This is a genomic window from Cellulophaga sp. BC115SP, assembly GCF_009905545.1.
Taxonomy (GTDB): domain Bacteria; phylum Bacteroidota; class Bacteroidia; order Cytophagales; family Spirosomataceae; genus Flectobacillus; species Flectobacillus rivi.
In genome coordinates this window covers 57,672-115,342 of the sequence record NZ_JAAALB010000014.1, presented here as the reverse complement: position 1 = coordinate 115,342, position 57,671 = coordinate 57,672, and the positions used below count along the sequence as shown (strand labels likewise).

Sequence of the window (57,671 nt, the reverse complement as noted above, 5' to 3'; positions counted from 1 at the left end):
CTTCGGAATATAAGCATCTGCTCCTGCACGAGTACCTTCGATTTGGTTTTCGGTTTGCCCTTTGGCTGTCAACAAAATCACAGGAATATGCGATGAGCGAAAATCATTTTTGATTTTTTGCGTCAATGAAAATCCATCCATACCAGGCAACATGACATCGCTGATAATCAAATCGGGGATATTGCTCAATATTTCAGTCCAGCCTGCTTCAGCGGTTTCTACGCTTACAACATTGTAGAATTGTTGTAATTTTTGTTTCAAGAAAAGTCGTAAATCTGGATTATCTTCAATCAAAACAAGCGTATTTTCATGATGCTGAACGGCAGGAGTATCCACCACCACTGTTGGTTCAATATCCTCTTTGGTATAATGTGGCATCAGCGAAATGCCTTCTGTGTCTTCTGAAGCGAGTATTGGTAAAATAATTTTGAAGGTGGTGCCTTTCCCTTTTTGAGATTCGACCTCGATTTCTCCTTGGTGTAAGGTCAAAAATTCCCTAGAAAGTGCCAAGCCCAAACCTGTTCCCAACGAAATATTTTGATTGCCTCGATAAAACAAATCAAAAGCTCTTTCTTTTTCTTCTTGGGTCATTCCGATGCCATTGTCAGAAATGAGCACTTCTAACTTTTCCACATTTTTCAATAACGAAATGTGGATAGCGCCACCATCGGGCGTGTATTTGAAAGCATTGGAAATGATATTGAAAAAAACTTTATCTAACTTCTCGGCATCAAATGAAAAAGGTAGGGTCTTGAATGGGCAAATAAACTGTAAATCGATTTGTTGACTTTTAGCTTTTACCTGAAAATCGTTCACAATATCTTTGATAAAATTCACTAAATCATGCTGTTGGCGATTCAATTCCATTTTTCCAGAATCTACCTTTCTTAATTCTAGTAATTGATCAACCAGCCTCAAAAGGCGATTAGCATTTTTCTGAATCAATAAAAACGCCTGTCTCGTTTCTTTGACATCTAAGGTTTTTCGGTGAAGGATATCCTGTGTTGGTGTCAGGATAAGACTCAGTGGCGTTCGAAACTCATGAGAAATGTAAGAGTAAAAACGAAGTTTATCTTCAGTGGCTTGTTTTGCCAATAGCGAGATACGTTCTATTTCATTTTTTTGATTCAAAATTGCCTCATTTTGTTCAGATAAGCGAACGTTGGAATCTTGACGGTCTCTGAAAAGATAGAATAGTACAGCACCAAGAAGCAATAGTAAAATCAAGAAGAAAAAGGATAGATACAAAACAGCTTGTTGGGATGAAAATATCTTGGTTAAATCTTTGATTCGGGTGGCTTGTCGCTCAATATCAGCGTGTTGCTCTTTTAACTTATTGAGTTGCGCCAACATGATATTCACATTTTGGGCATCAATAACACTGGTGAAAAGTTGATTTTCTTTTTCAAAAGCTTGTTTGCGAAGTATTTTGGCTGCGACACGGATAGACTCTTCGCCACCTGTAGGGTACAGAATGGTGGCATTGATGATCCCTTTTTTGACTAAATCTAAGCCCAAGTTATTACCAACCAAACCATCTACGCCAATGAATTTGATTTTCTTTTCTATGCCTAATTCTTTACAAACGTCGTAGGCAATTAGGGCACAACGGTCGTTATGAGCAAAGATTAAGTCGGTTAGATTGGGATTTTTTGAGAGTTTTTGAGTCAAAGCTTCTCTCAAATCTTTATCCGCCCAGTCTTTGTTCAAATAGTCAACGTATTGAATATGAGGATACTTTTGAATAACCGAATGAAATCCATTATGTCTGCCCAAAGCAGGTGCAGTACGTGGTCCGAAACCTACTTCTAATACACGCCCGTGCCCGTTGAGGAGAATATTGGCATATTCGCCAGCATGCTGACCAACAACAAGGTTGTTTGCCCCCACAAAAGCCGTAAATTGGTCAGAAAAAACGCGACGGTCAACCACCAGCACGGGAATTCCTTTTTGGTAAGCTTTGGTAATAACTGGCTCTAGAAATTTACTATCATTGGGAGATACAATGAGCAAATCAACAGGGAGATTTATAAGTTCTTCAATTTGAGCGTATTGAGTCTTGTTATTCCATTTGGAATCTTTCAGAATCATACTAAGTTCAGGGTAAAAACTTAGTTCTCTATTCATGCCCTCGACCATTTCTTCACGCCAACGGTCGTCCATTCCACATTGTGAAAATCCGATACGAAAATGCTGTTTTTCGTTTGATTGGCAGGCACTACAAATCAAAATAATCAGCATAAAAAGCCATGTATAGGAAGAGATATGTTTTTTCATATTGATGAAGAAATGGGTTATCCCTAAATGACAAAAAGATAAACAATGTTTGGAAAAACATAGCTTATCTTTTTGAGAAGGGGTCAGGTTGAGATGCTTTGAGTCTTAGTTCAAATACTTACGTTACCAAGCTTTTTTCAAAGCCCAGATTTTCAAGGTTTTTACTTTTACCCCTGCTTCTGTGGATTGAATACTAAATTGGTTAAAGTTTTCGCTTGGGAAGAAAATATCAGTCATGACAGTTTTGCCATTATCTGCGAGTAGTTCGGCCGAAGCTACATCAACAAACAAATGTAGTTTAACGGTATTATTTTCAGTAAAACGAGGAGCAATATCTATTTTCTCAAAAAACTCTTTCGAGAAACTATGGTCACCCGCTTGGCTTCTATCACTGTAAAATTGATTAGACTGACTATCGTATCCTATGCTGTATTTTTCTCCTTTTGTATTTGAAAACACCAACGAAACTTTCCCAGAACGAGGTTTTTCGAATTCTATTTCTAGTTCTGATAAAGTCGGTTTGAAACCCAGTTGAGGCATCCACGATTCGGCAGATAATGTTTTGGCTTGTGGTAAAACATAGCTTTTATCAGCAATTCTCAAACCTTTTAACTCTTTGACAGGCTCAGAAATCAGTCGGTATCCTTGGGTAGTTTTTTGTAAAGACAATACACGTGGGAGTGTAGCTGCACTACGCCAAGCTTCTGTCGGTACTTTTTGGGCATATTGCCAGTTGCTCATCCAACCAATCAAGATTCTTCGACCGTCTTTTTGTGGTACATCTGACCAAGTTACACCTGCATAGTTGTCACGACCGTAGTCCATCCACAAACCTTGATTATTTTGAATATAGGGTTTTGTAGATTCATCAAGAATAAAGTTTTTTCCATCAAAATCTCCTAAAAAATACTGTGTGCCCGAACCGCCGTTTGGTGCACCAGGGTTGATATTGATGATAAGCACCCATTTTTTACCCTTAGGGGTTGACAATTGGAAGAAGTCTGGGCATTCCCATACACCACCATGATTGCCCCATTCTTTGCCAAAGCTACTTGCACGTTGCCAGTCTTTTAGATTTTTTGATGTCCATATTTCGGCATGGTCTTGTGCTGCCACAGTTACCAACCACTGTTGATGTTGCTCATCCCAGCTAACTTTTGGGTCTCTAAAATCACGAATGCCTGGGTTTTTGATAACTGGATTTTGAGCATATTTTGTCCAAGTACGTCCGTTATCGTTGCTGTAGGCTATTCCTTGTGTCTGGAAATCAATAGTACCTGCTCGTTCGCCTACAGGGTTATGATAAGTAAACATGGCAACCAAAGGAGGCTTGTTGTTTTTACCAAAACCGCTCGTGTTTTTCCAATCCACTACCGCACTTCCTGAAAAGATATAGCCTAAAGAATCGGGATATAAACCAATAGGAAGGTTTTTCCAATGAGTCAAATTTTTACTGATGGCATGCCCCCAGTGCATTGGACCCCAGACACTTTTATCAGGGTAATGTTGATAAAACAAATGGTATTCGCCTTGATAATAAACCATACCATTAGGGTCGTTCATCCAACCTTTGGGCGGTGAAAAATGGTATTGAAGACGATGAGGCTCATCATATTTGGCATCAGGAACAGCTTGCTGCGCCTCGGCTGACAAAATTGGAAGTATGCCTAATGATAAATATGTGATAATAGCTTTTGCAGACATAGTTTTGTTAGAAATATGGAATTTGAATGTTTTGTCATTCAAAACTACTATGACCTTGATAATCCTTCTTTTGTAAAATGAACAGATACCTTTAAAAATGTTACATTTTTGTAATGTATTGATAGTTAGATGGTTATTTTAATATTGAAAAGTGGAAATATTAAAAATGTTACATGACTATCAAAATCGTTACAGGTCTGGGTATCTAAGTCAACTAAGAGTATGTTTAAAAATTTTATTTGGCATTTGTAGAAGAAACAAAATTTCTGTTCGCCACTCCTTACTTTTCTTGTCTTGACACAAGAAAAGTAACAAAAGAAAGTCAAGAAATCCTAAACTCGCCTACGGCTCAAACAGCAGGATTTCAGAAAAAATAAGTACAAATTTTTTTATTTTTCAGGACTTATAAAATTTAAACATACACTAAACATCTTTTTGTGTGGTGCGGGTTTTAGCTTCTTCGGTAAGAGCAAAACTTTCTCGACGAGTAATTTTTTTGACAAAAGCCACATCTCTAAAGCGTAATGCACTCCAATCTTCATCAATAGCCACCATACGAACGGTTTCGAGGTTATGTGCCGCAACAGCCGCCCAACCAGTATCACGATTGAACTCACATCGGTATTTTTTGGATGTTCCTTTGGGGTAGCAAAACCATACGGTAGCATCCTTGCCCAATTTGGGTGCTATGGCATTGATGCTTTTTTCAATTTCTTGTAAAGTCATTACAAAACTGAGAACAAAATCAATGACTTCGGTATCCTCGATAGCAGTTAGAATTTGAGCTTGTCCAACAATTTCATCCAATGCCTGCTCAAAGGATTCTGGTGCACCAAGTACCAAAACGGTACTCTGACCTTTGTAATTAAGTTTTGAAAAAAGGCTTGCCATAGTCTAAGAATTTCGAAAGAATCTTCAAATATTTAGTCAGTTTATAAACTGTTTTAAGAGAGAAGTCCAAGACTTAGCCTTGGACTAGTAATTTGTGTTACTTACGTTTTCTTTTATTACGGGTATCATCCTCTTCTTCTTCGTCGTCTTCCTCTTCTTCGTCCTCTTCTTCTTCTTCCTCTTCTTCGTCCTCTTCGTCTTCTTCATCCTCTTCGTCGTCTTCCTCTTCATCATCATCATCATCATCATCTTCTTCTTCTTCTTCTTCTTCCGCACCTTCTATACTGTAATCATAACCATCTTCGTCTCCATATTCGATGGCTAAATCTTCTAAATCAGATAGGAAATCTTCTTCATTTTCTGTATAAAGATAAAATTCGGTTAATTGTACATAAGTCCCGTTATCATCCTCATCGATTTCATATTCGAAATAATAGTTTTCTTCCTCTTCGACATATTCATCTAATAGACTTTCCAAATCTTCAAGAAAAGCATCCGTATCTTCAGTATATACATAAAAATCGTTGATGACCAGATAGTCCTCATCATAGAAATACGAAGAATCGTCTTCTACTTCCACTCCTTCGCTATAATCAAGGTTTTCGACAGATTTAATAATCCAGCTATCTTGACCATTAAACTCCTCGTTCATAACATAGTCGTAAGGAATATAGCAATAACCTTTGTCACCCCATTCAACACCCCAAGAATTACGAACAATAAATACCTTATCAATATCTGAATATCCTACACATAGCATGGCATGCCAACCGTGTTCTTCCCGAACATTATCCGATTTGCGAGGCATGGGAACGCGCCCTTTGTTTTTGGAAGCATCATCAAAAGAATTGAATGTATTTAGGGCAAAAGCAATAGGGTAGCCATCTGCCAAAGTTTCACGCCAAAGATTGAGATCCGTTTCGATAAATTCGGCATCTACAATCTTGAAATTACCGCCTTGGTCATAAGCCTCAGAACTTGGTTCGTCGTTGACATAGTCATACTCATTTGGCCAAAGATTTTCGGCACAGGCGCCATATTCTTTTAAGCCCTGAATGGCATATTCCATATATGAACCTTCGTCTTTATCATGATTGTCACCAATATATCGAGCATTGAAATAGATGAACAAGCGACTTACATCTTCGGAGTCACCTAATTCTCTTTTAGCAAGATATTCATACGCACCAGCCAACGCATTGGCTACGCAACTGTTGCCCACTTGCTCTTCAATAGAGGTTAAAAATGGACGTAAATCTACCTTTTGTGGTAATGCTTTTTGACTTTTAGCAATTCTTCTTTTGGCATCGGCAGGGACTCTTCCTGCCAAATAACCACCAGTTCTTTTAGACATGTGTTAGTTTAGGCTTTGGGCTTTCGGCAATCGGTTTTCGGTAAGCACAACTTTTAGCTTATTGCCTACGGCTTAGAGCCTATTGCCTGTAAATAATTTTAGTTTTACACTTTTGTCAACTTGATTATGACGGATTTTGAGGTTGGAGTATTACTCACATCGGCAACACTGTCGATAGGTACTAGCACGTTGGCTTCAGGGAAATAGGTTGCGACGTTTTGGCGTGGAATATTGTAAGGAACCACAATGAATTTTTCTGCCAAACGATGTACACCTCCATGATAGTTATGTAAATCCACTAAGTCATATTGCTGTAAACCAGCCTCAGTAATATCCTCTTGGTTCATTAAAATGACTCTTCTTTCGTTGAAAATACCTCTGTAGCGGTCATCCAAGCCATAAACAGTAGTATTGAACTGGTCATGAGTACGAATCGTCATCATTAGGTATTCATCGGTTGCCAACTGAATTGTTTCGAGAGGACAAATTTTGAATAAAGCTTTTTGTGCTGTGTTGGTAAATACACCTTCTCGTGGTCCATTGGGCAAATAAAACCCACCATCTTGGCGAACTCTTTCATTATAATCTTCAAAACCTGGAATCGTTTTTTCGATTAAATCCCTGATAGAATCATAATGATGTGTCAACGAAAGCCAGTCTAGCTGAGTGCGCTTTTTAAGGGTACGTTGTGCTATTTCAGCAATAATTTTTGGTTCGCTCCAAACCGTTGGGGCAGGAGGAGTGAGGTTTCCTTTCGACATTTGAACTACCCCCATCGAGTTTTCGGTAGTCACAAACTGCGCTCCACCCGCCTGACGGTCTTCATCGGTACGCCCCATGGCAGGTAAAATTAACGCTGTTTTACCATGGATTAAGTGACTTCTATTCAGTTTTGTGGAAACATGCACAGTAAGTGCACAATTGCGTAAAGCCTTTGCCGTAAATTCGGTATCGGGTGTGGCAGAAAGAAAATTGCCTCCCATACCCATAAATACCTTGCCACTGGATGCTTGCATGGCTTTTATGGCTGCCACAACATCATAACCATGTTTTTGTGGTGGTGTAAACCCAAAGTTTTCTTCTATTTTTTGTAAAAAAGCTTTTGAAGGTCTTTCAAAAATACCCATTGTACGATCACCCTGTACATTGGAATGCCCTCGTACGGGACAAGTGCCAGCACCTTGCTTGCCAATACTTCCTTTAAGCAAAAGTAGGTTAACTAATTCCTGAATGGTAACTACTGAGTTTTTGTGTTGGGTTAGTCCCATTGCCCAACAGGCAATAATGCGTTGAGAATTAGCCAATAAATCGGCTACTTCTTCTATCTGTTCAAGGCTGATGCCACATTCTTTGACTAAGTCTTCAAGCTTATACTGACTCAAATCTGTCAAGAACTCTTCGAACCCAAGGGTGTTTTTTTGAATAAAATCATGGTCGAATACATTCCCGATAGTAGCTTCTTTTCTGACCAATAATAACAATAGAGCCTTGATGAGAGCAATATCCGAGTTGATTTTTATCTGTAAATAATGGTCGCTCAATTTGGTGCCACTCCCAAGCATATCGCTCAAATGTTGAGGATGTTTAAATGCCAATAAACCCGCTTCTACCAGAGGATTTACAGATACGATTTTAGCACCGTTTTTCTTGGCTTCTTCCAATGCTGTGAGCATTCGAGGATGATTTGTGCCAGGATTTTGCCCCAAAATCATAATCACTTGCACATGATTAAAGTCTTCGAGGGTTACCGAGCCTTTTCCCAAACCTAATTGCTCGCCTAATGCCGAACCACTTGATTCGTGACACATATTGGAGCAATCGGGAAGGTTGTTGGTTCCTAATTGTCGAGCAAATAATTGATATAAAAATGCCGCTTCGTTGGAGGTTCTACCTGAAGTATAAAATATGGCGTCGTCAGGCGAGGGGAGTGCATTGAGGTGCTCGGCGATTAGGTCAAGTGCCTCATCCCATTCAATCTTACGATAATGAGTTTCTCCTTCTCGAACCATCATAGGGTGGGTCAAACGCCCTTGTTGACCGAGCCAATAATCAGATTTTTCGGAAAGTTCTTGGATACTATATCTTTGAAAAAATACGGGACCAGTCTTTAGTGTTGTTGCCTCTTCGGCAATGGCTTTGGCGCCATTTTCACAATATTCTGCAATAGATGAACGCTCGCCATCAGGGTCGGGCCAAGCACAAGAAGGACAATCTACCCCACCTTTTTGATTGAGTGTCAATAATATCTTCGTACCTCTAGCCACATTCATCGCACCAAAAACGTGTTTGATGGCATTACTTACCGCCTTAAAACCAGCTGCTACATGAGCAGGTTCAGTTTGCTGTAGTCCTGTCAGATCCTGTGGAGGCTGCGCGGAAGGTTGTTGATTTATTGTATTCATAGTAATGGCAAATTGTTAAGCATTTTGGAATTTCTAAGAAGACGTTATCAGTTATTTGAAAATGCTTGTAATTAGAATGGAACTTTCAAATAAAGTCACGGATATGTTATTATTGGATAAACTTAAAAATACTAGTTCAAGAAATTGTCTTGGACTTATTTTTAAACAGTATTAAAACTGAAGCAATAACTGCCCACTGCTATTGTACCCTAAACTCATGCGTATAGACATTAAACTTTCCTTTTCGTAAAAAAGCAATCAATGTAATACCAAATTGTTTTGCCAGTTCTACCGCTAAACTTGATGGTGCACCTACTGCCACTATAATTGGAAATTGGGCCATAATACTTTTCTGAATCATTTCATAGCTAACTCGGCTACTCAGTACAAGGATAGGAGCCATGGCTTGTTTCTCTAGTCCTAATTTAGCTCCGATTACTTTATCTAAAGCATTGTGTCGACCTATATCTTCACGGAGTAAAACCAATTCGCCAGTGTTTTCATAAATAGCCACTGCATGGGCGCCACCTGTATAAGAAAAAAGACTTTGATTTTGTGTGAGTTTCTCTTCTATTTCCCACAAAAATGTGGGAGAAATACGATATTCCCAATTCTTGAGAGTAAGACACTGTTGTTGTTCGAGCGATTCAATTTGTGCTTTTCCACAAATCCCACAGCTCGAAGATGCCATGAAATTTCGCTCATATAGGGTTTGACTCAAATCTAAATCAGGGCTTAATTCTACCCTAACAATATTTTCATGTTCTTCTAGTCGTTGTAATTCAGTGCAGTAACGAATAGATTGCACCTGCGAAAGATGTTGAATGATTCCTTCAGAATACAGAAAACCTAAGGTCAATTCGAAATCATGCCCTGGGGTGCGCATCGTAACGGTAAGGTTTTTTTGTAAGCGTTGATGACTAGCACCATACCCAATCCTAATAGCCAAAGGTTCTTCTACAATTACTAAATCATCCATCTCTTTTTCAAGAGATTGGCTACTATATTTTATCACCTGAACAGGCTTTACTTGTGGTTGCATATTTTAGTTGGTTGATAAAATGACATTTAAAAATAAAGAAATACAAAGTGTTTTCCCATTTTGAATAATATTCTTAAATTGATACAAGTAGGATTAAGTAAAATGAAGTTATTAGTTAATAGTATATCAGTGTGCTACGTACCTGATTACTGGACAAAACGAGAAAGTGTCACTCAGGTATTTTTACTTTTTTACTTTTTCTAAAAAATAGCTTCAAACTGTCAAAAAAATGACTCCAAGACTAAGTCTTGAACTAGTAAAGTAAAGTGTTTTATCATTACAAATAAGGTATTCGATGCAATTTCGAGCCTTTGCCATCAAACCATTATTTAACAAAACTCTTCAGATTATGAACAAACAACGTATTCTTATTGGTATTGCTGTATTGGCAGTAGCTATTCAATTTATTCGTCCTGCCAAAAATCAATCCGAGGGTGTGAGCGCCAATGATATTACGAAGCACTATGACGTACCCGCAGACGTACAAAAAGCCTTGAAAGTATCGTGCTATGATTGTCATTCCAACAATACCACCTATCCTTGGTATAGCAATATTCAGCCAGTAGGTTGGTGGCTCAACCATCATGTAGAGGAAGGAAAAGACGAATTGAATTTCTCTGAATTTGCGAGCTATCCAAAGAAAAAAGCTGCACATAAATTAGAAGAGGTAGCCGAAGCCGTAACCGACCATTGGATGCCACTCGACTCATATACTTGGATTCACAAAGATGCGATTTTGTCAGATCAAGACTCCAAAGCCATCGCCACTTGGGCAAAAGCCTTACAGGATAGTTTAGCTAAATAGACATTAGGCTGTAAGCCGTAGGCAATATGCTCTCCGATTATAGTAGATATTTGTGATAATAGATACGGTTGATAGTTTCATGAGAAGTTATGGTCGTATCTATTATTAAAACTCATGGCTTCAAATTTTCAAATCTTCAAATTTGCCAATTTTCAAATTCATATCCCATGCCCTCTCAACTCATTTCTCACTTCCATTCGCCAACGTTCTTGATCAATTATGTTGATGGAGTGATTGGTTTCGGCATCATATTTTTTCTGAAGTTTATTCATGAGTCGATACATATCAATAAATAGCAATTGAATTTCGCTGTCATAATCCTCCACAGAAGTAATTTGGCGAGCCTTTTCTTTGAATTTTTCAATGATAGTTTTCGTAATATCAAAATGTAGTTGTTCATGGTCTAAGGCCGATTCGCTATTACCTGCACGGGCGTTCCAAGAAGAAGATTTTAAGATGTAAGCTTTAAATTGCAAATTGGCAGTAAGGACTCCTTTATGAAATTTTACCTCTCCAATATATTCAAAGTTTGAAAAAACTTGGGCCGCATAAGGTGTAAAAACAGGAGGTTTTCCATGAAAATCGCTCCATCGTAACGGTCTTGCAGTACTCCAAAATAGCGTATCGCCTTTATCTGGATGATCGATTTGATAATCAGGGAGAATATTTATTACAAGAGACCTTGCAAGGATTGGATTTTTGTCATAATTCAAAGACATCCATTGATTGAGGTGTTCGGCCCCTCTTCGGAATAATTTCTCAATCATTTTCTGATAATTGTCGTACTCCCCTAATGAGCGTTTGAAAAGGGTTTTACTTTTGAAACTGGTTAATACCACATCCGTTCCAGCTCTATCAAAAGAAAATACTAGTTCAATGCCACATTCACCATGAATCATATTATCCTTAATTTTTTCTTGTATATCTAGATTTTTGATATGAATGGTAATGGCATAGTCAAGCGTATCTCGACGTATAGGATTACGGAAAAAACTACGACTATACTTGCTTAACGAATAACTTGGCTTGAGTTGTAACAAAGCATTATCAATTCCATAGGCATGGCCAATTCGAGAAGAGTTGTTTCGAATATCTGATACTTTTTCGATGTAGAAGTACGTAGGAGTAAGCGGAGGTTCGCTTGTTTGTAAGGGTACAAATTTTACTAGATTTTGTCCCCAATGATAAAATGGCGACACAAAGCACATCATAAAAAAGAAGAGATGTTTCATCGTAAAATCATTTTTTCTTTTAAGTAACAGGAAAGCATAAATTAATCATATAACTACGGTGCATATTGAATATTTCCTTCTGGTTATAAGTTCATTCTAGTAACAGATTTACTGTTAGTTGATAACTTCCTTATACTTACATTAAGGTAAATAAAAATTAGGAGGAATAATTCAAATTGGCTATATTCAATAAAAAATATAAACTATTGACTAAGACTATGGGAAATTCACATCATTCACAAGAAGTAGAAAACGATTTGTCAACATTCGAACTCATTGCATTGTTCGTGGTTTTTTGCGTAATTTTAATTTGGTTAGGAGATACCCTAACAGCTACGGTTGGAATTATATTGGAAGGACTTGTATTTGCTGTTGCTTATAATTCGAAGAATAATCAGATAGATTGAGAGAATGCGATAAATGTAAAGAAAAATACACGATTACTTAGCCAAAATAAAAGGGAATAAAGCCATGCTTTATTCCCTTTTATTTTGAAAACCATTGTTGATATTACTCTACAAGCATGTTGTGATACACGTTCTGAACATCATCGTCTTCTTCTAATTTATCAATAAGCTTTTCAATATCAGCAGATTGTTCTTCTGTAAGTTTTTTGAAATCAGTAGGAATACGTTCAAAGTCCGCACCTTGAATTTCATAACCTTGCTCTTCCAAGTATTTTTGAATAGCTCCAAAAGCGGTAAAGCCACCATAAATATTGATTTGGTTAGCTTCTGTATCTAAGAACAGTTCTTCTGCACCAAAGTCGATAAGTTCTAACTCTAACTCTTCAATGTCAGTTGTACCATTATTAGCAATTTTGAAAATACACTTACGGTCAAAAATAAAGTCAAGCATACCCGAAGTACCTACGCTACCACCACATTTGGTAAAGTAACTACGAACGTTGGCAATACTACGGTTAGTGTTATCGGTAGTACATTCTACTAAGACTGCTACGCCGTGTAGTCCGTATCCTTCATATACAATCTCTTTGTAATCCTCTTGGTCTTTCGAAGTAGCACGTTTGATGGCGTTTTCGATATTGACTTTTGGCATGTTTACCGCTCTAGCATTTTGCATGATTGCACGCAAACGAGAGTTTGAGGTAGGGTCTGGACCGCCTGATTTTACAGCGATTGTAATATCTTTACCGATTTTGGTAAAAGTTTTGGCCATTTGGCCCCATCTTTTAAACTTTCTGGCTTTACGGAATTCAAAGGCTCTTCCCATTTTATTTGGTCATTTGAAATTGATGTGGGTCTAGAAAAATACAATTTTCAGACTTTTTCGTATGTTCAGTAATTTATGTATCAAGAAATTAGGCTGATACTTTATTCCAAAAAATAAAGTAGACCTAAAGGGTAATTTTTTGCGAATGCAAAGGTACAAAAGTAGTTGGGAATTTCAGAATGGAATAAAATGATTTTAGTAATCTAGTCCCAGTGTTCCACACTTGAACTTATTTTTTGAATAGTTTTAATCTGTCAATAAATAAAAAAGGTAACTAAGCTATGCCTAGTTACCTTATCATCTATTTCAGAGCTTGAAGATCAAGTAAGTATTTTAAAACGTTAAAAGCTGTCGGCTCAAAGCCAATAGTCTTAAGCCCCAATACTACCAACCATCATCAGCTTTTGGTTTTACATTTGCACTTGATTTTTTCACTACTGGAGGTTTAGACGCAGCAGGAGCACCAGCACTTGGTGCAGCGCCTGTACCTTTTACAGTAGCATCCAAATCGGCACGGCTGAACACACGGCTTACAATTTTCCAATTGTCACCAAACTTCAACATGCTCAATAAGTCCACATACTTGAAATCACCAAAACGAAGTTCGACTGTAGCAAGAGCCGAAACACCAATATAAGAGTAAGAAACTAGTTTGGTCGAACCACCTCTAGTTTGAATACCACCTGCTGGAGTTGTTGCCACAAACTTACGAACTGAAAGGTCTTGTAATGCTCCTGTGTTGGTGTTTACACTACGAAGCAAAGCTGTAGGATGAAAAGCACGGTTGAGACGAGCGGTATCACCTTGCATTACTCCATCAAGGTAATTGTTGATGCAGGCTTTGATACCTTCATCTTCCGATTGCGCTTGCACTTTGATTTGAAATCCTACCAGCATTAATAAGCCGAGAAGTAATGATTTAATCTTCATGATGTTGGAAAAATTTGATTATTGAAGCTTTGGGAAATTTGTAGCGAAAAGAATGCCACGAATGCCTAGGGCTGTAAAGATATGTAATTTTTAAAGTTTTGTACACTTTATCCGTGATTAAACTTTACTATAAACGTATAGTTAATCCAAATAGTGTACAAGTAGCGATTAAGCTTTCTGTATTTCTAAACAACAAAATGCTTATAGTCATTGATTCTTTATCGGTTTTCTGCTAAATTACAATACACCCCGTCTTAATCCTCTTTTTATGATATTTCGCAAAAGCACCATATTTTTACTTTTATGGCTAGTAATTACCTCAGCAATAAAAGCGCAAGATCTCCCTATTATCAAAGAAATTCACTTAAGTCCAGACCTTGATAAGGCTGGAAAAGCCGTAGGGTTGCATGTGCAGTATTCGGTGCAATATGAAACAAATCAAGAGCATAATTTGAAACTATTATTCAATTCGCTACACCCTTATTTGGACAGAACAACGGATGTTATAACTCAGCTTTCTGTCACAGATACCCAAGGAGCTGTCACCTATCGAGCTTATCCCGACACTAGTATCAATGATTTAAACCTTCAAGTTTGGAAAGGGAATCGAGCAGTAAAAGGAAAAACTATTAAAATTGATTATCACATACCAGTGGCGGTATCTATTCCCAAGCGTCGAGGACCCCATATTGATTTACAAGCTACAGGAGGAGGGTTAGCAGGAGCGTTTACGAGCTTTCTATTATATCCCGAAACACTTACATCGGTTGATTTATCTCTAAAATGGCATTTACCCAAAGGTTTTATCGCTGTTACTTCAAAAGGAGAGAATGATTGCCAGATCAAAACTGATTTAGGCGATTTGATGTTTTGCCAGTTTATTGTAGGAAAAATGTTTACCCATCCTGATAAAGGTCGAGATAAAGGCTTTAGCTTGTATGCGTTAGGACGAAAACCAGACGAAATGAAACAGGCTGCTGTTTGGGTCGAAAAAGTATATGCGCATTTGCGTAACTGTCTGAATGGAAATTCTGAGAGTCCTTTCAGAATTTTTATCCGAACTTACGATGGTGGTCCACTCGCCAGTGGCGTTGCTGTAATAGGAGGATACACGCTATATTTACCACCTACCGAAGATGCCACTACCGCCGATATTCACTCCTTGATAGCTCATGAAACAGTACATGCTTTCGTCGGAAGTCTTCATGCACAAGAAGGGGAAGATGACTGGTATAGCGAGGGTATTGCAGATTATTTGTGTATGGTATTACCGCTTGAGGCTGGATTATACACTTCCACAGAATTTGGTAAGCTTATTAATGAGGAGGCTGCACTTTATTATACCAATGCAATTCGTGAAGTTTCGGAAAAAGATATACCTAGTGTAAAGTGGTCGGGGCGAAATGCGTGGTCAATCGGATATTCAAGAGGAGCGATGTATTTTGCCAATCTTGAAGCCAAACTAAAGCGTACGCATAGTCAAGCGACTGTTGTAGGTTTAATCAACCGAATAACCCAACAAGCTCAGGCGGGTGAATATGTTACAAAGGATACATGGGAAAAGCTCTTGGCCACCTCAGTTGGACAGTGGGCAGTAGACGACTGGAAGGCTATGCTAAGTGGAAAGTTAATTGTTCCTGAACCTGATATTTATGAAGGATATACCGTAAAGAAAATCACAACAGGATTATTTGATTTGGGCTTTGCCAAACCATTGAAAGTTCAAAAAGGAGAAATTGTAAAAGGACTAGACCCCAATTCAGAAGCTGCCAAGGCAGGGCTGCAAGAAGGAGACGAAATATTGGCTTCAATTAATATCAACAAAACCTATACAAGCTATTCAAATACATTGACGATTCCTGTTTTGAGAAAAGGTAGAAAATATACGATTACTTTTCAGCCAAGAAAAGGAAGTGTTGAAGCGTACGAGTTTGTTAAAAAGCAATAAGTAACGTGTGGGATTAACGGCTGTATGAAGGATTTATAACTATTGCAGATTTGGGATTTCGGAAGTGTTAAAAATTAAATTTTACTTCCGAAATCCCAAATCTGATATCCGAGATGATTAATTCATCACTCAAAACTATTCATGTCCGCCTTCAACTTCTTCTGGGAATGCTTCACCTTTCATAAAGTACCAAGCCTTATCAGGATATAAGATAGATTGCGCAACTTTTACACGTGCCAAAGCATGATTGGCTACGTTTTGAAGAATGATAATAGAGGAATTATCCTTTGGATTGTGGAGATAATAGTTCTTGAAACCATGCCACCAACCTGTATGAAAAGTCAACCAAGAACCATCGTCCATCAATTGTAAACGCCAGCCGTAGCCATAGTTTTTATTAATTAAATTTTTGAAATGATGCGCTGGAACAAAAGCTTCTTGTAAAGTACTTTGCTTGACTAATTTTTCGCTATTCAATGCCATATCCCACTTAAACATATCTTCTACCGTCGAGTAAATTCCTTTGTCTCCCACAGCGCCATCCAAATGATCGAAAGGAATTTGCCAGTAACCACCTCTTCTTGGCGTATATCCTAAGGCTGCATTGGCCACCATCTCAGACTTACTAGGGTCATAGATAAAGGTTTTGGACATACCCGCAGGTGCAAAAAGATGCTTTTGGGCATATTCTCTAAAAGACATATTTGTTAATTTTTCTACGATATAGGCCAACAAAACATAGTTGGAGTTATTGTAGTTAAAGCGAGCATTAGGCAAATAATTAATCCCTGGCTTATGCTTGGCAAATAAGTTTACGATTTGCTCGTTTGACATAGGCTCTTTTTTATTGATAACCTTGTCGAGCGCATACGCATAGTTGGGAATGCCCGAGCAGTGAGTCAGCAAGCTACGAATCGTAATGCTTGGGTCATAAGGAAAGCTCGGAATGTATTTGTAAACGGGGTCGTTGTAATTAATCAAACCTTTCTCGTGCAATTGCATAATAGCAACCGACGTAAATTGCTTCGAAACAGAGGCTAATTGAAACAACGTTTCGGTAGTATTTGTATCTTTTTTAGCAAAACTTTTGTAGCCAAAAGCTCCTTTGTAGATAATTTTTCCATATTGTGAAACCAGTACTACACCATTGAATTTGGCAGTTTTTTGAAGATTTCTGAAAAAAGTATCCAACTTAGCTGCTTTACGAGAGGCTGTGGTAGCATCAAAAAGCTTGGCGATACTGTCATTGCGTGCTGATGTACTGTTTGTGGTGGTATCACCCCACTGGTTTGGCTGATGGGAACAGGCAACAATGCCCAAAACGATTAATAAGGTAAAGTAAAAAAACTGCTTCGTAATCTGCGTCACAACTCTAGAAATTAAGGATGTTTTATATAATGTTATTCAGTGGAGGAGAGAATTCTAAAAAAATGTGATTTGTCGGCGGTAAAATCTCATTTTTCAAACTTCGTATCTGTTTTTTCAGAAGTTTTGCTCAAAACTCTATTGCAATTTACACCACTAAGTGATGTTTTTCAATATTTCTTCCGAAAAAACTATTTGCCAAAAATAATTACAATAAATAAAAAAGGGTTTTAACAACACTTGTTAAAACCCTTTTCAAAATTACAATTTATTCGTAGCTCAAGCCATATTGCTTCAAGACATTTTCAGGAACACCGTCCCATTGGTTAGGGCGGTTGCCTTCATAGCCAATATCTTTAATACCCATTTCGCTTGAGAAAAAGCCTGTTGCAGTTAAGTTTCTCATGAGAGAGAAAAACGAAACGCCTTGCGAAAACTGTGGCTTGGCATTAGCAGGATAAGCAATGTCTTCTACAATTTCAATGCGTTGTTGTGGCGTAATACCTACAAAATCCTTACTGAAGCGCTTGATTGATTGTGAATCTAACCAGCGAAGACCTCCACGCAATGGCGTCTTAAACTCGCTTGGTCTATCTTTAGCGATAAATTCGATAAAAGCAGGTACGCCAGCTTGTGAAGCACTGCCCGACTTGCCATCGGCTGGAATGATAATATCTACCAAAATGGTGATCGTTTTCATTTCGTGCTCAGTGAAAAACTTCTCAGCCATCAATTTGGCATCACGAATAGCCTCATCTTTGGTACGACCACCAGGGATTTTGATGTCGTCCGATTTGGCAGATGCTGCCTTTGCGCCTTTTTTAATAGGCTTTTGCTGTTCGAGCAACTCTGCGGCTTTTACTTCTGGTCCAAGCACTGCCATTCCCAACGAAGTAAAACCAATATTTTTAAGATAATCTCTTCTTTTCATCTGAATAAAAGGTTTGAATAAGAGTATGTTTGAAAATTTTATTTGGCTTTTGTTATAAAAACAAAATTTCCTATCGACACTATTTACTTTTCTTGTCTTGACACAAGAAAAGTAACAAAAGAAAGTCAAGAAATCCTAAACTCGCCTGCGGCTCAAACAACAGGATTTCAGAAAATTAAATACAGACTTTTTATTTTTAATGACTTATAAAATTTTAACATGCTCTAAGCAAATAGTAATGCAAAATTAATTAGTAAAGTATTGGTAAATAGGGCTTTATGTGACCAATTTGCAACTCATAATTCAGCACTGCTACCCACTCATGTCCTATAGATTTTTCTTTTTCACTTCATTGATAATATATTCCGAAGTACGCATTGAAAGTGCCATGATAGTCCATGTGGCATTTTTGTCACCTTGCGAAACAAATGGAGCAGCATCGGCAACAAATAGGTTTTTCACATCATGTGCTTGACAGTGCTTGTTCAATACCGACTTGTTAGGATCGTTACCCATACGAGCAGTACCTACTTCGTGAATGATTTTTCCTGGGTCTTCCAAACCGTAGTTTCTGTCAGCTCCAGGTTTTGGTCCCAAAGCAATACCTCCTAATTCATGGATGATTTGCTCGAAAGTATCTTGCATGTGTTTGGCTTGATTGATTTCGTGTTCACTCCATTTGTAGTGGAAACGAAGTACAGGAATACCAAATTTATCAACCACATTCGGGTCAATTTCACAGTAGTTACTTTCCAAAGGAATAGGTTCACCACGACCAGCCATACCTACGTAAGCACCATAAAAACGACGATAATCGTCTTTCAACGATGCACCATAACCACCAGCCGCTTTGGTAATACCCTCACGAGTAGGGAAGCGACCGTTGATGCCTTCGATGCCCCAACCAAAACCATAAGCTGGCATACCCATACCGCCCCAGTATTCGATGTGGTAACCACGAGCAAAATCCAGTTTTTTGTTGTCGCCCCACCAAGGAGTGTACACGTGCATACCGCCTACGCCATCTTCGTTATAACGTTTTCTGTCAAACAAAGCTGGAATAATCGCCGAACGAGAAGCACCTGTTGAGTCATTGATGTAGCGTCCTACAATACCACTTGAGTTACCTAAACCTTGAGGGAAACGAGCAGATTTTGAGTTGAGTAACAAGCGAGCTGTTTCACCCGCTGAAGCTGCCAAAATAACGATTTTACCTCTAACAGTGTATTCTTGCATATCAAGCGTACTCACATAAGATACACCAGTAGCCAAACCTGTAGTTGGGTCAGTCAATACCTCACGAGCCATTGCGTAGGTAATCATGGTCAAATTACCTGTTTTGAGCGCTGGCTTAATCAATACCGATGAACTTGAGAAATCGGCATAAGCCTGACAAGAACGTCCACATTGGTTACAGTAAAAACACTGTCCACGGTCGTTGTTGATAGGTTTTGTCAAAATCGAAAGACGTGACGGAATGGTTGGAATACCCAAGCGTTTGTTACTTTTTTGTAACATCAACTCATGTAAACGTTGTTTTGGAGGAGGCAAGAAAATACCATCTGGTTCGTTTCTTAAGCCTTCAACTGTCCCGAAGATACCCACCATTTTATCCAAACGGTCATAATAGGGTTTCACATCGTCATAACCAATAGGCCAGTCGTCGCCCAATCCGTCGATACTTTTTCTGCGGAAGTCATCAGGTCCAAAACGAAGAGAGATACGTCCCCAGTGGTTGGTACGACCACCCACCATTCTTGAACGGAACCAGTCAAACTTCGTTCCTGCGGCACGCGTATAGGGCTCTCCTTCGATTTCCCAGCCACCATAAGCAGCATCAAAATCACCAAAAGGACGAGTTGTACCTGCACCACGGCGCGGAGATTCGTACGGCCATTTGAGTTGAGTAATGTTTTTAGGATCGGCAGGGTCGAAGGGCTGACCTGCTTCCAAAACGCAGACTTTTGCTCCAGCTTTGGTAAGCTCATGTGCAGCCATACCACCACCAGCACCCGAACCAACAATCACCACGTCGAATACGGTGTTGTTTTCTTTGATTTGAAAATCAAACATAGTTTTTATAGCTTTTTAGGTAATTATTTCGCTTTGTGATAATCGTTTGCTCGATTACCAAATTAAATATTTTGCAAAAATTGGATGAAATCTAACCCGAAGGTTAAAGGTTTAAGCGCATGAAATTATGATACGAAAATTTCTCTTACAAGTGTTGATACAGTTTTATTTGAAGATTGCTGTAGGTCTCGTTCAAGCTGTTCATATCTTATTATGCCAATTTTATGATCATATTTTACAACTGCAAAATACGACATTTTATAAAAATTCCTACCCTATATTGTCATATTCCTTTAATTGAGAGGTTGTTATGGAGCGATTGAGTGAGTTGTGATTTAGTGATTAGAAAATTCTTTCGTCTTTGCCTGAGATGCAAGGCGTTACTTCTTTGAGGAAAATTAATCACTAAATCACACCCTCGCCACTCAATCAATAAATAAACAATTCATCCACTATCAACCATGCCTTGGCACCAGCACCGTATTCGCCTGCTGGGATAGTGCCTTTATTGACCCCAATTACCTTGATAAATCGGGCGGTTTTGTTTGGTACTTTTAGAGATACTGTATTGATGGCATTTTCTGGAAAATCTTTAAAACTACCTACTTTTTCATAAGCTTTACCATCCTCCGAAATCCAAAACGAAAGTTCTGTAGGTTCCCACATTCGTTGCCAGTGATATTTGAGAACACTGATGCCTATTTCTTGAACACTTTGACTTTTGCCTAAATCAACCACTACCTCTAAATCCTCACCCCGAAAGCCTATCCATTGTCCAGTATTATATCGATGTGTACCGATAATACCATTACTTAAAGCATAAGCATCTGTTGGGAGATAGGGCGTTTGAGGTGCATTTTTGAAAGTAATACTTTTGCCCGTCGCCAAATTAACATTCACCCATTGTTCCCAAACTTGTCCATACGCACCATTTTTATCAAATAATTGAGCTTTGATAAGGGTAGGTTTAAAGATAGAAAGTCCGTTCTTCCAAACGTTGGATTGAGTATTGGGCTGACTGCCATCTTCCGTAAAGCGGATAGTGGCATTTGGTAAAGAACTTGTCAGATAGATAGACTCCGAACCGTTGGTATTGGTTTGAAGGCGAGCCTGAATTTCTTCATATCGGTCAAAATAATGTACTTTTCGATGTTTTAAAACCTTTTCTTGAAGTCTTAATCTTTGGAGAAAATCGTCATAATCTTTCTGCGTTTTGGGCGACCAAGCTGTTTCGGCAATCGCCAAAGCTCTTGGAAAAAGCATATATTCGGCTTGTGCTTCAGATACCAAATATTCTGACCAAGCATTTCCTTGAATACCTTTGATATAAGTTTGTTCTATTGGATTCAATATGGCTGGAATAGGCTCATAACGATACACTTTTTCAAGAGGAGTAAAACCCGCAGTTGCAATTGGTTCTGAAGCTTGCAAAGATTGATAGTAGTCTAAATAATAGTGACTTTCGGGGCACATAACGACATCGTGATGCTGTTGGGCTGCTGCAATACCGCCAGCTTCGCCTTGCCAACTCATTACTGTAGCTTTTGGACTTAAGCCTCCTTCTAAAATTTCGTCCCAGCCAATCAGGTTTTTACCTTTTGAGTTCAGATATTTCTCCATTTTTTGGATAAAATAACTCTGTAATTCATGCTCATCTTTCAGATGATTTTCTTGCATGCGTTTTTGACATTTTGGACAACTTTTCCAACCTACTTTTGGACATTCATCACCACCAATATGTATGTATTTGCTTGGAAATAGTGGCAAGATTTCATCTAAAACATTTTGTAAAAAAGTAAACGTACTATCATTCCCTGCACAAAAAACATCATCGAAAACTCCCCAAAAAGTGGCAGTTTGATAGGATCCACCTGTACATCCTAATTGCGGATACGCTGCCAATGCTGCACGAGCATGACCTGGCATTTCGATTTCGGGAATGACTGTAATATGGCGTTTTTGGGCAAAAGCGACGATTTCTTTTACCTCTTCTTGAGTATAAAAACCTCCATAAGGTTTACCATCGAAGCGATGAGGCGAGTCTTTTTTATGCCCAATAATGGTTTCGTTTCTATAGGCTGCTACGCTTTGTAATTTAGGATATCGCTTGATTTCTATGCGCCAACCTTGATCTTCGGTAAGGTGCCAATGAAAGGTGTTGAATTTGTAAAGCGCTAATAAATCGAGGTATTTTTTGAGAAATGTAACCGAGAAAATACGTCGCCCAACGTCTAGGTGCATACCTCTATAACCAAATCTTGGATAGTCTTTGATTTGGACAAAAGGAAGATTGCCTTGTTGATGAATGAGTTGTAAAAGAGTTTGCGTACCATAAAAAACACCCGCAGCATCATGGCCTATTAGTTTGATTCCTGTTGCGCTGATAGCAAGAGAATAACCTTCTTTTTGTACTACACGATTGCTGTCTATTGCTAGGGAAATGCCCTTTATTGCATTAGGAGTGCTATTTTTTATACTTACAGAACTCGGGCGGATTTGTTGTATTCCTAATCGAAGTAACTGTGCAGTTTCTTGCAAAGCAGAGTTTTGCAAAGAGATAGTAACATTTTTTTCTAACCTAAAATAACCCTTCGAAATTTGCATTTCAACGGGTTTGGGAATGATAGAAATAGTATTTTGGGCAGAAGTTTTTCCCAAAAATAAAAAAGCGAAGAAAAGCGAAAAAAGAGTTTTGGAGCACATAAAACAATGTGTCAATATTGTTGATTGATGAGGTTATTGTATGAAAAAAAAGTGCAAGGGTCGTTACCCTTGCACTTGCTATTTCCAAGCATTTCTTAAAAATCTTAACCAGTTACCGTGCATGACTTTCTCAATATCTTCTTGCGAGTAGCCTCTTTTACGAAGCATATCGGGGATTTTTTGAAGATCGGCGATGGTTTCTAAATCATAAGGGCTTTGTTCTTTTCCAAACGCCCCATCCAAGTCAGAGCCAATACCGATATGGTTGGCATTACCAGCAATTTGACAAATATGGTCGAGGTGGTCGAGCATTACTTCCAGATTGCAGTTCATGTTTTCTGGCGTAGATACGCCTCTCACCCAGTTGGGTACCATCATCCAAGCATCCAAAGCTCCACCTATTACAGCACCACGATTGATGAGCTCCTTGATTTGTTCGTCACTAAATTGGCGATTATGATTTACCAAGCTACGACAAAGGTTGTGGCTCGCCCAAATGTTTCCATGAAAATGGTCTAAGGCTTCCCAGAAACTATCATCACACAAATGCGTAGCATCAAGGATGATATTGAGTCGTTCCATTTCTTTGAGCAAATCACGTCCGTGCGGACCCAACCCTCCCGTGGCATCTGTGCCTTGCGCATAGCGACCAGGACCATAATGGGCAGGACCAATAGCTCTTAAACCATATTCATGCGCTTTGGCGACATGGTCAACTGTTACGATAGAATCGGCACCCTCTAGACTTAGGATATAACCAATAGCTTTCTGTTCGTTTGGAATAGTGGTATCTGACCAAAGAGCAAGATGTTTTTCTAGGCTAGCCAAATCATTGATTTGTACCATTTCGCCACAAGCCTCCATAGCTTGATACCAAGCCACTTGCCCTTGAGTCTGTGCCCATGCCTGCTCGGGCGACGCCCAGCCTGGGAGTGGGTTGTCAGGAGCAACATATCGTGCGATTTGCGTAGCAACAACCAAACCTACATTGCCTTTACGTAATTCAGGAAATGCGACAGTACCTTTGGCACGGTCGGGTTTATCGGAAAGACCTATTTCTCTTTCACGAATTTCAAATACCGTATTTCTTAAATCTCGATTCCATTCCATAGCATTCATGCTAAGGTCGAGATGGGCATCTATAGTGAACATGGGATTTCTTAAAAAGGCTTTATGTCGTAAGCTTTAGGCATTAAGCAAAATACAATTTCAAATTTGCCTAATGCTTACGGCTTAGAGCTTATGGCTGTATTTATACATTTATCTTTCTGTCTCTTGCAATAACTTTCCAGTACCTATCAGTAATAGATTGGTTTTCTGCAAGATAGGCTCTTTCGTAAAGGGCTACTGTTGGACATACATGGATTGGTACACCATATAAAACTTTACCAATCGGAAAGTCCTGTATATCTGATACTTCCAACACTAAATGCTCTTCGCTTTGTCCGATAAACTGAGCATCTGACGCATTGAGAAAGTGGACTCTTCGGTTCAAGTCGTTTTCGGCAGCGACAGATTTGTGTCCTAAATCAATACAAATTCTATTGGTACTCGGATGAGAAATTACTCGACTCAAAACCAAAGCAGCAGGCTCAAAAGCTTGTTCTGGAAAAGCATCCTTATAGCCTTTATCCCAAAGAGGAAAAGTGCCTGGGCTACATTCTACCTGTGGATTTTGAGCATGAATCGGAAAAGTCGGAGAGCCTCCCGCTACTACTTGAAGGGTTATTCCTTTTTCTGAAAATCCTGAAGCTAATGCAAATACAGGTACAAAAGCTTGGTGACAATTTTCTGTTCTCAATGCTAAATCTTTATCACGAATATGACCATCATAGGCATGGAGTCCTTTTACAGCAATACCTTTTAAGTCAAGTAGTGCATTAATAAGTTCTTCGGCTTTTTGAGGTAAGATTCCTGTTCTGTTCATGCCAACGTTTAGGTCGATATAAACATTTATCGTGATCTCGTGCTGTATCGCTGCCGTGGCGATGGCTTGTGCAACCGACAAGTCATCGACCAAGCAGGAAAATTGGGTAGTAGTATAAGTTTGAATTAGGGTGATAAAGCGTTGCAACTTCGTAGCCACTGGTTGATACGCCAGCAATACATCAGGTGCTTGGCATATTGCGAGCATTTCGGCTTCGGCAATGGTAGCACATTTGAATTTCGTAATGCCTTTTGCCAACATCAGTTCGGTTACTTCCTGACATTTATGCGTTTTGACATGCGGACGAAGTCGACTTACCTCTGGTAGCATTGTTACCAAGGTATCGATATTTTGAGCGATACGCGAAGGATACCACACCAAAGCGGGGGTATCCAAGGTATCTAAATTTTGTAAGTTGTACCAAGCAGTTTTATCCATTGTGGATTTTTGATTTTTGATTTCGGATACATTGCTCTGTAAGATTAAAGGAAGCACAACCCAATTTTTTGAATCATATTTTACAAAAAATTAAGGTAGCCTTTTATATTTCCGAAATCAGAAATCCCCAATCAGCAATTGTTTGAAATCTTTCGAACACTACACTTCGCTCATTCAATTCACCATTTATTCGCTTACTAACTCGAACAATGCCTCGATTTCAACTGGAATATTGTCTGGTAATGAACCAAAACCTACCGCACTACGAACGCCAATACCGTTTTCTTCGCCCCAAACTTGCGCAAACAACTCACTACAACCATTGATAATGTATGGATGTCTTTCGAAAGTATCTACACAATTGACCATACCCAACACTTTGATTACTCGCTTCACACGGTCGAGACTTCCTAAATGTGTTTGGATGGTTGATAAAATGGTCAAACCCACTTGACGAGCAGCCAATTTGCCTTCTTCCATATCTAACTCACGACCGATACGTCCAATAATGAGGCTTTTGTCATCCTGTACAGGACCATGACCCGAAACATATAAGTATTTGCCGTCGATAAGATATGGTTTGTACACGCCCAATGGTAGTGGGGCAGGAGGTAATGAAAGTCCTAATTTTGCAAATGCCTCTGAAGGGGTTAATTGTTCTACCAACTGTTCCATAAAATAGTTTTTATTGAAAATGTAATATTAATTAAAAATAAAATTCAAAAATTGAGTGTAAATAAATAAGGTTTTTGAGAAAAAACAAGGTTGTAAAGCGTTTAAACAGTTGGGTATTTAGGAAAACACTTTACTATTTCTAGAATACCCAACATCAAGCCTCTATTTAGCTCCATCCAAAGTTGATTGTGTTACTTTGGTATGTGTTAATTTTCTAAACTTCGCATTTTCGATTTTGAGCACTACTGCATTTGGCCATTGGTTGTTTGTATAAAAACGTTGTCCATTTACAGCACTTACTACTAATCCGATTGAAGTTGGAGCAACATAAGTGCTTGCATCGAAGCCATCTTTGTATTCTACCAACTCGCTTTTGTATCCTAGAATCGAAACTTTGGTTTGAGCGTTGCCTTCAAGGTGCGTTAATACCAAGTTTTTGCGAGTACCGTATTTCCAATCTTGCCAATTAGCTCTTCTTACAATGGCATAGATATACTTTTCGTCATTCGATTGTGTGTACCAAACATTATCCTCACGTACAATAGGCAAAGGTTTTACGGCGTAAATAGCCTCTGAGTTAGCAAAATTCCAAAGGGCTACTTCTTGTAGCAAAGCCTCTTGTTCAATCTGGATTTCGCCATCTTGTTTTGGTCCTATGTTCAACAAAAAGTTACCTCCTTTAGCACGCATTTCAACCAACATATTGATAATTTCTGTACCAGATTTATGTGGGTCGTTTGTGGGTTTGTATTGCCAGTCAGTACCCATGGTGTAATTAGCTTCCCAAGGGCGAGGAAGTGGTTCGTCAGGCGTATTTTGCTCTGGCGTAGTCATCAAATCACGTGTAATGACCAATTCTGGATTGATTGTCCAAGCGTATTCTCTCAAACCATCACCTGGACCATCGATAAATAGAATGTCGATTTTTCCGTATTTGGTCAATAATTCTTTCAATTGTTCTTTGTCATAGGCCATCAAACTAGGGTTTTTAGCAGGAAAATGCTGAGGCAATTGCAAGCGACCAATAGGAATATTGTTTTTATGGAAAAAGTAAAAATCCTCAGGGGAGAAATACAAGCCAATAGCGATACCCTCTTTGCGAAAAGCCTCGATGAGTTCTTTGGTAATGTCTCTCTTCAGAGGGGTATTCATTACATTGAAAGGCGTAGTTTTGGTATCGAACATACAAAAACCAGAGTGGTGTTTGGCGGTGAATACCACATATTTCATTCCTGCTAATTTGGCCATTTTAGCCCAATCTTCAGGTTTGAATTTGTAGGGGTTAAAGTATTTAGGAAGCTCATTGATGTATTTTTCGACATATTCGGTGGATGCCCCAGCTAAAGAGTGGCTAATCACTGCGCCGAGTGTAACGTCCACATTCCAGTGGATAAACATGCCAAAGCCAAGGTCTTGAAACCAATTGACTCTATCAGGTTGGTTGGTAACTTGTTGTTTTTGAGCATTTCCGATTGGTGAAAAACTCAACACGAGTAAAAAAATAACTAATAACTTTTTCATAATATGTGCTTTAAAAAACATTCATTTCGGATATCGGATGTTGGATTTCGGAATAATCGCCTAAACTCCCAGCTCAAGACTTAGTCTTGGACTTATTATTTAACAGTTTTATAAAAAGGAATTGATGATGAGTACACCTATCAGACCTACAACTGCGACAAGGGTTTCCATCATTGACCAAGAGCGAATGGTATCTTTTATACTAAGGTTAAAATATTCTTTGAACATCCAAAAACCAGGGTCATTTACATGCGAAAACATTAAACTACCTACACCAATGGATAATACCATTAAGTTAGGGTCTACCTGTAGCGTCTCTATCATGGGTGCCATAATTCCAGCGGTAGTTAAGCCCGCTACCGTGGCTGAGCCTAGGCATACACGAATAAAAGCGGAAATCAACCAGCCAAGAATCAAAGGGTGGATACTGACATTTTTTAGTAGAGAAGCCATGGTATCGCTTACTCCACTTTCCATAAAAACTTGTTTGAGAGCACCTGCTCCAGCAATGATTAAGAGCACCATTGCTACATCTTTTACCGCTTCAGAATAAGTATTCATCGTTTTGGAAAGCGCCTGACTTGTCAGCCCTCCCAAAGTAGCGGTTGCTACCAAAACTGCCAATAGCATGACCATGGCAGGGTCACCAATCAGTTTACAAACTGGTATCAAGGGCGAATCATTTGGCAAAATACTTGTGAGAATAGTGGTTCCTGCCATCATAAAAACAGGAAATAAGGCTGTAAAAAAGCTTAGAAAGGTGCTAGGTAAAATTTGATTGGGTTCGGAAGTAGTCGCAAAACTCAAGTTGGGACTTGAGGAAATATTTTTTAGGGTTAGAGAGTAAAGCGGGCCAGCAATAATAATTGTTGGAATCGCAATAATGATTCCGTACAGTAAAGTTTGCCCCATGTCTGCATGAAACTGCGCTACCAAAGCAGCAGGCGAGGGGTGAGGAGGTAAGAAACCATGTGCCACCGACAAAGATGCCAGCATGGGTAAGCCAATATACACAGCTGGTAATTTGTATTGATATACCACCGAAAAAATCAAAGGAATCATCAACACAAAACCTACATTATAAAATAGGGGTATTCCGATAATAAAACCTGTACAAACTAAGCCCCATTGGATGTATTTTTCGCCAAAAAGTCCCATCATGACTGAGGCAATACGTTGTGCAGCGCCACTTTGAGCCACCAATTTGCCCAACATAGCCCCTAAGGCAATTACCCCAACTAATGAGCCCAACATGTCGCCTATTCCTTTTTGGATAGACTTGCTGATGAGTTCGAGTGGCATTCCCATGCTGATACCTGCCACTAAGGAGGTAATCAAAAAAGCCAAAAATGGATTGAACTTCGCAACAGTAATCAGTAGCACCAATAGTCCAATACAAGCAATTACAAGCAATAAAATCATAGGAATTTTGAGTGCAGAGTTAAAAGTGATGAGATTACTTTAATTTTCTAATTGTTTTATTCTGTAGTCAAAAAATCACCTTTACACATTATTCACACGCTAAAGTTTACGTCTTATTTTGGGGTATTAGAAAGGATAAACAAGGTTTTTTGAATTAAAGAGTGAGGTTTTTTGAAACTCCTCACTCTTCATTTTACAGTCCGACTTGGTTAGTTTTTATCCCACCATATACGTGTTGTAAGCGTATTAGCACCTTGACGAGAGATTGCTTCTTTGAGGTTTGGTCCGTTGAGGTTTTCTTCAACAATTGGATAAATCAAACGTCTTGGAATCGTACCATTGGTCAAGTTACCTGTAATGTTCACTGGCGTTAATTTAGGATAACCAGTTCTTCTCCAGTTAGAATATACCTCTACTTCGTCTGGGAATAAAGATACCCACATTTGTGAGTGAATTTGTTCCATCTGCGCATCGAAACTTGCAGGGAAAGCATGAGTCGACAAATAAGCATTAATTTTTGCAGTAGAAATAGCTGCTGCGTCACCGTAGATAGCCATATTGCGCATCGAAGCAGATATACCACCTTGATAGTAACTTGCTGCGTCGCCAGATGCCCAACCTCTAATAATAGCTTCAGCCATCAAGAAATTCATTTCGGCATTACTAATTACGACCATTGGCGCATCCAATTTCAACACGGTGTTGATATTTGGCTCAGAATACGTAATAAAATCGGCAGGTTTTTGTAACAAACCGTTTTGCATACCTTTTTGTATGGTAGCAGTAGTATCTTGCTTTTTATCTACCCAAACAACCGCAATTGAACTCAAACGAGGGTCTTTATTAGTTTTCAAGAAAGAAATAAATGTATTTGAAAACTTACCACCTTCGGTATTGTTGTTACCATCTGCCACAGCATAGTTGTTGCCACGCAAAGCCAATGAAACAGGGTTTTTGTTGATGTCCTGACCGTTAGCAATGTACTGCACTTTTGCCAAATCCTTATCATCCAATATGATGCCTCCAGCAATGGCTTTTTGTGCCCAAGTTTTTGCCGTTGCTGCGTCCACTTTGGTCATACGCATCGACAAGCGAAGCATTAATGAATAAGCAAACTTTTTCCATTTTGCCACATCTCCGCCATATACAATGTCAGCACTTGCGTATGATGATTTGGTTGCATCCAAACTTGTTGCTGCTTGCTCCAATTCTTTCAACATATCCAAGTAGACACTTTGTTGAGAGTCATATTTTGGTGTGAATTTAGAAGCAGTGTAACCTTGTGCAGCATCAGAATAAGGGATGTCTCCGTACAAATCCGTAATGCGGTGGAAAGTATAAGCACGCCAAATACGAGCTATCGCATAAAGGTTTACTTGTGCAGGATCATTTTTAACAGCATTGATAACTGTCTGAACTTCGTTTACGCCTAACGGATAAGCGTTGTTGAAGAAGTCATACGGGTATGTACCTTGTGAGAAAAAATATTTATCTCCAATACCTGGTACGTCCTTATAGGTCGAAAAATGTTGAATCGAACCTCCCGCTGCAAACTCATACGTACTAGCACAGCTATTGTTGAGTGCATCGTATTGTGCCTTGCTAAACATATAAGATGGCACAATGATGGGAGAAGTATCGGGGTTGATATTGAGTTCTTCAAAACCGTTGTCGCACGAACTGAAAAGTGCAACACCAGCCATAAAAAGAAGGGTTTTGAATGTATGTCTCTTTTTCATAAGTCTCAGGTAATACGCTATTGAGCGGACTCTTTAGCACAATTTTTTGAATTTATCCTATGTTGAAAATGCTACATGTTGGGGCTTACTGAATAAAGGAAAAGGGATTTCAAAAATGAGTTTTCTTACAGAATATGATATAATTGGGGTTATTGAAAATTTATATTCACAACTCCTCATTCAGCACTCTCTCTGAATTAGTGGGCGAAAAAATTCGCCCCTAAAAACACATCCCGTTTTTCCCTTAGTTCACCACATCCTAGAATTTCACTGTTAAGTTGATACCGTAGCTGCGTGCTCTTGGCAAACCAAATGCCTCGAAACCTTGGGCATTGCTGTTGGTATAACTTGATTCTGGGTCAAAGTTTTCTGTCTTTTTGTATAACACAAATAAGTTACGTGCCACAAAAGAGATAGATGCCGACTGAATCTTCGCAAAGCTTAGGTATTTCGCTGGAATTTTGTAGCCCAAAACGATTTGGCGTAACTTGATAAAGCTTCCATCATACACAAATAGGTCTGAGTAGTTTTTCAAGTTGTCATAGTAAAGACGCAACTGAGATACTGGTACTGTACGAGTGTAAGAATCGCCGTTGGCAGTTACACCATTCAATACCAAGCCATTGTCACGACCTGCTAAAGTACTTTTTTGTAAGCCAAAACGAGTTGCGTACACGTTCATTACCGAGAATACATCGTTGCCGAATTTGCCATCTAACAAGATATCAAAGTTCCAATTTTTGTAGGTAAACGAGTTACTCAAACCTGTTGTCAACGGTGCTACACCTTGTCCAATTTCTTTGATTGGGCCTTTTACTGGATAACCTGTAGAAGTATCATAAACGATATTGCCTTTTGAGTCAGTAACCATCGTATAACCTTTGATGATACCATAAGGACGACCAGCATCTGTATTGACATAAGCCCAAGAACCTACCGAAGTGGCTAATTGAATGGTATTTACACCTTCAGTCAATTGAACTACTTTGTTTTGGTTATAAGCCATGTTGAAGCTTGCATTCCAACTAAAGTTTTTGGTTTTTACCAAAGAACCCGTTAACAATAATTCAATACCTGAGTTGTCTACTTGTCCAACGTTAACGTAGGTATTTTGATAACCACTTGTTCCTGAAATAGCTGTTTTGACAATATCATTAGTCGTACGACGCAAGTAATAAGTCAAATCTACTCCTAAGCGATTATTGAATAATTTGGTATCAAGACCTGCTTCCCAAGTAGTTGAGGTAAATGGCTTTAAACTTGGGTTGTTAAGAAGATACTCGCCATTAGTCATTGTGATTTGTTGCAATGGCTGTCCGCTACTTGTTACCATACTATAGCTTTGATTCAAGGTATATGGGTCTGGTACACCACCACCTACTTGAGCCCAAGAAGCTCTCAATTTAGCATAGTTGACAAAAGACGGCATTTCTGTAGCTTGTGATAATACAAAGCTGGTTCCTACTGCTGGATAAAGAATTGTATTGTTTTTGATACCCAATGTAGAGAACCAATCCTGACGAGCTGAAGCATTTAAAAACAAGACACCTTTGTAATCAAGGTCTAACGAGCCAAATACCGAGTTCGTCGCCAAACGTTGCGTTACTGGACGAGTCGTAGCTGTAGTCAGGTTGGTAAAGCTGTAAAAGTTTGGAATAATGAATTGTGTACCGTTAGTATAAATTTCAGAACGTTCGAAAGAGCGTTGGTTGCCACCTAACATCGCATTCATGTGAACTGGACCTAAATCGGTATTGTAGTTTACAGTCAACATAGAGTTGTTTTCTGTAACTGTCGATTTGATACCTTGATATTCACCTGCTGCGTTTGTAGTATAAACTGTTCCAGTTGGGATAATACCTGTAAAGTCATAGCTATAGAAGTCGCGGCTGATATTACCTTTTACAAAAAGGTTTTTCAAAATATCATACTTCAAGCCAAACTGACCAATAAAGCGGTTTTTGGTATCATCGTTTCTAAATTTATTAACAACAAAGTAAGAATTGGAAGCATAAGGAGTTTCGTTCCATTGAACTTCGCGACCCGTTGCGTCATAGCCTGGATCCATCCAACGAATATCTACTGTGTTGGCAATCATGTAGTTTGCCCAGTTGGGGTTACCTGGCGCATCACCAGCACTCGGACGGTTGTGCGCTTTTTCTAAGTTATATTGTGCCAAAGCCTCCATCGAAATACGTTCGCCTAATTTAGCATTAATGCTTAGGTTGGCTACTTTACGATTGAAGGTAGAATTTGGCAATACACTCTTGTTATTGATGTCTGCTACTGATGCTCTAAAGTTCAAGGCCTCAGTACCACCACTAAATGAAATGGTATTACTCAAAGTCGAACCTGTACGGTAAAAGTTCTTAATATTGTTTTGTTGTGGAGAATAAGGATGTTCTTTTCCATCGAAAGCAATATAAGGCTGTCCGTCCATTTTGGCACCCCACGAACGACGTCCCCAGCTCACGGCTTGCGCTTGTGAAGTTGGTTTTACGCCACCGTCTCCTTGACCGTACATATATTGCCAATCAGTAAAGTCAACGACATCGTCGATAGTAGCAGTAGCATTGTATTCTACACCAATACCTTTACGTACTGTACCTTTTTTCGTAGTAATCAAAATAACACCATTGGCAGCACGTGAACCATACAAGGCTGCAGCTGTACCACCTTTCAAGACTGAGATACTTTCAATATCGTCGGGGTTGATACCACCAATACCATCACCACGGTCAACGTTGTGACCACTACCACCTGTGGTTGGGCTACCGCCTGGTGTACTATTGTCAATTGGCATACCATTGATTACATATAAAGGTTGGTTATCGCCTGATAATGAGCCATTACCACGAATTACCACTCTACTCGAACCACCCGCACCTGTTGCCAAACTTGTTGCGTTTACCCCAGCAATTTTACCAGAAAGAGCATTGGCTAAGTTGGTTTCACGTGCTTGAGTAAATTCGCTACCACTTACTTCTGTTACTGAGTAGGCAAGTGCTTTTTTGTCTTTTTTCACACCCAAAGCAGTTACTACTACTTCTTGGATGTTTTGTACACTTTCTTTTAAAGTAACTGATACAGCAGTTTGATTAGCCGAAAGTTCTACTGTTTGCGGTTCGTATCCTACCATCGATACGACCAACGTAATACTTGTAATGTTATCAGGAATTCCCAATTTGAATTTTCCTGAAGCATCTGTCGAAGTACCAATTTTGGGATTTCCTTTTACAAAAACAGAGGCTCCAATAATTGGGCTGCCATCTTTGGCAGAGGTAATCACACCAGACACTGGAACTGTGCCAAGTACGTTGAAAGTAATATTGCTCTTATGAGCCAGACGGAGCTCTGCAAGCTCGGTTGCATAACCTTGAAAGGTCATACTTCCTAGCACAGATAGCCACAGCAACCTTTGTGAGCGAGGTAATAGTCGAGTTTTCATCATAGCTTGTTTAGTTGGAGATTTGGGTTTTTGCAAAATTTGCAAGTTTTATTGCGCTATTTGTTTACAAACTTAACATAAATTTTAAATAAACCTGCATTTGTTGCAATTAAATTCTGCAAATTTTTCAAATACTGAGTATTTATTCTCAATTATTGCAAATTTTGAATACTTTACCACTTCTAATAAGGATATAGAAACTTGGTCTTTTTGCTATATTTGCAAACCATAACCAACAACCTTCCTTGAATATGTCAGTTAACCTCCTCAAAAAAGAACGAAAAGATTTAATACTGAAGGAAATCAATGTTCATACCCGTGTAACATTCGCTGAGCTAGTGGATGTATTAAATGTTTCGGAAGATACCATTCGGAGAGATTTGAATGAGTTGGCCGAGGAGGGAGAGATTATAAAAATTAGAGGAGGGGCAATGTCAAAAGCCTATCATTATTCTTCTCAAGTAAAAGAAACGTATGCACACAACTCCAAACAAGAGATTGCTAGAAAAGCATTGGGATTGTTGAAAGAAGGCATGTTGGTGCTCGTAGGCGGAGGAACTACCATTAGGGAGTTGGTCAAGCTCATTCCTGATACGCTTCGTATCACATTTATGACCGTGAATCCTTTGACTGCAGTAGAGTTGTTGGATAAACCTAATGTTGACATTATTATGGTGGGTGGTCAATTGTCTCGTTATAGTCAGATGGCAGTAGGAGGTGAGGTACATCAGCGTTTATCCGAAATGCGTGCAGATTTATGTATTATGGGAAGTAACGCCATTGATACACAAGGTGGATTTACAGATTCAGACTGGGAAACGGTATTGGTAAAAAAGGCGATGATTAAGGCCTCTAAAAAAGTGGCAGTGTTATCTATTGCTGAAAAATTAGATTCAGTCATGAAGATGAAAATTGCAGATTTATCAGAAATTAACTACTTGGTGACTGACCTAGACCCTAATGATGCCAAATTAGGACCTTATCAAAATAAAGGAGCAACCCTTTTGTAAGAAAAGAAGTAATATTCTCCAGTTATTCATCGAAAAAGGGAGGTATCTCTAATTTAGTGATTTAGTGAGTGAGCGAATGAGTGATTATAATTTAGAAAAAATCAACTTTAGGGACGCTATGCTTTGCTTCTAAAGATGTCTCCTTCAGAGATATAGTATTAAACATGAGTCATCCTGAATTTTTAGGATTTGGATGATGCTCCAAGTTTATATCAAAAAAGTGGTCGAAAAATATTTTTCGACCACTTTTTTGATATAACTATGCTAGATATGACTTGGCTTGAGACGCAATCATTGCGTCTCTACTGCGAGAATACAAATGTTAAAATAATCACTCATTCGCTCACTCACTAAATCACTAAATTAGGGATGACATTGCATAAAAAACTACACGTTCTCCACCTTGGATTCAATCTTCTCTTTTACTTGTTTCAAGTTCTCCAATAAATGTTCACGCATTTGCACAAACTGCATAATTTCGGTGTGATTCTCCGAATATCTTAAGTTAGGGAAAAATAGTGATGGAAATAAAATAAACTCATGTAGCTGTGATTCAGGTTTTTTTCCTTGCTTTTTTACCGAAAGGGTAATTTTGGGAGCATTAAAATCACGATGTTGACTCGAAGAATCGATATGAATAGATTCGATATGTTCGAAAGGAATTTCTTTGGTAGAGGTTACTGATGTTCCAACGGTGTGAATGTGATATAGCTTCTGGTCTGAAAGTGCTACGTAAACAGCTCTCTTCTTTTTGAAAATACCGTTGATACTATCTTGTAAGTTTTGCAAACCTGACAATTGTGGATATTGTACCGATACTAGGGCATGAATAGGAGCACTAATTGAGTTACTAATGTGTGAAAACGAATCTAATACCTGAAATCTTTTAGCCATGTGAATATGTATGATTTATTAGGGTTGATTGTAAACGAAGTAAGTAATTCCCGAATGTTTGCGATTAGATGAAACCTCTCATTAAGAATGAATATCAAAACAACGGACAATTCAACTGATTTATGATAGTCAAATGAAAAATAAGGTTAAAATTACAACTAATGTGCCAAAATTAGTCTATCTATTCATAGAAAGAATTGCCATAATATTTATTCCAATAAAATCAATAGAGTACAACAATATCTATAATAATTTAACAGTTTTTAAGAACATATAATCAAAACTAATCTGTATCTTTACGACCATCAACTATAAACTTCTTTAAAAGCTAGTAAAAAACAGACAATTTTGCGTACCATGAAAGCTTTTCGTTTATTCAAATGGATATTACCGCTAGTGCTATGGACAATAGCAATGAGTGGCTATGCCCATGACGGAAAAGTAAAAGGTAGCTATACTAAGGTAAGCAAGAGTGTTACAAAGTTTAGTAAAAAAAGAACATTTGGTCGTCATTTCGAAGTTGAGAATAATGTATTGCTTGATAACCAAGAAGAAAAAGATGAAAGTTCTGAGCGCTCTCACGGACTGACTTCTACTTCAGATTTATCAAGTATCGAACGTGCTATTATGCAAACATTACAACGTTCGGATGTTCCATTTGTACCTCATTTATCCTTTTCAAAAAAGTTATTTATGCTTCATTGTGTCTATTTAATTTGAGAATAGCACACTACTCACTCGTTATATTTCCCTAAAAACTGTATTAAAAATCAACATTAGCCCATTGAGGTGCCAACAATGCAAGGACAAGTCCGTATAATCATTATACTGAAAAATTGATTTTGCATTGGTCTAAAAAGCCTAGATTGCTTATGTAATTAAGGCTCGCTAGAGAAGGGTAACTTTGCTTAAGGTGTTGTAAAACAAGTATGTAATGTGGTCTAGAACTACATTAATTCTATACGTACGTAATTTTGCTGACATTCAACACAAATTTATTGCTTCGGGTTACTTCAATACTCTTTCCAGAATTCGGGCTGATTGTATGAAGCTTTCGCTTTAGAAACTCGTTTTGTTTCTGAATCGATAAGCATATAAGAAATAGTGCCAATTAGCGAAAATTTCATGTGTATTGGATATCCTTTCAACTACACATTTTTCTCCTTCGTTGGTTTTGTACTATTGCTTAATGTGTATGCGGGGGCATACACAAGGTTTTGTCCGTTTCATTTTAATCACTTGACTCAAAATTATGAAATCCTATTTGGTATGGATTTTCGGCTTGATGTGTAGTGTCAATGTGGCTTTGTCTCAAAGCCGTGATACATTGCGCCTAAACATTGACGAGGCCGAACAACAGTTTGTCAAAAACAACCTCACTTTGCTAGCGCAGAAGTATAACATCGAAGCTTCTAAAGCTGCAATCATTCAGGCGAAACTTTTGCCTAATCCTAACATCAACTACGAACAAGGGTTGAATACCATGAAGACAATCGCCAATGATGCGCCTATCGGTGCTTTTGGTGAAAGAACTTTACAGATTCAACAGTTGATTCTATTGGCAGGAAAGCGCAATAAGCAAGTCAATGTTGCCAAAATCAATGCTGAAATCACAGATTATCAGTTTTTTGAAATAGCAAGAGGTTTGACCTATCAGTTACATGCTAGTTTTTATACAATACATTATTTGCAAAAAACATTAGCCACGTATGAACAAGAAATAGAAACGCTTAATAAACTTTTGAGTGCTTATTCGGATCAAGTAAATAGAGGTAATGTGCCACAAAAAGAACTGATTCGTTTGCAGTCTTTTTTGGTAAGTCTTGAAACAGAACGTTCCAATATTATTTTGGAAATTACTGATAATCAAGCCATACTTAAAGTGCTTTTGTCTGATACTTCCACCAAAACGGTGCATCCAGTTGTAGATGATAATGCTTTGGAACAAAAAAGTGCAGCAGGCTTACAGCTCAGTGAGTTAATCAACAATGCTACTGATAATCGTTATGACCGTAAGATTCAAGAGGCATCTGTACGATTAGCTTCAGCAGATTTGGCGTTGCAAAAAGCAATGGCAACACCTGATTTGACGATTGGCTATAGTTATGACCGTGCAGGTAGTTATCTCAATAATTACCACGGCTTGACGATTGCGATGGATTTGCCTGTGTTTAACAAAAATCAAGGAAATATCAAGATTGCTGAAAATACGATTCAAGCAAACAAACAAAATTTAGCACAAACCGACGTACAAATTAACAATGACGTTTTGCAAGCTTTGCTTAAAGCACAAGAAGCGGAACGTCTATATAAGACACTTGATAAAAACTATTTGCCAAGCTTTAATAAGTTGATTGATGGGGTAGTGCAAAACTACCAAAAGCGTAATATCACTTTATTGGAGTTTATGGACTTTTTGGAGTCGTATAAAATTACCGTTACGCAAATCAATACACTTCAAAATACAAGAATGCAGACATTCGAAAATCTCAATTTTGTAGTAGGCAAAAAAGTTCTTTAAGATTTAAACAGACATCACAATGAAAAAGCATATAAAGTATCTTTCAATTCTTGCAATCTCAACTTTGGCTACTGCTTGTAGCTCTTCTCAGGCAGATAATGAATCAAAAGCAGAGGATCAGCCTTTTGAACTTTCACAACGCCTAAAGCAAGAATTGAGCTTGGCGCCAGCAACCTTGGAGCCTATTCAAACACAATTGCAGTTGACAGGCAAAGTAATGCCTTACGAAGATAAACAAGTAAAAGTGTCACCTTTGGTAGATGGTGTTATCGAAAAAATCCATGCTAATTTGGGTGATTTTGTCAACAAAGGACAAACACTTGCTGTAGTTCACTCATCAGAGGTGGCAGACGTTGAAAATCAAACGGTTAGTGCTACTTCAGATTTGCTTTCGGCTCAGAAAAACCTACAAGTACAAAAAGATATGTACAAAGCAGGTTTGGCATCAGAAAAAGACGTGACTTTTGCCCAAAACGATGTATTGAAAGCTCAAGGGTCATTGAAACGCGCCAAAGAAGTTTCGAGTATTTACAGTGTAAAAAATGCGTTTTATACCTTGAAAGCGCCAATTTCAGGTTATGTAATTGAAAAAAACAATGCCATTTCTGATAAAATGTCTTTCCACGAAGGCGAAACAGGAGCATTTTTTACTATTGCTGACTTATCTCAAATTCAAGTGGTAGCAAACGTGTATGAAGCAGATATTGCTAAAGTGCATGTAGGCTCGCAGGTTGAAGTAAAGTTGATTTCATATCCTGACAAAGTAATCAAAGGAGTTGTCAACAAAATGAGTAATGCCCTTGATCCTGAAACTCGTACTTTACAAGTGCGTATCAATATGGCAAACCCAGGCTTTTTGATGAAACCAGAAATGTTTGCGCAAGTAAATGTGAGTTATAGCTCGTCAGATAGAAGTATTGCGATTCCTTCGTCGGCGGTAATTTTTGACCAAAACAAAAATTTTGTGGTTGTTTATAAGGATGCCAAGCATTTGGAAGTAAGAGAAATCCAGATTGCGAAACAAAACTCTAATAAAACTTATGTGATTTCAGGTTTGAAAGAGGGTGAAAATGTAATGAACAAAAACCAATTGTTGGTGTACAACGCATTGGTAAACTAATTCGCAAAGTGAAGTAATAGTGTTTTCAACTTGAAAAGACTATTCAGCTTATGCAAAAAATTGTTCAAAACAGTATTCTTATAAATCACTCATTCGGATGAAAAAGCTATTAGCGTTATCGCTCAAATATAAATTTGCAGTATTCTTTTTTACTGCTGTAGTAGTGATTGGAGGTATTTCGAGTTTTATCAATACCCCAATTGACGCCTTTCCCGATGTTACCAATACTCAGGTGACTATCATTACTCAATGGTCTGGGCGTAGTGCTGAAGAAATTGAAAAATTTGTAACCGCTCCGCTCGAAATCTCGATGAACGGGGTGCAAAAGAAAACTACTGTTCGTTCTACAACGCTATTCGGTTTATCTGTAGTAGTGGTTATGTTCGACGACGGTGTTGACAATAACTTTGCTCGTATTCAAGTCAATAATGCCTTGATGGGCGTTGAACTTCCTGATGGCGTAGAACCTGAAGTACAACCGCCTTATGGACCAACGGGCGAAATCTTCCGTTATACCCTTGAAGGTAAAGGAATGACTTCTCGTCGTTTTAAGGAAATTCAAGACTGGGTGATTGACCGTAATTTACGCTCAGTACCAGGCGTGGCTGATATTGTAAGTTTTGGTGGTGAAGTAAAAACGTATGAGATTAGTGTAAATCCTAATTTACTTCAGGACTATAAAATTACACCATTGGACGTATTTACGGCTGTTGAGAAAAGTAACATCAACGTTGGAGGAGATGTAATTACCAAAAACAACCAAGCTTATGTGGTTCGTGGGATAGGTTTGTTGAAGAATATCCAAGACATTCAAAATATCTTGGTCGATAATATCAATGGAGTACCTGTTTATGTAAAAACGGTTGCAACAGTAACGGAGTCGGCTTTGCCACGTTTGGGACAAGTGGGTCGTGGCGAAGACAACGATGCTGTAGAAGGTATTGTGGTAATGCGTAAAGGAGAAAACCCTTCAGAGGTAATTCAAAGCTTGAATTTGAAAGTAGAGGAATTAAACTCAAAAATTCTTCCTAATGGGGTAAAAATCAAAACGTTTTATAATCGTCAAACGCTCCTAGATTTTTGTATCGAAACAGTAACCCACAACCTTATAGAAGGGATTGTTTTGGTAACATTAATCGTATTGATTTTCTTGGCTGACTGGCGTGCATCCTTGATTGTATCGATGATTATTCCGTTGGCTTTGCTGTTTGCGTTCTGTTGTCTGAAACTTCTTGGTATGAATGTAAACCTACTTTCATTAGGAGCGGTAGACTTCGGGATTATTATTGATGGTACAGTGGTGGTAGTCGAAGGTTTGATTGTGGTTTTGGCTCATCAAGCGGAGCATGTGGGAATGGAGCGCTTTAATAAATTGGCTAAAATGTCGATTATCAAGCGTACAGGTACGAGCATGGGTAAAGCGATTTTTACCTCAAAAATCATTATTTTGATTGCTTTGCTACCCATTTTTGCCTTCCAAAAAGTAGAAGGTAAAATGTTTACACCATTGGCTTGGACATTGGGTTCGGCCTTGCTAGGTGCCTTGATTTTTACATTGACTTTGGTGCCTGTGATGGTAAGTATCTTAATGAATAAAAACGTAAGAGAGAAAAGTAATTTCTTGGTCGATGCTGTAATGAAGTATTCGATGAAGCTTTTCAACTACTGTTTTACGCATAAAAGATTTACTTTCATTACAACTGGTATTATTACGGTTGTGGGCTTTTGGACCTTAACTATTCACGGAACAGAGTTCTTGCCTCAACTCAACGAAGGCTCTATTTACGTGCGTGCCACAATGCCACGTAGTATTAGTTTGGACGAGTCTGTGCGTTATGCTAACGATATTCGTAAGGTATTTGAAGGCTTCCCTGAAGTTCGTCAGGTACTTTCGCAGGCAGGTCGCCCGAACGATGGTACTGACCCAACGGGTTTTTATAATGTCGAATTTCACGTAGATATTTATCCGCAAAAAGAATGGGCTAGTAAGCTTACCAAAGCGCAACTGATTGAAAAAATGGAAAACAAATTGAGCATTTTCCAAGGAGTTGTATTTGGTTTCTCTCAACCTATTATGGATAACGTAGAAGAAGCAGTATCAGGGGTAAAAGGTTCAATTGCCGTAAAAATCTATGGAAATGACTTTGAGTTTTTGGAAGGTGAAGCAGAGAAAGTAGAAAAGGTATTACGTCGTGTAAAAGGTATCGAGGATTTAGGTATTATCCGTAACCTTGGACAGCCAGAATTGCATATTGAGCTAGACCAACAAAAAATGAATTTTTATGGTGTACAAACAGCCGATGCTGATGCCGTAGTAGCCATGGCGATTGGTGGACAGACTGCCAGTCAGTTGTACGAAGGTGAACGCAAATTTGATATTCGTGTGCGTTTCCAATCAGAATTCCGTAAGTCAGAGCAAGAGATTCGCAATTTGATGGTGCCATCTATGAGCGGTACTAAAATACCTATCAAGCAAATCGCAGAGGTAAAAACGTTGACAGGTCCAAGTTTGATTTTCCGTGAAGATACCAAACGTTTTATTGCTGTGAAATTCTCTGTTCGTGGTCGTGATATGGGTAGTACCATTGCCGAAGCGCAACAAGAAGTGAAAAAAGTCATTCCTAACCTACCAAAAGGATACGACATGAAATGGAAAGGTGATTTCGAAAACCAACAGCGTGCGTCTAAACGATTGGCGCAAGTAGTTCCTATTTCGATGATTGCGATTTTCTTTATCCTCTATGTAATGTTTGGTAGCTTGAGAGATGCAGGTTTGGTATTCTCCAATGTACCGTTTGCGATTATTGGTGGTTCGGTAGCCTTGTTGGTTACGCATACCAATTTCAGTATTTCGGCAGGTATTGGTTTTATTGCCTTGTTTGGTATATGTATTCAAAATGGGGTAATTATGATTGAGGTATTTAAAGAAAACCTCCATAAGAAAATGACCTTGCTCGACTCAATTACCGAAGGAGTCAAATCGAGGGTTCGTCCAGTAATGATGACCGCTATGATGGGTATTTTCGGGATGTTACCAGCCGCTACTTCTTCAGGTATTGGCTCAGAATCTCAAAAGCCTCTTGCAATTGTAGTAATTGGTGGAATGATTGGCGCAACTATATTGACGCTCTTTATTTTCCCATTATTCTACGAAAGAGTGTATAGAAATAAATAGAAATGGAGAGATAAGTTAGTGGGCAAAATTAAGATAATTTTATCCGCCTTAAGCTCTTGGCTTTATGCTATAGGCTAAAAGTTAAATAGTATTTCTGACGAAATAATTGAGGCTTTTTTGCCTAATGCCTACGGCTTACAGCCTAGAGCGTATTAATGCAATTTCATTTTGCATTAATACTTAAGGATACATTTTCCTTAATCTTCTAAAAATATAACAAGCTTTTAGCTTAAAGACTAAATAATCTATTTGTCTGTTTAGGAATCGCTGCCGGCAATGCTGGCAGTGATTTTTCTTTTTTACAAAACAATATTCCTTTAAAAACTCTAATTTTGTAAGCTTGAATAGGAAATGACTGTAAGCGAGTGGGCACATTCAGAAAATGAATAGCCTAAAGCATAGTGCGGAGCATGTTAATGTCAACATACTTTCTATTCTTGATTAGTATTGTATAAAATTTAAGTGTTATATCTGTAGATACGAATTTGGGAAATTAACAATTCTTCTAAGTCCATAATCAAATAGTAGATATCCAAAATATTATCAACAATACTATCAACTAATTATATCGACCCCAAAATCTAGCAATTACATCAATACCATAATGGCAAGACCTTCAAAGAATACAGATACTGATAATAAACCCGCTAAAAAGGCAAACGAAACACCTCTCGCAAAACAGTATAATCAAATCAAAATCAAATATCCTGGCGCTTTGTTGCTGTTTAGGGTAGGGGATTTTTATGAAACTTTTGGAGAAGATGCCGTTACTGCTTCCAAAATTTTAGGTATTGTTTTGACTCGTCGTAACAACGGTACAGCCGATGACCAATTGGCAGGATTTCCACACCACTCTTTGGATACATATTTGCCTAAATTAGTGCGTGCAGGTCAGCGTGTGGCTATTTGCGACCAATTAGAAGACCCTGCTACTGCCAAGGGTATTGTAAAACGTGGGGTTACTGAGCTAGTTACGCCTGGGGTATCCTTCAACGATAACGTGCTTGATGTGAAGCAAAATAACTATTTGGCTTCGATTTCTTATGCAGGTTTTTCAAAAGATGTTATCGGTATTTCGTTCTTGGACGTGTCTACGGGGGAGTTTTTATGCTCGCAAGGAAGTGCTGCTTATATTGAAAAACTTCTACAGAGTTTTATGCCTTCCGAGGTATTGTATTGTAAAAAATATCGACAAGAGTTTATCCAACTTTTTGGCGACAAGTTCAATACTTTCGCTTTGGAAGAATGGGTGTTTACCTATGATTTTGCCTATCCTTTGTTGATTAACCATTTCAAAACCAATTCGTTAAAAGGATTTGGGGTAGAGACGCTCAATGAAGGCATCATTGCCGCTGGGGTAATTTTACATTATCTTGCTGAGACTGAGCACAGAGAAGTGGGACATATCGTTCGTATCAACCGTTTGGAGGAAGATAAGTATGTATGGCTAGATAAATTTACCATTCGCAACCTTGAGCTTGTTCATCCTCAACAAGAAGGCGGAGTACCTTTGATTAACATCATTGACCACACCCATACGCCAATGGGTGCACGTTTGTTGCGCAAGTGGTTGGTGTTGCCACTTAAAGAAAAGTCTTTGATTCAGGAAAGATTAAATACGGTCGCATTTTTCAAAAAACATCTTGAACTTAGAGAAACCCTACAACAACATCTTAAGCAAATAGGTGATTTAGAACGCTTGATTTCGAAGGTGGCGGTACGTCGTATCAATCCTCGTGAGATGTTGCAATTGAAAAAAGCCTTGTCACATATCGAACCAATCAAGGGGCATATCCAAGAGGCGCTTTTGGATTTTGGTAATGATTTGGGAGCTGACGTTCTCAAACGCTATGCTGACCAGTTGAATCCTTGTCATTTTTTACTAGAAAAAATCCAGAAAGAACTCCGTGACGAAGTACCTATAGTCACCAATCAAGGTAATATGATTCGTGAGGGCGTCGATGAAGATTTGGATGCTTTATTGAAGGTTGCGTATTCAGGAAAAGACTTTTTGATAAAATTACAAAACCGCGAAATTGAGCGTACCGGTATTACTTCACTGAAGATTTCCTTTAATAAGGTGTTCGGATATTATTTGGAAGTAACCAATTCGCATAAAGATAAAGTGCCTGTTGATTGGATTCGTAAACAAACTTTGGTAAACGCTGAGCGATATATTACGCCAGAACTAAAGGAATACGAAGAAACAATTATAGGAGCTGAAGATAAAATTTTTGTCATTGAACAGCGTATTTTCAATGATTTGGTAAACGTAGCCAATGAATATGTCTTGCAAATTCAACAGAATGCAAGAATGATAGCCGTATTGGATGTGCTGACCAACTTTGCAAAAGTGGCAGAGAAAAATAATTATACCCAACCCAATGTCACCGATACTAAAATCCTCGAAATCAAAGAAGGACGCCATCCTGTAATTGAACAGCAATTGCCATTGGGCGAAGCATACGTGCCAAACGATTTGCATTTGGACGATGCCGAACAGCAGATTATTATCATTACAGGACCCAACATGGCGGGTAAATCTGCCTTGTTGCGCCAAACAGCCTTGATTGTATTAATGGCACAAATTGGTTGTTTTGTCCCTGCTCAAGCTGCCGAAATTGGGATTGTCGATAAGGTATTTACCCGTGTAGGAGCCAGCGATAACTTGAGTAAAGGTGAGTCTACCTTTATGGTCGAAATGACCGAAACGGCAAGTATTTTGAATAATCTTTCAGACAGAAGCTTAGTCTTGATGGATGAAATTGGTCGTGGTACAAGTACTTATGATGGGGTATCTATTGCTTGGGCTATTGCCGAATATTTGCATAATCACTCGCATTTCAGACCCAAAACGCTATTTGCTACGCACTATCATGAGCTAAATGAGTTGACTACTGACTTTAAACGTATCAAAAACTTCAATGTTTCGGTAAAAGAAGTAGGTAACAAAATCATCTTTATGCGTAAGTTGATGGAAGGTGGTTCAGAGCACAGTTTTGGTATTCATGTGGCGCAATTGGCAGGGATGCCTGTGAGTGTAGTGCATCGCGCCAACGAAATTTTGGCGGAACTAGAACGCAATCGTTCCAAAGAACAACATCGCACTACCATCAAAGAGATGCCAAAACAGAATTACCAAATGAATATTTTTGAAGCAAGTAATCCAAAACTTGAGAAAATACAGGAAGCTCTGAAGAAATTGGATGTCAATACGCTTTCACCAATAGAGGCTTTGCTGAAACTGAATGAGTTTAAAAAGATGCTTGAATAAATTGTAAGTTAGGAAACAGTCATTCCCGATTGAGTGATTGTTTTGATTAATGGTCAAGATATTTCATCATTACCTAGTTCGAGACTTAGTCTCGGACTAACTTTTGCTTCAGTTTATAAACTGTATAAAAAAATAAGTCCAAGACTAAGTCTTGAACTAGTAATATCATAGCGATTAATCAAAAAGGCATTCGAAATTAGTTTTTCGAGTGCCTTTTTGATATTATATCTCAGCATGAAATCTCTTTAGACGCAATCATTGCGTCTCTACAAATGTATTTCATATTTAAACTAATCACTAAATCACTCATTTCCTCAATCACTCAATAAGTTACAACCCATGTTTGTAATGAAACTTTTCTAACCTAACTTAAAAGACAATTTCAAAACAAACAACATCGTTAGTTTTAAAAACAACCCCATAAGACTATGCTCAAATACTCATTAATTTTGCTTTTTTCTATCTTTCAAATTACCCAATCAAATGCCCAAAGTGTTATCGTTTGGAGCGGAGAAAGTCCATTGAAAATCAGTGATTTTATAGCGAAGTCACCATCGAATAGTGGTAATTTATATGGATGTCAAGCCAGTTGTAGCATTGACTTCGGATTTCGAATGAGTGCTGCTTCGTTTATGTTGACCAAGAATTTTAATAATAAAGTTAAAGCAGTTTTTACTAGAAATACCTCTTACTTAGTGGCAAATACAGAGGAACAAAAACAGCAGTTGGTCGCCTATTCACAGTGTATTTTTGATGTGACAGAATTGTATGCTCGCAAATTTAGAAAGCGCCTTTTTGAAGAGAAGAAAGCCTTTTCAAATAGCGAGTTTTACGCCAATGCCCAAGAAGAACTCCAAAAAGAACTTCAAGCGCGTGAAAACTACATTCAAACTGTAACCAAGCTAGGACAAAACACCGAAGAATTGACTAAAATCAGAACGCAAGTACTAGCCGAAATTGCTGAACTTTCGGATTATTGTTACGACTGTAAGCCCAAGAAATAGTAGAAATGCTGCCTAATTAAGAGACGCGAGGCATTGCGTCTCTATATAAATACTCCTTCATAAATTTTTCATATAGAATTAAACCAAGGTAATGGTTGAAAAATGTAAATTTGAGTTAGGCGAATACGCAAAGCCTCAAATTATACTTGTATGAAAATCGATGCATACCAAATATCGGAAGTCTTTAACCTCAAGAAGTTTAAACAAGACTATACCAGCGAACCTTCCCTTTACAACAATTCTGAATTATTCTATAAGCGTGAAGACGATACCTATATCTATTTATTGAGTTATGGATTAGTAGTTTTTGCGGGTGTGGGTGATTTGGAGAAAAGTGAATTTTTGAAGTTTATCAAAAACTACGCTGAAGGATTGATTGAAGAAAAGTTTGAAGATGATTTCATTGTCCAGACAGACCCTTCAATTTCGGTTGTTCTCAAACATAACTCTATCACGGTATCCGAGCTTACAGATGATTCTATCCGTATTATTATGCTCAATATTGGTCAGTCTGTGGCATTGGATTATTATGAGGCGTTGACTTATAAAATTGCTACTAGCACCAAGCAGATGACCGACGAATTAGAGCATCACGGGCGTCTCAAAAGCTCCCAAAGCGAACTCCTGAAGTTTATCGGAAAAACCATCAATATCAAAAACAGTATTATCGATAACCTCTACATCTTTGACTCACCCGAAGAAGCTTGGGAAAACGAGCATTTAGAACGCATAGACAAAGGCTTGAAAAAGACCTTCGACCTCAAAATGCGTTATCAAGATATTGAATACAAACTCAAAATCGTTCAAGAAAACCTTACCCTTTTCATGGAGTTAGTCCAAAACCGAGAAAGCACTCGCCTCGAATGGGTCATCATTATCTTGATTTTGATAGAAGTGTTTGACTTGATATTTACGAAGATATTTTAGGCGTTAAAGTAATAAAAGCAAAAGGGACAAAGTGTTTAAATGCTTTGTACCTTTTGGTTTTATAGGGTTGTTGACCGTATAATAAGCATTATTAATTTAATTGGACTTTTTAGTATTTTATTAATAAGTTTATTTTTACTTAGGTACAAAATTGTAAAAATTTTGACTGTATTAATATAGTTTTGAGATTACATAATGTATATTAATTATCATGAGTATAGGGTATAACCTGCGTAGCCTCTTGAAAAAGCATAAACTAGGATTCTATATCAGCATTAATAGTTGAAATTAAAGCGTAATAAGTTAATATCTTTGTGTAAAATTTCAATCATACTTGAAATTTTATAACGCTTAATTGAAAGCGAAGAACTATAATATACAGGAGTTGTTATTTAGAAACACGATTTCATTTACTATTTGTAGATATTTTCAATGATTGATAAAAAAATATATATAGACCTTTTTGCAGGTTGTGGTGGACTTTCTCTAGGATTGTATAATTCAGGACTATGGAAAGGGAAATTCGCTGTTGAAAAAAGTCCAGATGCTTTTGAAACTCTTCAATATAACTTGATTGAAAAGAAAAATCACTTTGAATGGCCAGATTGGTTACCAAAACAAAATCATGATATAAATGAAGTAATTAAAAAGTATAAGGATAATTTAAAATTACTTAGGGGAGAAATTGACTTGGTCGCAGGTGGACCACCTTGTCAAGGGTTTTCAACAGCAGGACGAAGAATTGAAGGTGATTCAAGAAATGAATTAATAAAATCGTACATCAAATTTATTAGACTTGTCCAGCCTAAGGTTATTTTTTTCGAAAATGTAAAAGGATTTACTCAAAAGTTTGACAAAAATAAAATCAAAGGGAAAATATACTCTGAATATGTAACTAACGCATTAGAATACGATTCGCCGAAAGGAGATTTTCAAGGTTATAAAGTAGAAGGAAAACTCATTGATTTTTCGGAATTTGGTGTTCCTCAAAAGAGAACAAGGTTTATTTTGGTAGGAATTAGAAAAGATATTGTTAACCAAGTAAACCCAATTAAGTTTTTTGAGCACATACAAGCTGAAAAGGAAGTCTTTTTAATAAACAAAGAAATTGGTTTAACCAATTCGCTAGAAGATGCAATCTCAGATTTGTTAAAAGTGAATGAAATTGTTTCACCTGATACAAAATCATTCTCAGCAGGACTTTACAACCCGATAAAATCTGGTTATCAAAAACTATTAAGAAAGAAGGTTGATTCTGAAATACCAGACAGTCATAGATTTGCAAAACATAGTGAAGAGACACTGAGAAAGTTTGAGTTTATTCTGCAAAATGCAGAGAAAAACAAAACTCTCTCTAAGGAATTGAAGGATAAGTTTAACTTAAAAAAGAGAACCGTAATTCCTTTATCAGGTAAAACACCTACGCCAACCATTACAACTTTACCAGACGACTATATTCACTACTGCGAACCTAGAATTTTTACCGTTCGAGAATATGCAAGAATACAGTCCTTTAATGATTGGTACGAGTTCAAAGGAAAATATACTACAGGAGGAAAAAGAAGAACTCAAGAAGTGCCAAGATATTCTCAAATTGGAAATGCTATTCCTCCACTTTTTGGGGAACAAGTGGGTTTAATTCTTAATAAATTATTTTAAAATGCAGAAGCCATTACAGTTTAAAATCAGCTCTGCTTTAAAGAATATTATCGGTAGAGATTTAATTACAGATGATTTCATAGCAGTATTCGAATTGGTTAAAAATTCGTATGATGCTCACGCAACTAGAGTTGACGTAATTTTTGAAGACATATACAGCAGTAATGGCAAAATAATTATAAAAGACAATGGAAAAGGAATGAGTTATCAAGATTTACTTGATAAATGGCTTTTTGTTGCCTATTCAGCTAAAAAAGAAGGAAAAGAAGAGGATAGTTATGAAAACTATCGCAATAAGATTAAGGTTAAACGTGCTTATGCAGGAGCAAAGGGTATTGGAAGATTTTCTTGTGATAGACTTGGAAGTGAACTATATCTTGAAACTTTAAAAGATCAAACGGATGCAAAAACTGAAGTATTAATTACAGATTGGAATAAGTTTGAACTTGACAGTAATGATGAATTTGTAAATGTCAGTGTTCTTCACGAAACCTTAGATGTGAGTTCTTATGGAGTCCAACACGGGACTGTATTAGAAATATCTAATTTACACAGTGAATGGAATCGTAAAAAATTTGAAGACCTAAAAGATTCTTTAGCAAGATTAATTAACCCTTCTTCCATACAGGATGAAGACCCTTTTAGAATATTTTTGACCGTCAGGGATGAAATAGATGGAGATAAAAAACAGATTGCTAAAAACTCAAGAAAGGCAAAAGAGGGTAAGCTTGATGAAAGCGAAATAGAATATTTTAATATTATAAACGGTCAAATCCGAAATCCAATTTTTGAGACATTACAGTTAAAAACGAGTTACATTGAATCTGATATTCAAAAAGATAAAATTATCACCACTTTATTTGAGGGTGGCAAATTTGTTTATAAGATTGAAGAAGAAAATTCATATACGGATTTAGTTGATATACATTACGCAATCTATTTTTTAAACCAATCTGCAAAATCGACATTTACTAGGCGTATGGGTGTAGAGCCAGTAAACTATGGGCATATTTTCGTTTATAAGAACGGTTTGCGAATATATCCATATGGTGAAAGAGGCGAAGATCCATTTAAAATGGATAATCGAAAAGCCCAAGGACACTCAAGATACTTGGGAACAAGAGAAGTTATCGGATATATTTCAATAAGTAGTAACAACTCTAATTTGAAAGAAACATCAAGTAGAGGTGATGGGTTTATCAAAACTAAAACCTATGATAATCTTGTTGAACAATTTTATGAGACTTTAAAAAAGCTTGAAAAATACACAATAGAAATAACTGACTGGGGTAATTTTCTATCGGAGGATGATTATATCAATATAAATAAGTCTTTCATCAAAAATGAAGGAAAAGATAATCAAAGCAATTTTGATGTAAATGAGAATATATCGAAGTTAATTAAAAATTTAACTAACTCTAAAAATGTTCTGAATTTTCAGCTATCAGAAAATATCTTAAGCATTTTAGATGCTAAAAGTGAACAATCAGCTCAAGGGGTTTTAAAAACAATTTCAGAGAAAATTAAGCAAGGGGATTTTGACGAAAAAGAAGTAATTCAAACAATTAAAAGTGTAGAGAAGAAAATTACTGATTTACGAAAAAGTAAAATTGAAGCAGAAGAAGAGGCTTTACTTAAACTTGTAGAAAACGAAGAGTTAAGAAATGAATTAGACAGGGAAATAGCTGAAAAACTTTTTGATAAAACCCAGATTGGACGTGAGAAGAAAGATTTATTGGCTCTCCAACATCAAATAATCCATTCTGCTGGGAATATTACTTGGAGCTTAGATTCTCTAATAGATTCAATCAACGAGGATAAGCCCAAAGATAAACTGATTAAAGATATTAAGGATATTAGTCTTGAAGTTCAAAGGATTGTAAGTGCATCAAGATTTGTAACAAAGGCAGGATTTAATACGCAAGCAGAAAAAATAACAAAAGATCTAGTTTCTTTCGTCAATGATTATGTTCAAAATATTTATGTCCCTGCAGATTCCTTTATACATCAGAAAAGGCCAATAAAAATTGAAATAAAAGAAAAAAGTTCAGTTGAACATATCCTGAAATTCAGACCATTTGAAATCACAGTAATACTAGACAACCTGTTTTCAAATTCAAGAAAAGCAAAGTCTACTAAAATTAAGCTTGAATGGATAAAAACTAAAGAATATTTGGTTTTGAATTTTAGTGATAATGGAACTGGTATTCCAGATGAAATCAAGGATAAAATTTTTGATTTCAGATATAGTAATACAGAAGGTTCTGGTATTGGGCTTTATCACGTTAAAGATCTATTGAGTAAATATAAAGCATCAATTGAATTTGTGCAATCTGAACAAGGAGCCGAGTTCAACTTAAGATTTCCTGTATGAAGCTAAACTATAAAATTATCTGGGTTGAAGATAAAATTGACACTCGCCCATTCTTTCCTTAATAGAAAATGTAAAAAATCATCTTGAAAATGAGTTTTTCAATGTTCATCTAGATACAGCAGAAGATTTTGATGAATTCAAAGGCAAATATGAAGACAGTCAAACCTATGATCTAATTATTACTGACTTAAATCTGAATGAAAGCCACGGAAATCAAGTAATTGATTTTATTCGTGATGAAAAACATATCTTAACCGAAATATTTTTCTATTCTGCTAATAGTGAATTATCAACTACGACATTAATAAATAGTAGCAGAATCACATTCTTCCAGTTGGATGGGCAAGACTATCTTAAAGAACTACAACGTTCAATAATTGAGGTTATCGACCTAACAATTGCAAAGTTTCAGAATATTGTTACGATGCGAGGTATGATTATGCATGAGACAAGTTCTTTAGATTTAAAAATGGAAGAAATTGTTCGTAATCAATTAAATAACCCAAGGCTTAAAGAGCATATAGTACCTTTATTAGATACAATTTTTGATAACATTTTTGCAAATGCTAAGGAAAAGTATAAAAAAGCTGAAAAAAGAAAAGTAAATGAGATTTTAAAAGACAATGTTCTTTTCAATTCTTCTCAAAAAATATTTGCTTTGGGCGCAATTTTGGAAATAATGAAAGAAGAAAACTTTGCACCTAAATACGACGAAGAGGTCATACTTATTCGTAACCAATTTGCACATTCTGAACTTAAAAAGACTAAGGATGGCAAGGAGTATTTTAAAGTTAAAGGCGAAGAAATTTATTTCGACAAAGAGTTATGTAAAAAGATTAGACGTGATCTGAATGAGCACATAACTAAAATTAATAACTTAGAAAGAAAAATAACATAGCTTTGATATTTAGTACAGGTACAAAAAACCAAAACCCATAAAAAAGGAGACTACCACACAATCCATCTCACAACTCTGTAGTCTCCTTTTTTTCTCCTCAACCAACTATTTGACTTAAACCTCGACTGTAACGTTCGAGAATTTTAATGATTTATCTTCGTCCAATTCCATCATCACAATAGAATCTTTGCTTACGTAATGACCAAGAATTTGTTTTGATAGTTCGTTCAAAATTCTTCTTTGCAATACACGTTTGAGTGGACGAGCTCCCATGGTTGGGTCATAACCTTCTTCAGCTAAGAATGTCAAGGCTTCGTCGGTAGCTTCCAATGTGATACCCTGCTCTTTCAAACGTTCTTGGATTTGTTTGAACTGTATTTCAACAATCTTATGGAGGTTGTTTTTAGAAAGTGGCTCAAACATCACAATTTCATCCACACGGTTCAAAAACTCTGGACGAACCACTTGTTTCAATAAGCCCATGACTTCTTCTTTGGCTTTTTCCAAGATGATATGGTCATTCCAACCTTCCATTTCTGCCAATTTTTCTTGAATAATATGACTACCAATGTTTGAAGTCATAATGATAATCGTATTCTTGAAATTGGCAATGCGTCCTTTATTGTCAGTCAAACGTCCGTCGTCTAGTACTTGCAAAAGGATATTCCAAACGTCTGGGTGTGCTTTTTCGATTTCGTCGAGCAAAATTACACTGTAAGGTTTACGACGCACTGCTTCGGTCAACTGACCACCTTCATCATATCCTACGTATCCTGGAGGTGCTCCAATCAAACGGCTTACCGCATGACGTTCTTGGTACTCAGACATATCGATTCTGACCATCGCATTTTCATCGTTGAATAGATAATCAGCAAGTGATTTGGCTAATTCGGTCTTACCAACCCCTGTTGTACCCAAGAAAATAAATGAACCAATCGGGCGGCGAGGGTCTTGCATACCAGCGCGTGAACGACGTACTGCATCTGAAATAGCCTCAATCGCTTCCTCTTGTCCAGCTACACGTTTGCCTAGTTCTTCTTCCATGTGCAAGAGTTTTTCTTGCTCGGCACGCATCATTTTCGATACTGGAATGCCTGTCCATTTCGCTACAACTTCGGCAATATTCTCAGCTGTTACCTCTTCCTGAAGCATGGTGTTTTCTTCTACTTTCGGTGTTTGTAGCTCTTTGAGCTTGTTTTCCGCCTCAAGCAATTTACCATATCTTATCTCTGCTACCTTACCATAATCGCCAGAACGTTCTGCTTGCTCTGCCTCTAATTTCAAGCGATCAATATCTTCTTTGATTTTGCGAACATTATCGAGCACCGATTTTTCAGACTGCCATTTGGCCATCAAACTAGACTTTTTCTCGGTCAATTCTGCCAATTCACGACTGATAATGGTTTCACGCTCTTTATTATTTTCACGACGAATTGCTTCTCTTTCAATTTCGAGTTGCATGATACGGCGTTGTAAGTCATCAATTTCTTCAGGAACAGAATCAATTTCCATACGCATTTTTGCGGCTGCTTCGTCCATCAAGTCGATGGCTTTATCAGGTAAAAAACGATCTGAAATATAGCGGTTTGACAGCTCAACCGCTGCAATTACTGCATCGTCCTGAATGCGTACTCCGTGGTGAAGTTCATATTTTTCTTTGATACCTCTCAAGATAGAAATGGCATCTGTCACATCTGGCTCACCAACGTTTACGGCTTGGAAACGACGTTCGAGTGCTTTGTCTTTCTCGATATATTTTTGGTATTCCTTGAGCGTAGTCGCACCAATCGCATGTAATTCGCCACGCGCCAAAGCTGGTTTGAGCAAGTTAGCCGCATCCATAGCACTATCGCCACCGCCTCCTGCGCCAATCAAGGTATGTATTTCATCAATAAACATGATGATTTCACCCTCTGCGTCGGTTACCTCTTTAATAACAGCCTTCAAACGCTCTTCAAACTCACCCTTGTATTTGGCACCTGCAATCAACAAGCCCATATCTAGGGTATAAATCGTTTTGCTACGAAGGTTTTCGGGTACGTCGCCCAATACAATTCTTTGTGCTAAACCTTCTACAATAGCGGTTTTACCTACGCCTGGTTCACCAATCAACATGGGGTTGTTTTTGGTACGGCGAGAAAGAATCTGTAAAACACGACGAATTTCTTCGTCACGACCAATCACTGGGTCGATTTTTCCTGATTTGGCTAATTCATTTAGGTTACGAGCATATCGTTCTAATGAACGATAGGTTGCTTCTGCATTTTGGTCTTTCACGGTGGTGTTACCTCTAAGTTCTTTAATCGCTGATTTGAGTGTATTTTCTTTGAAGCCACTATCTTTCAATAAAGTAGCTACTGAATCTTTTCCTAAAAATAAACCCATCAAAAGTAGTTCTACGCTGACAAACTCATCATCAAAATCTTTTAATAAGTTTTCGGCTTTTGTCAGAGCAGCGGCGGCGTCATTGGCCAAATAAGGTTGTCCGCCTGATACTTTTGGATAAGAATTAACAATGCTTTCAAGTTTGGTCAATAGGATATTTTCATTCACACCCATTTTCTTCAACAAAAAGCCCGAAGTATTGCCGTCTTCTTCAAGAATAGCTTTCAGCAAGTGCCCCGCTTCGATGGCCTGCTGACCATTACCCGAGGCAATCGTAGCTGCCTGCTGGATAATCTCCTGGGTTTTGGTGGTGTATTTATTAAAGTTCATATCAGTAGTTTTGTTTTGTCCTGATTTGTTTCATTTGCTAATTATTTATCAAATATGAATCCAATCCATATAATCGGAAAAAATGTCTTGTTTTGAGGGATTTAGGGAATTTTTATCAGTCAAAATTTCAGTAGAATACCCCCAAATCAGCATTTATAATGTCATATTGTCTTTAGATTTGTAGAGGAATAAATTTTAGTATTAATGCTGAATTGCGATTATATTTTGTAATATCTGTATTTTACAATAAAAATTTACTAACTGTTATTTGGCAAGATTACTCATGATTATAAGCACTGGTAATTAATTGAAAAGTTATATTCACAATTCACCATTCGCTCATTCACAATTAAACATTATCACTAAATCATTCATTCACAATTAATCATCATGCAACTCAGAAAATTTCAAACAGAACTTATTAGCGAAATCGGTCTTGGTACTTGGCAGTTAGGCAGTGCCGATTGGGGAAATGTAACCGAAGAGTCGGCCTTCGAAATTCTTAATCGCTTTGTGGATTTAGGAGGTAACTTTATCGACACAGCCGATGTATATGGTGGCGGTATTAGTGAGAAAGTTATTGGCAAGTTTTTGAAAACCCGTTCTGAAACACTGTATGTAGCGACCAAACTCGGAAGAAGAGGCGATAATGGAAACGGTTGGCCACAAAATTTTACGTATGAGGCCATTAGACGCCATGTAGAAGAATCACTTCAAAATCTTCAATTAGAGCAGTTGTATTTGGAACAATTACACTGTATCCCAACCGAAGAATTGCAAAAAGGTGATGTTTTTGACTCATTAAGAAAACTCCAAGACGAAGGTTTAATTAAATACTGGGGGGTAAGCGTCGAGACGGCTGAGGAGGCTCTTATTTGTTTGGAGCAGGAAGGTTTGGCTTCTTTACAAATTATCTTTAATCTATTTCGTCAACATTTGGCGGACGAAATCTTTGCGAAGGCTCAAGAAAAAGGCGTTTCATTGATCGTTCGAGTTCCGTTAGCGAGTGGACTATTGAGTGGAAAATATACCAAGGATACGACTTTTGCTACTACAGACCACCGTAACTATAATGCCAATGGTGAGTTTTTCAATGTTGGTGAAACATTTTCAGGAGTGGCTTTTGAACAAGGTGTAGAATTTGCTCAGAGCCTAGGAAATCTTATGCCAGATGAGCGTTTGGCACAATGGTCGTTGCGCTGGATATTGGATCACCCAGCAGTTACCACGGTTATTCCTGGCGCTACCAAAATCTCGCAGGTAGCGCCAAACGTAAGTTCAAGCGATTTACAACCTTTATCTGCCGAAATCCATACAGCATTGAGAGAGGTATATGATACCCAAATTAAGCCTACGATTCGTGGCAAATACTAATGAAATAGCCTATATAAATTTGTTAATATTTGTTAAAATTGGCTTTTTAGAAATATTTTTTTTAGAAAAAATAAGAGATTCTTATCGTAGAAAAAGAGTTGGTAAGATTTCTTTAAAAAGTGGGCTATCTGTCGAGATAGCCCACTTTTTTGTACTAATCTAAGAAGTGTTACAAATTGAAAAAACTAAAATGTATATCAATAAAGTACAATGCCGTAAACTCATAAGTATTGTGCAAGCTTGTAAATGACAGGTTTTTACCGTAATTTTGCACTCCATCATCCAAAAAATAGACATGGTAAAATCCATTTTATTGCTTATTTTTTGTAGTGTAATTTCACTATCAATTGTAGCAAAAGATGCACGGTCATTTCAGGGTAAAGCTTCGTTTTATGCTCGTAAATTCAACGGCAGACGAACTTCAAGTGGCGAACGCTACAAAAATAATGGCTACACAGCAGCTCATCGTAGTTTGCCTTATGGTACCTTGTTGGAAGTAACCAACAAATCCAATGGCAAAAAAGCTGTGGTACGTGTAAACGACAGAGGCCCGCACAGAAGAAAAGTACTTTTAGACTTAAGTTATGCGGCTGCCAAAAAAATTGGAATAGTTAGAAGAGGTATAGGTAATGTACGTGTTAGGGTCCTCTCTAAACAAGAAATTCC

At 37.8% G+C, this 57,671-nt stretch carries 38 protein-coding genes (2 of these 38 cut by a window edge); 16 read left to right on the top strand and 22 right to left on the bottom strand.

The genetic code is table 11. The features are described 5' to 3' along the window. From GVN22_RS12750 to fdhD, 6 genes are all read right to left on the bottom strand, one after another. On the bottom strand, positions 1–2,277 hold the 5' portion of the coding sequence (locus GVN22_RS12750; RefSeq protein ID WP_205690881.1) for a substrate-binding domain-containing protein. The gene continues 432 nt to the left of window position 1, outside the view; the window shows 2,277 of its 2,709 coding nt (coding positions 1–2,277); the start codon lies at positions 2,275–2,277; its stop codon lies beyond the left edge, outside the window. A gap of 123 nt (positions 2,278–2,400) precedes the next feature. Continuing rightward, positions 2,401–3,981 (bottom strand): glycoside hydrolase family 32 protein, encoded by a 1,581-nt coding sequence (locus GVN22_RS12745; RefSeq protein ID WP_166551410.1) that lies wholly within the window; start codon positions 3,979–3,981, stop codon positions 2,401–2,403. Between the two features lie 423 nt (positions 3,982–4,404). Then, complete coding sequence (locus tag GVN22_RS12740) at positions 4,405–4,872, bottom strand: hypothetical protein (RefSeq protein WP_166551409.1); 468 nt, start codon at positions 4,870–4,872, stop codon at positions 4,405–4,407. Positions 4,873–4,969: 97 nt separating this feature from the next. Then, entirely contained in the window at positions 4,970–6,226 is a 1,257-nt protein-coding gene (locus GVN22_RS12735) for a C1 family peptidase (protein WP_166551408.1), read from the bottom strand. A gap of 104 nt (positions 6,227–6,330) precedes the next feature. Further along, entirely contained in the window at positions 6,331–8,628 is a 2,298-nt protein-coding gene (locus tag GVN22_RS12730; RefSeq protein ID WP_166551407.1) for an FdhF/YdeP family oxidoreductase, read from the bottom strand. 199 nt (positions 8,629–8,827) lie between these two features. Continuing rightward, complete coding sequence (fdhD, locus tag GVN22_RS12725) at positions 8,828–9,670, bottom strand: formate dehydrogenase accessory sulfurtransferase FdhD (RefSeq protein ID WP_166551406.1); 843 nt, start codon at positions 9,668–9,670, stop codon at positions 8,828–8,830. Positions 9,671–10,019: 349 nt separating this feature from the next. Between fdhD and GVN22_RS12720 the strand changes: the two genes are divergently transcribed. Then, positions 10,020–10,475, top strand: coding sequence for a heme-binding domain-containing protein (locus tag GVN22_RS12720; RefSeq protein ID WP_166551405.1), 456 nt, complete (start codon positions 10,020–10,022; stop codon positions 10,473–10,475). Positions 10,476–10,633: 158 nt separating this feature from the next. Here the strand turns inward: GVN22_RS12720 and GVN22_RS12715 are convergent, their stop codons facing one another. Then, the gene (locus tag GVN22_RS12715; protein WP_166551404.1) at positions 10,634–11,707 is read right to left on the bottom strand and encodes a hypothetical protein; all 1,074 of its coding nucleotides are present in this window, start codon (positions 11,705–11,707) and stop codon (positions 10,634–10,636) included. A gap of 218 nt (positions 11,708–11,925) precedes the next feature. On the opposite strand from GVN22_RS12715, the gene GVN22_RS12710 reads away from it, so the two are divergent. Next, positions 11,926–12,114: a hypothetical protein gene (locus GVN22_RS12710; RefSeq protein WP_166551403.1), complete on the top strand. Its 189-nt coding sequence runs from the start codon at positions 11,926–11,928 to the stop codon at positions 12,112–12,114. Between the two features lie 103 nt (positions 12,115–12,217). Here the strand turns inward: GVN22_RS12710 and GVN22_RS12705 are convergent, their stop codons facing one another. Next, positions 12,218–12,940, bottom strand: coding sequence for a YebC/PmpR family DNA-binding transcriptional regulator (locus tag GVN22_RS12705; protein ID WP_166551402.1), 723 nt, complete (start codon positions 12,938–12,940; stop codon positions 12,218–12,220). Between the two features lie 384 nt (positions 12,941–13,324). After that, positions 13,325–13,870 (bottom strand): nuclear transport factor 2 family protein, encoded by a 546-nt coding sequence (locus GVN22_RS12700; protein WP_166551401.1) that lies wholly within the window; start codon positions 13,868–13,870, stop codon positions 13,325–13,327. A gap of 268 nt (positions 13,871–14,138) precedes the next feature. Here GVN22_RS12700 and GVN22_RS12695 point away from each other — a divergent pair, with 268 nt between their 5' ends. Next, a complete protein-coding gene (locus GVN22_RS12695) occupies positions 14,139–15,818 on the top strand; it encodes a hypothetical protein (protein ID WP_166551400.1) in 1,680 nt (559 codons plus the stop codon). A gap of 135 nt (positions 15,819–15,953) precedes the next feature. On the opposite strand, the gene GVN22_RS12690 is transcribed toward GVN22_RS12695, so the two are convergent. The 11 genes from GVN22_RS12690 to GVN22_RS12640 all read right to left on the bottom strand — a co-directional run bounded on the left by GVN22_RS12690 (position 15,954) and on the right by GVN22_RS12640 (position 34,063). After that, a complete protein-coding gene (locus GVN22_RS12690) occupies positions 15,954–17,186 on the bottom strand; it encodes a serine hydrolase domain-containing protein (RefSeq protein WP_166551399.1) in 1,233 nt (410 codons plus the stop codon). Positions 17,187–17,451: 265 nt separating this feature from the next. Further along, the gene (locus tag GVN22_RS12685; RefSeq protein ID WP_166551398.1) at positions 17,452–18,114 is read right to left on the bottom strand and encodes a gluconate 2-dehydrogenase subunit 3 family protein; all 663 of its coding nucleotides are present in this window, start codon (positions 18,112–18,114) and stop codon (positions 17,452–17,454) included. 327 nt (positions 18,115–18,441) lie between these two features. Beyond that, a complete protein-coding gene (locus GVN22_RS12680; RefSeq protein ID WP_166551397.1) occupies positions 18,442–20,187 on the bottom strand; it encodes a GMC family oxidoreductase in 1,746 nt (581 codons plus the stop codon). A 429-nt stretch (positions 20,188–20,616) separates the two neighbouring features. Beyond that, positions 20,617–22,890 (bottom strand): family 20 glycosylhydrolase, encoded by a 2,274-nt coding sequence (locus tag GVN22_RS12675; RefSeq protein WP_255494269.1) that lies wholly within the window; start codon positions 22,888–22,890, stop codon positions 20,617–20,619. 78 nt (positions 22,891–22,968) lie between these two features. Next, complete coding sequence (locus GVN22_RS12670; protein ID WP_166551395.1) at positions 22,969–24,042, bottom strand: dipeptidase; 1,074 nt, start codon at positions 24,040–24,042, stop codon at positions 22,969–22,971. 100 nt (positions 24,043–24,142) lie between these two features. Continuing rightward, entirely contained in the window at positions 24,143–25,312 is a 1,170-nt protein-coding gene (locus GVN22_RS12665) for a D-TA family PLP-dependent enzyme (protein WP_205690880.1), read from the bottom strand. 129 nt (positions 25,313–25,441) lie between these two features. Beyond that, entirely contained in the window at positions 25,442–25,930 is a 489-nt protein-coding gene (locus tag GVN22_RS12660) for a RidA family protein (RefSeq protein ID WP_166551394.1), read from the bottom strand. A 162-nt stretch (positions 25,931–26,092) separates the two neighbouring features. Next, positions 26,093–27,451, bottom strand: coding sequence for an alpha-L-fucosidase (locus GVN22_RS12655; RefSeq protein WP_166551393.1), 1,359 nt, complete (start codon positions 27,449–27,451; stop codon positions 26,093–26,095). Between the two features lie 108 nt (positions 27,452–27,559). Further along, positions 27,560–28,873: a gluconate:H+ symporter gene (locus tag GVN22_RS12650; RefSeq protein ID WP_166551392.1), complete on the bottom strand. Its 1,314-nt coding sequence runs from the start codon at positions 28,871–28,873 to the stop codon at positions 27,560–27,562. 209 nt (positions 28,874–29,082) lie between these two features. Then, positions 29,083–30,612: a SusD/RagB family nutrient-binding outer membrane lipoprotein gene (locus GVN22_RS12645; protein WP_166551391.1), complete on the bottom strand. Its 1,530-nt coding sequence runs from the start codon at positions 30,610–30,612 to the stop codon at positions 29,083–29,085. Positions 30,613–30,871: 259 nt separating this feature from the next. After that, positions 30,872–34,063, bottom strand: a complete 3,192-nt coding sequence (locus GVN22_RS12640) for a SusC/RagA family TonB-linked outer membrane protein (protein WP_166551390.1) — start codon at positions 34,061–34,063, stop codon at positions 30,872–30,874. A gap of 248 nt (positions 34,064–34,311) precedes the next feature. Between GVN22_RS12640 and GVN22_RS12635 the strand changes: the two genes are divergently transcribed. After that, positions 34,312–35,070: a DeoR/GlpR family DNA-binding transcription regulator gene (locus GVN22_RS12635; RefSeq protein ID WP_095167504.1), complete on the top strand. Its 759-nt coding sequence runs from the start codon at positions 34,312–34,314 to the stop codon at positions 35,068–35,070. A 387-nt stretch (positions 35,071–35,457) separates the two neighbouring features. Here the strand turns inward: GVN22_RS12635 and GVN22_RS12630 are convergent, their stop codons facing one another. Next, positions 35,458–35,964: a hypothetical protein gene (locus tag GVN22_RS12630; protein ID WP_166551389.1), complete on the bottom strand. Its 507-nt coding sequence runs from the start codon at positions 35,962–35,964 to the stop codon at positions 35,458–35,460. Between the two features lie 357 nt (positions 35,965–36,321). On the opposite strand from GVN22_RS12630, the gene GVN22_RS12625 reads away from it, so the two are divergent. The 10 genes from GVN22_RS12625 to GVN22_RS12580 all read left to right on the top strand — a co-directional run bounded on the left by GVN22_RS12625 (position 36,322) and on the right by GVN22_RS12580 (position 52,916). Further along, positions 36,322–36,684, top strand: coding sequence for a hypothetical protein (locus GVN22_RS12625; protein WP_166551388.1), 363 nt, complete (start codon positions 36,322–36,324; stop codon positions 36,682–36,684). Positions 36,685–37,216: 532 nt separating this feature from the next. After that, positions 37,217–38,485 carry a TolC family protein gene (locus GVN22_RS12620; RefSeq protein ID WP_166551387.1) on the top strand — a complete coding sequence of 423 codons (1,269 nt, stop codon included), beginning with the start codon at positions 37,217–37,219 and terminating at the stop codon, positions 38,483–38,485. Between the two features lie 19 nt (positions 38,486–38,504). Further along, positions 38,505–39,605 (top strand): efflux RND transporter periplasmic adaptor subunit, encoded by a 1,101-nt coding sequence (locus tag GVN22_RS12615; RefSeq protein WP_166551386.1) that lies wholly within the window; start codon positions 38,505–38,507, stop codon positions 39,603–39,605. Positions 39,606–39,702: 97 nt separating this feature from the next. Next, on the top strand, positions 39,703–42,780 hold the full coding sequence (locus GVN22_RS12610) for an efflux RND transporter permease subunit (protein ID WP_166551385.1): 3,078 nt from the start codon (positions 39,703–39,705) through the stop codon (positions 42,778–42,780). Positions 42,781–43,384: 604 nt separating this feature from the next. Next, entirely contained in the window at positions 43,385–46,054 is a 2,670-nt protein-coding gene (gene mutS, locus GVN22_RS12605) for a DNA mismatch repair protein MutS (RefSeq protein ID WP_166551384.1), read from the top strand. A 428-nt stretch (positions 46,055–46,482) separates the two neighbouring features. Beyond that, positions 46,483–47,058, top strand: a complete 576-nt coding sequence (locus GVN22_RS12600) for a hypothetical protein (protein WP_166551383.1) — start codon at positions 46,483–46,485, stop codon at positions 47,056–47,058. 150 nt (positions 47,059–47,208) lie between these two features. Then, a complete protein-coding gene (locus GVN22_RS12595; protein ID WP_166551382.1) occupies positions 47,209–47,985 on the top strand; it encodes an RMD1 family protein in 777 nt (258 codons plus the stop codon). Positions 47,986–48,417: 432 nt separating this feature from the next. Further along, complete coding sequence (locus tag GVN22_RS12590; protein WP_166551381.1) at positions 48,418–49,644, top strand: DNA cytosine methyltransferase; 1,227 nt, start codon at positions 48,418–48,420, stop codon at positions 49,642–49,644. 1 nt (position 49,645) lies between these two features. After that, entirely contained in the window at positions 49,646–52,018 is a 2,373-nt protein-coding gene (locus GVN22_RS12585) for a sensor histidine kinase (RefSeq protein ID WP_166551380.1), read from the top strand. A gap of 334 nt (positions 52,019–52,352) precedes the next feature. After that, the gene (locus tag GVN22_RS12580) at positions 52,353–52,916 is read left to right on the top strand and encodes a hypothetical protein (RefSeq protein WP_166551379.1); all 564 of its coding nucleotides are present in this window, start codon (positions 52,353–52,355) and stop codon (positions 52,914–52,916) included. Between the two features lie 114 nt (positions 52,917–53,030). Here the strand turns inward: GVN22_RS12580 and clpB are convergent, their stop codons facing one another. Beyond that, positions 53,031–55,631 carry an ATP-dependent chaperone ClpB gene (gene clpB / locus GVN22_RS12575; protein ID WP_166551378.1) on the bottom strand — a complete coding sequence of 867 codons (2,601 nt, stop codon included), beginning with the start codon at positions 55,629–55,631 and terminating at the stop codon, positions 53,031–53,033. A gap of 390 nt (positions 55,632–56,021) precedes the next feature. Here clpB and GVN22_RS12570 point away from each other — a divergent pair, with 390 nt between their 5' ends. After that, positions 56,022–57,005, top strand: coding sequence for an aldo/keto reductase (locus GVN22_RS12570; RefSeq protein WP_166551377.1), 984 nt, complete (start codon positions 56,022–56,024; stop codon positions 57,003–57,005). A 295-nt stretch (positions 57,006–57,300) separates the two neighbouring features. Next, positions 57,301–57,671 carry the 5' portion of a septal ring lytic transglycosylase RlpA family protein gene (locus tag GVN22_RS12565; protein WP_095167487.1) on the top strand. The gene runs 31 nt beyond the window's last position, so the window shows 371 of its 402 coding nt (coding positions 1–371); its start codon is at positions 57,301–57,303; its stop codon lies beyond the right edge, outside the window.

What these genes read in the sequence shown, in the direction of transcription:
- GVN22_RS12745 (WP_166551410.1), bottom strand. Translation starts at nt 3,981, where the DNA reads ATGTCTGCAAAAGCTATTATCACATATTTATCATTAGGCATACTTCCA.
- GVN22_RS12740 (WP_166551409.1), bottom strand. Translation starts at nt 4,872, where the DNA reads ATGGCAAGCCTTTTTTCAAAACTTAATTACAAAGGTCAGAGTACCGTT.
- GVN22_RS12735 (WP_166551408.1), bottom strand. Translation starts at nt 6,226, where the DNA reads ATGTCTAAAAGAACTGGTGGTTATTTGGCAGGAAGAGTCCCTGCCGAT.
- GVN22_RS12730 (WP_166551407.1), bottom strand. Translation starts at nt 8,628, where the DNA reads ATGAATACAATAAATCAACAACCTTCCGCGCAGCCTCCACAGGATCTG.
- fdhD (WP_166551406.1), bottom strand. Translation starts at nt 9,670, where the DNA reads ATGCAACCACAAGTAAAGCCTGTTCAGGTGATAAAATATAGTAGCCAA.
- GVN22_RS12720 (WP_166551405.1), top strand. Translation starts at nt 10,020, where the DNA reads ATGAACAAACAACGTATTCTTATTGGTATTGCTGTATTGGCAGTAGCT.
- GVN22_RS12715 (WP_166551404.1), bottom strand. Translation starts at nt 11,707, where the DNA reads ATGAAACATCTCTTCTTTTTTATGATGTGCTTTGTGTCGCCATTTTAT.
- GVN22_RS12710 (WP_166551403.1), top strand. Translation starts at nt 11,926, where the DNA reads ATGGGAAATTCACATCATTCACAAGAAGTAGAAAACGATTTGTCAACA.
- GVN22_RS12705 (WP_166551402.1), bottom strand. Translation starts at nt 12,940, where the DNA reads ATGGGAAGAGCCTTTGAATTCCGTAAAGCCAGAAAGTTTAAAAGATGG.
- GVN22_RS12700 (WP_166551401.1), bottom strand. Translation starts at nt 13,870, where the DNA reads ATGAAGATTAAATCATTACTTCTCGGCTTATTAATGCTGGTAGGATTT.
- GVN22_RS12695 (WP_166551400.1), top strand. Translation starts at nt 14,139, where the DNA reads ATGATATTTCGCAAAAGCACCATATTTTTACTTTTATGGCTAGTAATT.
- GVN22_RS12685 (WP_166551398.1), bottom strand. Translation starts at nt 18,114, where the DNA reads ATGAAAAGAAGAGATTATCTTAAAAATATTGGTTTTACTTCGTTGGGA.
- GVN22_RS12680 (WP_166551397.1), bottom strand. Translation starts at nt 20,187, where the DNA reads ATGTTTGATTTTCAAATCAAAGAAAACAACACCGTATTCGACGTGGTG.
- GVN22_RS12675 (WP_255494269.1), bottom strand. Translation starts at nt 22,890, where the DNA reads ATGTGCTCCAAAACTCTTTTTTCGCTTTTCTTCGCTTTTTTATTTTTG.
- GVN22_RS12670 (WP_166551395.1), bottom strand. Translation starts at nt 24,042, where the DNA reads ATGTTCACTATAGATGCCCATCTCGACCTTAGCATGAATGCTATGGAA.
- GVN22_RS12660 (WP_166551394.1), bottom strand. Translation starts at nt 25,930, where the DNA reads ATGGAACAGTTGGTAGAACAATTAACCCCTTCAGAGGCATTTGCAAAA.
- GVN22_RS12655 (WP_166551393.1), bottom strand. Translation starts at nt 27,451, where the DNA reads ATGAAAAAGTTATTAGTTATTTTTTTACTCGTGTTGAGTTTTTCACCA.
- GVN22_RS12650 (WP_166551392.1), bottom strand. Translation starts at nt 28,873, where the DNA reads ATGATTTTATTGCTTGTAATTGCTTGTATTGGACTATTGGTGCTACTG.
- GVN22_RS12645 (WP_166551391.1), bottom strand. Translation starts at nt 30,612, where the DNA reads ATGAAAAAGAGACATACATTCAAAACCCTTCTTTTTATGGCTGGTGTT.
- GVN22_RS12640 (WP_166551390.1), bottom strand. Translation starts at nt 34,063, where the DNA reads ATGATGAAAACTCGACTATTACCTCGCTCACAAAGGTTGCTGTGGCTA.
- GVN22_RS12635 (WP_095167504.1), top strand. Translation starts at nt 34,312, where the DNA reads ATGTCAGTTAACCTCCTCAAAAAAGAACGAAAAGATTTAATACTGAAG.
- GVN22_RS12630 (WP_166551389.1), bottom strand. Translation starts at nt 35,964, where the DNA reads ATGGCTAAAAGATTTCAGGTATTAGATTCGTTTTCACACATTAGTAAC.
- GVN22_RS12625 (WP_166551388.1), top strand. Translation starts at nt 36,322, where the DNA reads ATGAAAGCTTTTCGTTTATTCAAATGGATATTACCGCTAGTGCTATGG.
- GVN22_RS12620 (WP_166551387.1), top strand. Translation starts at nt 37,217, where the DNA reads ATGAAATCCTATTTGGTATGGATTTTCGGCTTGATGTGTAGTGTCAAT.
- GVN22_RS12615 (WP_166551386.1), top strand. Translation starts at nt 38,505, where the DNA reads ATGAAAAAGCATATAAAGTATCTTTCAATTCTTGCAATCTCAACTTTG.
- GVN22_RS12610 (WP_166551385.1), top strand. Translation starts at nt 39,703, where the DNA reads ATGAAAAAGCTATTAGCGTTATCGCTCAAATATAAATTTGCAGTATTC.
- mutS (WP_166551384.1), top strand. Translation starts at nt 43,385, where the DNA reads ATGGCAAGACCTTCAAAGAATACAGATACTGATAATAAACCCGCTAAA.
- GVN22_RS12600 (WP_166551383.1), top strand. Translation starts at nt 46,483, where the DNA reads ATGCTCAAATACTCATTAATTTTGCTTTTTTCTATCTTTCAAATTACC.
- GVN22_RS12595 (WP_166551382.1), top strand. Translation starts at nt 47,209, where the DNA reads ATGAAAATCGATGCATACCAAATATCGGAAGTCTTTAACCTCAAGAAG.
- GVN22_RS12590 (WP_166551381.1), top strand. Translation starts at nt 48,418, where the DNA reads ATGATTGATAAAAAAATATATATAGACCTTTTTGCAGGTTGTGGTGGA.
- GVN22_RS12585 (WP_166551380.1), top strand. Translation starts at nt 49,646, where the DNA reads ATGCAGAAGCCATTACAGTTTAAAATCAGCTCTGCTTTAAAGAATATT.
- clpB (WP_166551378.1), bottom strand. Translation starts at nt 55,631, where the DNA reads ATGAACTTTAATAAATACACCACCAAAACCCAGGAGATTATCCAGCAG.
- GVN22_RS12570 (WP_166551377.1), top strand. Translation starts at nt 56,022, where the DNA reads ATGCAACTCAGAAAATTTCAAACAGAACTTATTAGCGAAATCGGTCTT.